Raw genomic sequence first — 56,872 nt, 5'->3', positions numbered from 1 at the left:
GATAGCCATCCCGGCGATGCCGAAATAGTTGCCCTGCTGCGACGTTTCGTGTTTCGACAGACCCGCCAGGCTGAAAATAAACAGGATTGCGGCAACAATGTATGCAGCTGTAACTAATCCACCAGACATGTGCTACCCCTTATCCTTTGCGAAACATTTTCAGCATGCGCTGAGTCACGGTAAAACCACCGAAAATATTAATGCTGGCGATCAGTACCGCGATAAAGCTCAGGAAGCTGACCCAGCCCCCGTGGCCTATCTGCAACAACGCACCAACAACGATAATGCCCGAAATCGCGTTCGTCACCGACATCAGCGGCGTATGCAGCGCATGGGAGACGTTCCATACCACGTAGTAACCTACTACGCAGGCCAGCGCGAAGACGGTGAAATGGCCAAGAAACTCTTTTGGCGCGACGTTCGCCAGCCAGCCGAAGAGGATAATCGCCAGCGCTATCAGGGCATATTTACGCCATGGGGACACCGGTTTTGCCGCTTCTTTCGGCGCTTCCACTTTTTTCGCTGCAGCCTGCGGCTGAACGGAGACCTGAATCGGCGGCGCCGGCCAGGTGATTTCGCCTTCGCGCACTACGGTCACGCCGCGCACCACCACGTCATCGAAATCGATAACAATGTTGCCATCTTTCTCTTTGCACAGCAGCTTCAGCAGGTTAACCAGGTTGGTACCGTAGAGCTGGGAAGACTGGGTCGGCAGACGGCCCGGCAGATCGGTGTAACCAATAATTTTCACGCCGTTGGCGGTGGTGACCACTTCGCCGGGCACGGTGTACTCACAGTTGCCGCCATTTTGCGAGGCGAGGTCGACCACCACGCTGCCCGACTTCATGGAGTCGACCATCTCGCGGGTGATCAGTTTCGGTGCCGGTTTACCCGGAATTAACGCCGTGGTGACGATGATATCGACATCTTTCGCCTGGGCGGCGAACAGCGCCATTTCGGCCTTAATAAAGGCCTCAGACATCACCTTGGCGTAGCCGTCGCCGCTGCCGGCTTCCTCTTTAAAGTCCAGCTCGAGGAACTCGGCGCCCATACTCTGCACCTGCTCCTTCACTTCCGGACGGGTATCGAAGGCGCGGACGATAGCGCCCAGGCTGTTGGCGGCGCCAATCGCAGCCAGACCGGCCACCCCGGCGCCGATGACCATCACCTTCGCGGGCGGAACTTTGCCTGCCGCCGTAATCTGTCCGGTAAAGAAACGGCCGAATTCATGGGCCGCTTCCACGATTGCACGGTAGCCGGCAATGTTTGCCATTGAACTGAGCGCATCCAGCGACTGGGCGCGAGAAATACGCGGCACCGAATCCATCGCCATCACGTTGATATTACGGGCCGCCAGTTTTTCCATCAGCTGCGGGTTTTGCGCAGGCCAGATAAAACTTATCAGCGTGGTTCCCGGATTCAGCAGTGCAATTTCATCGTCATTTGGAGCATTGACCTTGAGGATGACGTCAGACTGCCAGACCTCGTTGCCCGCGACGATCTCAGCCCCTGCCTGGGTAAAGGCGGCATCGTCAAAGCTGGCCAGTTTCCCGGCCCCGCTTTCTACCGCGACGCTAAAGCCGAGTTTAAGCAATTGCTCAACGGTCTTCGGCGTGGCGGCGGCCCGGGTCTCCTGGGCTAGCCTCTCTTGTGGTACACCAATACGCATAGTTTTCCCTTCCATCGGTTTTTGATGATGGTTTACTTTTCTGACCAACAACGACAAGACGGCGAAATCTTCCTCGCCATCTTCCGCTGTCTGCAAAATGAAACAGTAACAAACTTTTTATAACCTACTGAAAATAGCGATTGTGATCTACAGCGATAAAACAGAAATTTTGATTTTATTGCTTATTGTCAGCACAGATGGTTCCGGGCAGCAATATTTACCTGAATTTCTCACTCAGGCCTGATAATCCGCTTATCCAGCGTGATAAAACGCCATTTATCGCCATTGAGATCATTGTATTAACATTACGTTAACTAATAAAAGTGGTATCGATTATCGTTTTTGCTGGTCAAGCGGCTGTTTTTTCAACATATCGAAAAATGTTATCTTTCCGTAGTATACGATTCGGGCGGCAAGCAAAAAATGACGCAGACAGTCACAACGATTAAATGCAATAATCAAACGTTTTCAGTCAACAACAACACCAGTATATGGTTTGCGCAAGGCAAAGGATTATTTTTATGAAGCTTAAAAACACCCTCCTGGCGTCTGCTCTCCTGACAACCGCCACGTTGTCTGCCCATGCAGCGACCGAGTTGACCCCGGAGCAGGCGGCTGCGCTGAAGCCCTACGATCGCGTTGTCGTCACCGGCCGGTTTAATGCCATTGGCGACGCGGTACAGGCGGTATCGCGTAAAGCCGACAAAGACGGCGCGGCCTCATTCTATGTTGTCGACACGTCGGACTACGGCAATGGCGGCAACTGGCGCGTCACGGCTGACCTCTATAAAGACAACGCGCCGCAAGCGGATGCGCCGAAAAATCGCATCATCAATGGCGTGGTAGAACTGCCGAAAGATCAGGCCGTGACGCTGATGCCTTACGACACTGTCACCGTTCAGGGCTTCTATCGCAGCCAGCCGGAAGTCAATGATGCCATCACCAAAGCGGCAAAAGCGAAAGGCGCCTATGCGTTCTTTATCGTGCGCCAGGTGGATGCCAACCAGGGCGGCAACCAGCGCATTACCGCTTATATCTATAAAAAAGATGCTGAAAAACGCGTGCTGCAGAGCCCGGACGCCATCCCGGCAGACTCTGACGCCGGTCGCGCGGCGCTGGCCAAAGGCGGTGAAGCCGCGAAAAACGTGGAAATCCCGGGCGTCGCCACCACCGCGGCTGTGGGCTCAGGCACTGGCGTCGGTCGTTTCTTCGAGACCCAGTCTTCCAAAGGCGGGCGTTACACTGTCACGCTGCCGGACGGCACCAAAGTGGAAGAAGTGAACAAAGTGACCGCGGCGCAAATGGTGCCGTTCGATAATATCCAGTTCACCGGCAACTACGGCAACATGACGGAAATCTCCTATCAGACGGCGAAACGCGCGGCGAAGAAAGGGGCGAAGTACTACCACATCACCCGTCAGTGGCAGGAACGCGGCGGCAACATCACCATCAGCGCTGATTTGTACAAATAATCACTGCTGACTGGCTAAAAAGGCGGCGCAATGCCGCCTTTTCATTTTTTTTCATCCCCCGCCATTGCATGGCTCCCGGACACTCCGTAAAATCCCGCGCCTTAGCGCAATCCTCCATTTTTATGCGATTTCGCAAAATAAATATTCTGGAACAGCCATTTTCACCTCGGGAATGCAATGGAAAAGAAACTGGGCCTGAGCGCCCTGACCGCCCTGGTCCTTAGCTCAATGCTCGGCGCTGGCGTATTCAGTTTGCCGCAAAATATGGCTGCCGTAGCCAGCCCCTCCGCTTTGCTTATCGGCTGGGCCATCACCGGCGTCGGGATCCTGTTCCTCGCCTTCGCCATGCTGCTGTTAACCCGCATTCGCCCCGACCTCGACGGCGGGATCTTCACCTACGCCCGCGAAGGGTTCGGTGAGCTGATTGGCTTCTGTTCCGCCTGGGGATACTGGCTCTGCGCGGTGATCGCCAACGTCTCCTATCTGGTCATCGTCTTTTCGGCGCTCAGTTTCTTCACCGATACCCCTGAGCTGCGCCTGTTTGGCGATGGCAACACCTGGCAGTCTATCGCTGGCGCTTCGGTTTTGCTGTGGGTTGTCCATTTTCTGGTCCTGCGCGGCGTGCAGACGGCGGCGGGGATTAACCTGGTGGCCACCCTCGCCAAACTCCTGCCGCTGGGCGCGTTTATCGCGCTCGCCGCCCTGGCCTTCCAGCTGGATACGTTCCGCCTCGATTTCCGCGGACTGGCGCTGGGAATCCCCGTGTGGGAGCAGGTTAAAAACACCATGCTGATCACCCTGTGGGTGTTTATTGGCGTGGAAGGTGCCGTCGTGGTTTCTGCCCGCGCCCGACACAAGCGCGATGTCGGTCGCGCAACGCTGCTGGCGGTGCTCTCCGCCCTCACGGTCTATCTGCTGGTCACCCTGCTGTCGCTGGGCGTGGTGCCGCGCAGCGAACTGGCCGGTATGCGTAACCCGTCGATGGCGGGACTGATGGTCAACATGATGGGTTCGTGGGGAGAAATCGTGATTGCGGCGGGCCTGATCGTGTCGGTGTGTGGCGCCTACCTGAGCTGGACGATTATGGCTGCGGAAGTGCCTTTCCTGGCCGCCACGCATAAAGCCTTCCCGCGCCTGTTTGCCCGCCAGAACAGCAACAATGCCCCGTCCGCCTCGCTGTGGCTGACCAATATCAGCGTTCAGGTATCGCTGGTGCTGATCTGGTTGACCGGGTCGGACTACGGCACCCTGCTGACCATCGCCTCAGAGATGATCCTCGTTCCCTATCTGCTGGTCGGCGCCTTTCTGCTGAAAATCGCCACTCGCCCGCTGCACAAAGCGGTGGGTATCGGCGCCTGCATTTATGGCTTATGGTTATTATACGCGTCGGGACCTGTGCATTTGCTGTTGTCGGTGGTACTTTACGCTCCGGGTCTTCTGGTCTTTTTGTACGCTCGACGTACGCACCAGCACGATCGTTCGCTCAAACGCCGCGAATTGGCGCTAATTGGTTTATTGCTGGTTGCCGCTGTGCCGGCAACGTGGATGCTGGTGGGGTAAGCGCTCGCCCTGCCGCAGAACGCATAGGAGATACCCATGGCTGAACAACAGCCCCGCCCGGTTCTGATCACAGGAGGAGGCCGCCGCATCGGTCTCGCGCTGGCACACCATTTTCTGCTGCAACACCAGCCGGTCATCGTCAGCTATCGCACGCCCTATCCGGCGATCGATGGCCTGCGCGACGCGGGCGCCCTCTGTCTGCAGGCCGATTTCAGCAGCGATGACGGCATACTGACCTTCGCCGAAGCGGTCAAATCGCACACCAGCGGCCTGCGCGCCATCATCCACAACGCCAGCGACTGGATGGCGGAGAAGCCGGGGGTAGCGCTGAGCACAGTGATCAACCGCATGATGCAGATCCACGTCCATGCCCCCTATCTGCTCAACCACGCGCTGGAGGATCTGCTGCGCGGCCACGGCCATGCCGCCAGTGATATTATCCATATTACCGATTACGTCGTGGAGCGCGGCAGCGATAAACATATCGCCTACGCCGCCAGCAAAGCCGCGCTGGACAATATGACCCGCTCCTTCGCCCGCAAGCTGGCGCCGGAGATCAAGGTCAACGCCATCGCCCCGTCGCTGATTATGTTTAATGAGGGTGACGACGAAGCCTATCGTCAGCAGGCGCTGGATAAATCGCTGATGAAAATCGCCCCAGGCGAAAAAGAGATTAGCGACCTTATCGACTATCTGTTTACCAGCCGCTACGTCACCGGCCGGTCCTTCGCCGTCGACGGCGGCCGCCCGCTGCGCTAGTGGAAGTGGTTCCAGCCCAGGATTAACAGCCAGGCGCATAGCCCCCAGCATCCCACCGCGCCTGCCAGCGCCAACGGCAGGCGCATGATCCCGGTGAAGTACCACAGCGATACCAAATAGACAAAATAGGGAATAATCGACCACATGCCGAACACGATGGTGGCGCGCAGGGCTTCAATACCGCGCTCGCTGGCGACGATATAGTGGGCGATGAGCGCAAAGGTAGGAAACAGCGGGATCAGCCCGGCGAGAGCGTAATTTTTCGTTTTTGCCAGCACGCCAATCAGCACCACCACCAGCGCACCCAGCAGCCCTTTGATTAACAGCCCCATGTCCTTATGCCTTAACAATGAATCAACAAGTTAGCGCAGCATAGCGGAAATAGCGCTGTTTATAAAAGAGTAATGGCGGGTAAAATAGACGCAGTGTATGTTACTTCTTTTACTGATGTGCAATAGACATGAATAAAATCGTTTTTGTTGAGGATGACCCTGAGGTTGGGGCGCTGATCGCCGCCTATCTCGGCAAGCATGATATGGAGGTGGTGGTCGAGCCTCGCGGCGACCGCGCAGAGGACGTGATCGCGCGGGAGAAACCGGACCTCGTGCTGCTGGACATTATGCTGCCCGGCAAAGACGGGATGACGCTCTGCCGCGATCTGCGCGGGCAATGGCAAGGGCCCATTGTCCTGCTGACCTCACTCGACAGCGACATGAACCATATCCTCTCCCTGGAGATGGGCGCCAGCGATTATATCCTGAAAACCACACCGCCAGCGGTGCTTCTCGCGCGACTGCGTCTGCATTTACGCCAGCATATCGCTCCGGCGGGCGCCGGCGCCGGTACCCCGGCAACGCTCACGCCGCACAAAACCATCTCCTTTGGTTCGCTGACCATTGACCCGGTCAACCGCCAGGTGCTGCTTGGCGGAGAAAACGTCGCATTGTCGACGGCCGATTTCGATCTGCTGTGGGAACTGGCCACCCACGCCGGGCAAATTATGGACCGCGACGCGCTGCTGAAAAATTTACGCGGCGTCACCTACGACGGGATGGATCGCAGCGTTGACGTGGCTATCTCCCGCCTGCGCAAAAAACTGCTCGACAACGCCACGGAGCCCTATCGTATTAAGACCGTTCGCAACAAAGGCTACCTGTTCGCCCCACACGCCTGGGACAACTAAGCTTCTCCCGCGGCCCTGCGAGGGGCCCGTTTTATGGCGCACTCCCCGACAGTAACCACCTCAACTTTTATTGCTTAGGGCAACTGCGCGGGTTTCCCTCTGCGCGCCCGCTGCCCGCTGCGAATTAGTCATATTGCGTAAATCAATAGATTTAGCCGTACAGTTCCCCATCACATAAGCCTTCAATATGATTGTGCTCAAGGACTTACTGTTATCAGAGTGGCATAAAGCCTGAAAACACAGGACTTTTGCATGATGAAATACGTTGTACTTTTGGCACTCTCACTCTTCACTTCACTCTCTGGTTGGGCTTTTTCCCTCGACAACGCCGATATTCGACTCCTCTGTCCACAGCGCGGGCAAATCGAGGTGATCCTCCACCGCTATGAACATACCCAGCAATCCTGGGGACAGCATCACTTTGAAACGGGAGGCGGCCACGTTCGCCAGGGACCGCTGCTGGTGATCCCGTTTGCCAACCTCGATCAGATGATTTACCACCAGACCACCGGCGAATTTGCTTACTGGTATGCCAAAACGGAAAAGCTGGTGCGCTGTCGTCTGCTGAGTCTGACGACCCTCTATCCGGTGGATATTCCCTACTTTCGCGAGTAGCGATACCCCGCTCAACGCTCCAGGGTAATGCAGGTCTGGTGGTTATAATTAATTTGTGACAACGTCACTAATTCAGATATTCCCGGCCGATATCATCCCGGATGACGCGACCTATACCGGGTATACCGGCGCCACAAAGATGGCAAAGCGCAACACGCCGGGCCCCCAAAGATGGTCGTTTTACAATAAATTTTCATTGTTCTAGTGTGAGTTAACTCAACACTCACGCGGTACGGGAGAGACAATGGGACGGTTCTCAGGTAAGAAAATTGTGATTACAGGGGCGAGCAGCGGTATTGGTCTGGCGGGGGCAATGCGCATTATTGATGAAGGGGGCGAAGTGATGCTGACCGGACGCCATCAGCAAAAACTGGCGTCGTTACGCACATTGCTGCCCGAGCGCGCCTGGTTTCTTCAGAACGATGGCGCGAAACCTGAGGCGGCGCATGCCCTCGCCGAGTCTGTAGAATCATTTGGCATGCTGGATGGCCTGTGGCTGAACGCCGGGCAGCTCGCCTTTTCTACGGTGGAAAATACCACCGAAACGCAGTTCGATACCATCATGGCCAACAACGTCCGTTCCGCTGTCCTGCAAATCGCCGCACTTTCGCGTTTTTTAAAGAGCGGAGCCTCGGTGGTCATCACCGCCTCTACGGCCGCCTACGAAGGCACGCCACTGGCGGCGCTCTATGCCGCCAGCAAAGGCGCGCAGCTGGCCCTGGTTCGCAGCTGGGCAACAGCCTTCGCCGCCCGCGGGATCAGAGTTAACGCGCTGGTCCCCGGGGCAATCGATACCCCTCTGCTTGACGCGATCCCCGTCCCCTTCCGCGAGCAGTATGATGAGCAGATTAGGGCTACCGTGCCGCTAAAACGCCAGGGAACGCCGGAGGAAGCGGCGGCGGTTGCGCTGTTTTTATTATCGGATGATGCCAGGTATGTGACGGGTAGCCAGTATGTGGTGGATGGCGGACTGCTGCGCTTATAAGGGCTGCGTCATTATTTATGCGTAAGGGATGTTGTCAGTGAGGGTGAACCCTGCTTTGATAGCGCATTAAACCGGGCGTGAAACGTAGAAGTGATTTTGCGGTATATTCTGCCGTGACAAACGCCCTGGACTGCGGTCTGGTTTCGTTCCTGCATCACCGCTTTAGCGGAAAGACACATACCACACCGCGCCATGAAGGCAAAAGATAGGTAATTAACATTCTGATTTAAGTGAGATTTAATGAAAAAGCTGTTTGTGCAGTTCTATCTTTTGCTCTTCGTTTGCTTTCTGGTAATGACCATGCTGGTCGGTCTGGTCTATAAATTTACCGCTGAGCGCGCCGGACGACAGTCGCTGGACGATTTGATGAAAAGTTCGCTGTATCTGATGCGCAGCGAGCTGCGGGAAATTCCGCCGCGCGACTGGAGCAAGACGCTCAAAGAGCTGGATCTGAACCTGTCGTTCGATCTGCACATCGAACCAATGAGCAAATTTAAGCTGTCGGAAAGCTCGATGCAGCACCTGCGCGCCGGCGATATTGTCGCGCTGGATGACCAGTACACCTTTATTCAGCGTATTCCCCGCAGCCATTATGTGCTGTCGGTGGGCCCGGTGCCTTATCTCTATTTTCTGCATGAAATGCGCCTGCTGGACGTGGCGCTGATGGCGTTTATTGCTATCTCGCTGGCCTTTCCGGTGTTTATCTGGATGCGTCCGCACTGGCAGGACATGTTGCGCATTGAAACCGCTGCCCAGCGCTTTGGCGAGGGCCACTTCAGCGAGCGCATTCATTTTGACAGCATGTCCAGCTTTGAACGGCTCGGCGTGGCCTTTAACCAGATGGCCGATAACATTAACGCCCTCATTGCCAGTAAGAAGCAGTTGATTGACGGTATCGCCCATGAGCTCAGGACGCCGCTGGTCCGCCTGCGCTACCGTCTGGAGATGAGCGAAAACCTCACCGAGGCGGAATCGCAAGCGCTGAACCGCGATATCGGCCAGCTGGAGGCGCTGATTGAAGAGCTCCTGACCTACGCCCGCCTCGACCGCCCGCAGACGGAACTCAGCCTGACGACGCCTGACTTTCCCGCCTGGATCAGCGATCACGTCGAGGATATCCAGATGGTCAACCCGCAGCGCGAGGTCGCTCTGGCGACGCTGACCCACGGCAACTACGGCGCGCTGGATATGCGGCTGATGGAGCGGGTACTGGATAATCTGGTGAATAACGCCCTGCGCTACAGCACCCAGCGGGTGGCGGTCAGCCTGACCCTGCAGGGTCCGCGCGCGTCGCTGCAGGTCGAGGATGACGGCCCGGGAATCGCTCCCGAAGAGCGCGAGCGGGTGTTTGAGCCCTTTGTCCGTCTTGACCCCAGCCGCGATCGGGCGACAGGAGGTTGCGGCCTCGGCCTGGCGATTGTGCACAGTATTGCCCAGGCGATGGGCGGTGACGTGCGCTGTGAGGCCAGCCCTCTCGGCGGCGCCCGCTTCTGCTTTAGCTGGCCGGTTTATCATCAGTTGCCCGATTTTACCTCTGCCTGAATAAAACTTGCGCAGCGGCCGCGCGCTGCGTATGCTGTAAAAATCAAATAGTATGTTGTAACTAAGGTGAAATGATGGCCAGCTACGATCTTGTTGAACGTCTGAATGATACCTTTCGCCAGATCGAGCTGGAGCTGCAGACGCTCCAGCAGGCATTAAGCAGCTGTCGGCTGCTGGCGGCCAGGGTATTTGAACTGCCGGCGGTCAGTAAGGATGCCGAGCACGATCCGCTGGCGAACATACCGGTGGTGCAGCACAGCGGCAAGGCGGCGCTGGCCCTCGCCCTGCGCCACTACAGCCATCTGTTTATCCAGCAGCAGTCGGAAAACCGCAGCAGCAAGGCCGCCGTCCGTCTGCCAGGGGCTATCTGCCTGCAGGTCACCGCCGCGGAGCAGCAGGATCTGCTGGCGCGCATTCAGCATATTAACGCCCTGAAGGCTACCTTCGAGAAAATCGTCACCGTCGATTCTGGCCTGCCCCCTACTGCCCGTTTTGAATGGGTGCATCGCCACCTGCCGGGCTTGATCACCCTCAGCGCCTACCGCACGCTGACGCCCCTTATCGACCCCAGCACCATCCGCTTCGGCTGGGCCAATAAACACGTGATCAAGAACCTGACCCGCGACCAGGTATTGATGATGCTGGAGAAAAGCCTGCAATCACCGCGGGCGGTGCCGCCGTGGACCCGTGAGCAGTGGCAGAGCAAGCTTGAGAGGGAGTATCAGGACATCGCCGCCCTGCCGCAGCGGGCGCGGCTGAAAATCAAACGGCCGGTGAAAGTGCAGCCGATTGCCCGCGTCTGGTACGCCAGCGAGCAGAAACAGGTGCAGTACGCCTGCCCCAGCCCGCTGATCGCGCTGATATCCGGCAGCCAGGGGGTCAGCGTCCCGGATATCGGCGAATTGCTGAACTATGACGCCGACAATGTCCAGTACCGCTACAAACCGGAGGCGCAGTCGCTGAGATTACTTATCCCGCGCCTGCACCTCTGGCTGGCTAGCGAGTAGCCAGGCTGCCAACCATCTCCTCAGGGCGCACCCAGCTGTCGAATTCGGCTTCCGTCAGGTAGCCCAGCGCCAGCGCCGAGGCTTTGAGGGTCAGCCCCTCATGGTGCGCTTTTTTAGCGATTTCCGCCGCCTTGTCGTAGCCGATATGGGTATTCAGCGCAGTGACCAGCATCAGCGACTCATTGAGCAGCTGGCTGATCCGCTCGCGATTCGGTTCAATACCCACCGCACAGTGCTCGTTAAAACTTGCCATGCCGTCCGCCAGCAGACGCACCGACTGCAGGAAGTTGTGGATGACCATCGGGCGATAGACGTTAAGCTCAAAGTTGCCGGAGGCGCCACCGATATTCACCGCCACGTCGTTGCCCATCACCTGGCAGCAGACCATGGTCAGGGCTTCGCACTGGGTTGGGTTAACCTTGCCGGGCATAATCGATGACCCTGGCTCGTTTTCCGGGATGGCGATTTCGCCAATGCCGCAGCGGGGGCCGGAGGCCAGCCAGCGGACATCGTTAGCGATTTTCATCAGGGACGCCGCCAGGCCTTTCAGCGCGCCGTGGGCATGGACCAGGGCATCCACAGTGGCCAACGCTTCGAATTTGTTTGGTGCGGTGACAAATGGTTGTCCGCTGAGCGACGCCAGCTCGGCCGCCACCCGCACGGCATACTCCGGATGGGTATTCAGCCCGGTTCCTACCGCCGTCCCGCCCAGCGCCAGCTCGGCAAGATGCGGCTGACTGGCTTCGATGTGCTTCAGGCTATGGTCCAGCATCGCCACCCAGCCGGAGATCTCCTGGCCTAACGTGAGCGGCGTGGCGTCCTGCAGATGGGTGCGGCCGATCTTGACGATATCCCTGAAGGCTACCGCTTTTTCATTGAGCGTCGCCCGCAGCGCCTGCAGCGACGGGATCACTTTTTCCCGCAGGGCAATCAGCGCCGCGACGTGCATGGCGGTGGGGAACACGTCATTTGAGCTCTGGCTCTTATTCACATCGTCATTGGGATGAATTTTTCGCGCCATCCCCCGTTCACCGCCCAGCAGTTCACTGGCGCGGTTGGCCAGCACCTCGTTCATATTCATATTGCTTTGGGTGCCGGAGCCGGTCTGCCAGATAGCCAGCGGGAACTCCTGCGCGTGCTTTCCGGCGAGGACTTCGTCAGCGGCAGCGACGATCGCCCCGGCTTTCTCCGCCGTCAGCAACCCGAGATCCTGATTAACCTTCGCCGCCGCCCGCTTGGTCAGCGCCAGGGCGTAAATCAGCTCCCCGGGCATTTTTTCGCTTGATATGCGGAAATGCTCCAGCGAGCGTTGGGTCTGGGCGCCCCAGAGCTTATCGGCCGGGACGTCGATGGCGCCCATCGAGTCTTTTTCACTGCGATGCGTTGTCATTACTTTCTCCTTGGATTCAAAGTGCGTCATAGCGACAAAGCTCACCTGCTTAAAAGACTAAGTATTGGCCAGATTTATAAGTTGTTTTGGTGGTTCGTGCCGCGAAGCGACATAAAAAAACCGCCCGAAGGGCGGTCTGGGTTACTTCACGCAGCGGGCGCACTGCGACGTCTGGATCTGCTGGAAGAAGTCATTGCCTTTATCATCGACGAGGATAAACGCCGGGAAATCCTCCACTTCAATTTTCCAGATAGCCTCCATACCCAGCTCCGGATACGCCACGCACTCGAGGCTGCGGATGCTCTGCTGGGCCAGTACCGCCGCCGGGCCGCCGATACTGCCGAGGTAGAAGCCGCCGTGTTTGTGGCACGCGTCGGTGACCTGCTGGCTGCGGTTGCCTTTCGCCAGCATGATCTTGCTCGCGCCGTGCGACTGCAGCAGATCAACGTATGAATCCATGCGCCCTGCGGTGGTCGGTCCCAGAGAGCCGGAGGCGTAACCGTCCGGTGTCTTGGCCGGACCGGCATAGTAGATCGGGTGATCTTTGACGTACTGCGGCAGTGCTTCACCGCTGTCGATAAGCTCCTTCAGCTTGGCGTGAGCGATATCGCGGGCCACGATAATAGTGCCGCTCAGCGACAAACGGGTGGACACCGGGTACTGTGACAGCAGCGCCAGGATCTCGCTCATCGGCTGGTTAAGATTCACCTTCACCGCTTCGCCTTCCCCGGCCTGGCGCAGATGCTCAGGGATATATTTCCCCGGATTGCTCTCCAGCTTCTCGATCCAGATGCCGTCGCGGTTGATTTTGGCTTTGATGTTGCGGTCGGCGGAACAGGAGACGCCCATCCCTACCGGGCAGGAAGCGCCGTGACGCGGCAGACGGATCACGCGGATATCGTGGGCGAAGTATTTCCCGCCGAACTGCGCGCCGAGGCCAAGGTTCTGCGCTTCCAGCAGCAGTTCTTGCTCCAGTTGCACATCGCGGAACGCCTGGCCATGCTCGTTACCTTCGGTCGGCAGGCCATCGTAGTATTTGGTGGAGGCCAGCTTCACGGTTTTCAGCGTCGCTTCCGCCGAAGTCCCGCCGATCACAAAGGCGATATGGTACGGCGGACAAGCGGCGGTCCCGAGGGTGCGCATCTTCTCAACCAGATAGTTTTTCAGCTTCGCCGGGGTGATCAGCGCTTTGGTTTCCTGGTACAGATAGGTTTTGTTCGCCGAACCGCCGCCCTTGGCGATGCAGAGGAATTTGTACTCATCGCCATCGGTAGCATAAAGATCGATCTGCGCCGGCAGGTTGGTACCGGTGTTAACCTCTTTATACATATCCAGCGGCGCGTTCTGCGAGTAGCGCAGGTTGTCCTGGATATAGGTGTTGTACACACCCTGCGCCAGAGCGGCTTCATCACCGCCGCCGGTCCACACGCGCTGGCCTTTTTTACCCATGATGATCGCGGTGCCGGTGTCCTGGCAGGTGGGCAGAATGCCTTTGGCGGCGATATCCGAGTTGCGCAGGAACTGCAGGGCGACGTATTTGTCGTTTTCGCTGGCTTCCGGGTCGTTAAGGATATCCGCCACCTGCTGCTGATGCGCCGGGCGAAGCATAAAGGAGGCGTCGTGGAAAGCATGCTGCGCCAGAAGGGTTAGCGCCTGAGGGTCGACTTTTAGCACTTCCTGGCCGGCAAATTCGGCGACGGAGACGTAATCACTGCTGAGGAGATAATACTCGGTGTCATCCTTTTTGAGGGGAAAAGGATCCTGGTAAACAAACGGTTTATTCGACATTGTACTCTCACTTACTGCTTTGGCTGATTATGTTTCAGGCAGGGACTCCATGTGCCTGTAGAAAAGCGAGTCGATCAATCTTACACAATTTTTTAACAAAAACTGAGACAGGGACGACTTTTTCTTTCAGCAGTTGCTTCTCCACGGTTTACTGGTTTAATAGAGCAATAATTTTTACTTTGATTGATACAGGGAATGAGAATGCAAAAGCTGATCAACGCCGTACAGAACTACGCATGGGGAAGCCACACCGCTTTAACTGAACTGTATGGCATTGCCAACCCGGACAACCTGCCGATGGCGGAGCTGTGGATGGGGGCGCATCCGAAGAGCAGCTCGCAGATCCTGGCGGCCGACGGCCAGCCGCGTTCGCTGCGCGAGGTGATTGACGCGGATAAAACCGCCCTGCTCGGCGACAAGGTTGCCGCCCGCTTTGGTGAGCTGCCGTTCCTGTTTAAAGTGCTGTGCGCCGCTCAGCCGCTCTCTATTCAGGTCCATCCCAACAAGCAGGCCTCGGAAGAAGGTTTCGCCCGCGAGAACGCCGCCGGCATCCCGCTCTCCGCCGCCGAGCGTAACTATAAAGATCCAAACCACAAGCCGGAGCTGGTTTTTGCCCTGACGCCGTTCCTGGCGATGAATGCGTTTCGCGAGTTCAGCGAGATTGTCACCCTGCTGCAGCCGGTGGCTAGCGCGCATCCGGCGATTGGCGCCTTCCTGCAGCAGCCGGACGCGGCTCATCTGAGCCAGCTGTTTGCCAGCCTGCTCAATATGCAGGGTGAGGAAAAAGCCAAGGCGCTGCAGGTGCTGCGCGACGTACTGGCCCGTGAACAGGGCGAACCGTGGCAGACTATCCGTCTGATCGCGGAATTCTATCCAGACGACAGCGGCCTCTTCTCGCCGCTGCTGCTGAACGTGGTGAAGCTGAACCCTGGCGAAGCCATGTTCCTGTTCGCCGAAACGCCGCATGCCTATCTGCAGGGGGTGGCGCTGGAGGTGATGGCCAACTCGGATAACGTACTGCGTGCCGGTCTGACGCCGAAATACATTGATATTCCTGAGCTGGTCGCTAACGTCAAGTTTGAAGCCAAACCGGCGGGTGAGCTGTTGACCCAGCCGCAGCAGCACGGCGCAGAGCTGGACTTCCCGATCCCGGTGGAAGATTTTGCCTTCTCGCTGCACGACCTCTCCGCCGAGGCCAGCGATCTGGCTCAGGCGAGCGCGGCGATTATTTTCTGCGTCGACGGCGAAGCCGTACTGCACAAAGGTGACCAGAGCCTGACGCTCAAGCCGGGCGAGTCGGCTTTCGTGGCCGCCAACGAATCACCGGTGCAGGTCAGCGGACGCGGCCGCGTGGCGCGCGTGTTCAATAAGCTCAAGTAAGTGACTGACCTTTCAGGTCGCGCTTACTGAATGATGACAACTCAGCCAGGCGGTCTCTCCGCCTGGCTTCATTTATGGACAAATGCTATGAAAAAATCGCTGGTCGCAGCAGGCATCATCGTGGCGCTGGGCGTGGTATGGACAGGCGGCGCCTGGTACACCGGCAAACAGCTGGAAGGCCGGATCGCCGATATGGTGCAGCAGGCTAACGCGCAGCTACGCAGCAGCGCGCCGGAATCAGGTCTGGAGCTGAGCTATCAGAATTACCAGCGCGGGCTGTTCAGCAGCCATCTGCAGCTGGTGGTTAAGCCGATCGCCGGTCAGGCCAACAGCTGGCTGGCCGCCGGACAGAGCGTGGTACTTGACGAGGTGGTCGATCATGGACCCTTCCCGCTGGCCTCATTAAAAACCTTTAATCTGGCCCCGGCGATGGCCTCGGTCCACACCACGCTGGTGAAAAATGATGCCAGCCAGGCGCTGTTCGAGATCGCCAAAGGCAACACTCCCTTTACCGTCGATACACGCATCGCCTACAGCGGCGACAGCCAGTCAGCGATCGTGCTCAATGCCCTCGACTATGCCAAAGGTGATGAGAAAGTCACCTTCAGCGGCGGTCAGTTCCAGCTCGACGCCGATCGCGACGGCAAAAACATCAGCCTGAAGGGCCAGGCCGGCAGCGGGCAGATCGATGCGCTCAACGAATATAATCAGAAGGTACAGCTGCGCTTCGTCAACCTGACCACCGACGGCGCCACCGAACTGGCCAGCTTCAACGAACGTATCGGCCAGCAAAAAATGACCCTCGATAAACTGGCCATCAGCGTCGAAGGCAAAGAGCTGGCGCTGGTTGACGGGATGGCGCTGGACGGCGGCTCGACGCTGACCCAGGACGGCAAAGGCGTGAACAGCCAGGTGAACTACACCGTGAACAGCCTCAAGCTGCAGGGGCAGGATATGGGCAGCGGCAAACTGACGCTGAAAGTGGATAATGTCGACGGTCAGGCGTGGCACCAGTTTAGTCAGCAGTACAGTGCACAGTCTCAGGCGCTGCTGGCAAAACCGGAACTGGCGCAAAACCCGGAACTGTACCAGCAGGCGTTAACCGAAACCCTGTTCAATGCGCTGCCGATCCTGCTTAAAGGCAACCCATCGGTGACTATCTCTCCGCTGAGCTGGCGCAATGCCAAAGGGGAAAGTACCCTGAATCTGTCGGTTCTGCTGAAGGATCCGGCCCAGGTGACCACCCCACCGCAGACCCTGGCGGACAGTCTGGATCGCGTGGTGCAGTCCCTTGACGGCAAGGTGGTGATCCCGGTGGATATGGCGACGGAGTTGATGACCAAAATCGCCGGTCTGGAAGGTTACCAGCCAGCCGATGCGGCCAAACTCGCCGATCAGCAGGTCAAAGGCCTGGCGGCGATGGGCCAGATGTTCCGCATCACCACCATGGAAGATAACGCCATCAGCAGCAGCCTGCAGTACGCTAACGGCCAGGTGACGCTGAACGGACAGAAAATGCCGCTGGAGGATTTTGCCGCGATGTTTGGTCTGGAAGCGCCTGCTCAACCGGACGCGGCGCCGCAGGAAGGCCAGCCGCAACAGGATGACGCCGCTCCTCAGCAGGACGACGCCGCCCCGCAGCCGTAACTTATCGTCTCAGGAGACGGCCATCGCGCGCCGTCTCCCTCATTTCCGTGTCACCAGCCGCGGCGGCATAATCTGGTTTCGCGCCTCGCCGGTACCTTCCTCCAGCCGTCGCAGCATCGACTCTGCCAGGGTTTTCCCCATCTCGCGCGCCGGGGTCGTTACCCAGGTGAGCGGCAGGTCATCCAGCGCCGCCTCCGGCACGTCGGCGAAGGCCGCCAGCGCCACCCGCTGTTCGAAATAGCTCTCGACGCCATCCTCTCCGCTCTGCCTTCCGGCCCGCAGTAAACCAAACCACGCGCCGGTGGCCACCACGTTGTTGTAGCACAGCACCGCGGTGATGGTCGGGTTCTGGCGCAATAGCCCCGCCATCGCCTCCGCCGCCTGCTTCTGGCTCGACTCGCACTCCAGCACCCATTCGCTGTGAAACGGCAGACCGTATTTCAGCAAGGTGGCGCAATAGCCGCCGACCCGCTCGGCGCGCGTCAGCGACGAGCTCTGCCCGCCAAGCCAGGCGATCCGCTGATGGCCGCGGCGGATAAGATGCTCGGTCACCAGCTGCGCCGCCTGCATGTTGTCCGGGCGGATCAGGTCGACATCGTCAAGGTAGCTGGCGCGGGAAGCAAACACCAGCGGCACGCCGGCCTGCGCGGCCCGCTCGCGCAGTTCGCTCCCGCGATCGATCGACCCGGCGATGATCACCCCGTCGACCCCCTGCGCCGCGAGGGTATCAAACCGCTGATCTATCTTCTCGCCGCTGCGCCCGCCCTGGGTGAGGAACACCATTTTCCCCTGCCTTTCCAGGGCGTCGGTGAGGCCGGCGGTTAATTCGGCGTAAAACGGCTTTGACAGATCGCTAACGATAAGGCCAATCACCCCGCTCTGCCCGCCACGCAGCGAGGCGGCCTGGCGGTTGCGCACGAATCCCAGCTGTTCGATGGCCTGATTAACTCGCTCGCCGGTGGCGCTGGAGATGCGCCCTTTACCGCTCAGCACCAGCGAGACGGTGCTCACGGAGACCCCGGCGGCCTGCGCCACATCATTGATGGTGATCTTTTTTGCGATAGCCATAACGTGCTGGCTGACTCCCTTGCCTGTCGATAAAACGTTTTATCATTGTGCAATCTTTATAAACCTTATTATCGCTTGATTATGTGATTTTTATCGCACTAAAAACTGGTAAAACGTTTTATCTTGCCGTGGCGTTAGTTCTTCCCGACCACTTGAGAATCAGGAACCGTGTTATGACGGCGAAAACAGCACCAAAAATCACTTTATGGGAGTTTTTCCAGCAGCTCGGAAAAACCTTTATGCTGCCCGTAGCGTTGCTCTCGTTTTGTGGGATCATGCTGGGGATCGGCAGTTCGTTAAGCAGTCACGATGTTTTGACGCTGCTGCCGTGGCTGGATATGCCGCTGCTGCAGGCCATCTTTATCTGGATGAGCAAAGTCGGCTCCTTTGCCTTCAGCTTCCTGCCGGTCATGTTCTGTATCGCCATCCCACTGGGGCTGGCGCGGGAGAACAAAGGCGTCGCCGCCTTCGCCGGCTTTGTCGGCTACGCGGTCATGAACCTGGCGGTCAACTTCTGGCTGACGGCGAAAGGCATTCTGCCCACCACCGACGCCGCGATCCTGAAGGCCAACAATATCCAGAACATCATCGGTATTCCGTCGATCGATACCGGGATCCTCGGCGCGGTTATCGCCGGGATTATCGTCTGGCTGCTGCATGAACGCTTCCATAACATTCGCCTGCCGGACGCCCTGGCCTTCTTCGGCGGCACCCGCTTCGTGCCGATCATCACCACCGTGGTGCTGGGTCTGGTCGGGTTGGCGATCCCGCTGGTGTGGCCAGTCTTCGCCATGGGGATCAACGCCCTCGGGAAGATGATCAACAGCGCCGGGGATTTTGGCCCGATGATCTTCGGCACCGGCGAGCGACTGCTGCTGCCGTTTGGCCTGCACCACATCCTGGTGGCGCTGATCCGCTTCACTGAAGCCGGCGGTACCCTCGACGTCTGCGGCCACAGCGTCAGCGGCGCACTGACCATCTTCCAGGCGCAGCTAAGCTGCCCAACCACCCACGGCTTCTCCGAAAGCGCCACCCGCTTCCTGTCGCAGGGTAAAATGCCGGCCTTCCTCGGCGGCCTGCCGGGAGCCGCGCTGGCGATGTACCACTGCGCCCGTCCGGAAAACCGGCATAAAATTAAAGGCCTGCTGATCTCCGGGGTCATCGCCTGCGTGGTCGGCGGCACCACCGAGCCGCTGGAGTTCCTGTTCCTGTTCGTCGCGCCGGTGCTGTATGTCATCCACGCGCTGCTGACCGGTCTCGGCTTTACCATCATGGCGGTGCTCGGGGTGACCATCGGCAACACCGACGGCAATATCATCGACTTCGTGGTGTTTGGCATCCTGCATGGCCTTGCGACCAAGTGGTATCTGGTGCCGGTGGTAGCGGCTATCTGGTTCGCGGTCTACTATGCCATCTTCCGCTTCGCCATTACCCGCTTCAATCTGAAAACGCCGGGCCGCGATATCGACACCGCCGCCAGCGTGGAGAAAGCCGTCGCCGGTACCATCGGCAAATCCGGCTATAACGTGCCGGCGATTCTGGCGGCGCTCGGCGGCGCCGAGAACATTGTTTCGCTGGATAACTGCATTACTCGTCTGCGTCTGTCGGTACACGATATGAGCAAAGTGGACGCCGCCGCGCTGAAAGCCCATCGCGCCATCGGGGTGGTTCAGCTCAATCAGCATAACCTGCAGGTGGTTATTGGCCCGCAGGTGCAGTCAGTAAAAGATGAAATGGCCGTATTGATGAATACCGTGCAGGCCTGACCCCACTGGTCCCCCTTCCGCGCGGAGGGGGACATTCGCTAAGGAAGTTCCGATGTTTGATTTTGCCACCCCCATCGACCGCCACGGTACCTGGTGCACACAGTGGGACTATGTCGCCGACCGGTTTGGCGCCGCCGACCTGCTGCCGTTCACCATCTCCGATATGGATTTCGCCACCGCGCCCTGCATTCTCGACGCCGTCAGCCAGCGGCTGGCCCACGGGGTGTTCGGCTACAGTCGCTGGCAGAACGAGGCGTTTCTCGGGGCGATTGCCCACTGGTACGCCAGCCGGTTTAACAGCGTCATCGATCCGCAAACGGTGGTCTACGGGCCGTCGGTTATCTACATGGTGGCGGAAACCATCCGCCAGTGGTCGAGCGAAGGCGACGGCGTCGTCGTCCATACCCCTGCCTACGATGCATTCTATAAGACCATCACCGCTAACCGCCGGGAGATTGCCCCGGTGCCATTGACCCTGACGAATAATCAATGGCACTGCGATATGGCCCGCCTGGAATCCGCGCTGGCGGAACCGAAGAATACCCTGCTGCTGCTGTGCAGCCCGCACAACCCAACGGGGAAAGTCTGGCGTCGCGAGGAGCTCCAAACCATGTCGGCCCTGTGTCAAAAACATGGCGTCAGGGTGATTAGCGACGAAATTCATATGGACATGACCTGGGGCGAACACCGCCATATCCCGTGGAGCGAGGTCGCTCAGGGGCCATGGGCGCTGTTCACCTCCGGTTCGAAGAGCTTTAATATTCCGGCCTTTACCGGGGCCTATGGCTTTATCCCCGAGGCGAACGCGCGCGACAGCTACCTGCAGGCGCTGAAGGCCCGCGACGGGCTCTCTTCTCCCTCCGTGCCGGCGCTGGTCGCCCATATCGCCGCCTATAGCGACGGGGCTCCCTGGCTCGACGCCTTGCGTGACTATCTGCAAGCGAATATGCGCTATGTCGCCGACACGCTTAACAATGCCTTCCCCGCACTCTGCTGGCAGCCGCCGGAGGCCACCTACCTGGCGTGGATCGACCTGCGCCCCCTGAACATCGACGACCACGCGCTACAGCAGGCGCTGATCGCCGAACAGAAGGTGGCGATTATGCCGGGTTATACCTATGGTCCTGAGGGCAACGGCTTTCTGCGCCTCAACGTCGGCTGCCCGCGCGAGAAGCTGGAACGCGGTGTCGAAGGACTGATTGCCGCCCTGCGCAGCCTCAGCTGATTCGACGCGCAATCTACAGGTCATCGCGCCGGCGGAATGCCAGGTAGCCGGCGCCGAGGGTAAAGATGGCGACTATCACCACCAGCAGGATAAACCCGTGGTGGTTACTCGCCAGCGGGATCCCCCCGACATTCATGCCGAAGAAGCCAGCGACGATGTTAATCGGCAGCGCGAGGACCGTGATCACCGTCAGGGTGTAGAGGGTGCGGTTGCTCTGCTCCAGCTGGCGGGCGCCAATCTCCTCCTGCAGCAGACTGATGCGCTCGATCAGGCCGGACAGGTCATTGAGCACCACGCTAAACTCTTCGGTGAACTGACGAAACGCCTGCACCACTGCACGATCCATCCACGCCGGCGGCCGGTTGAGCAGCCGGAACATCGCCGCCGGCTCCGGCGCCAGCAGCCGCTGAAAACGTAAAAGCATCCGCCGCAGCCGCGCCAGATCGGCCCGGTTGCGCTGCACGTGATTGCTCAGGAGACGCTCTTCAATAAGGTCGACATGGCGGCTGGCCTGGCGGACGACCTGCTCCAGCACTTCCTCCTGCTCCTCCAGCAGAAAAGCCAGCAGCTCGGTAGAGGTATTCACCCTGAGCGTCTGCAGACGCGGCAGCATCCATTCGATAAACCGCAACGGTTTGAAGCGCGCCGTCACCACCAGCTTAGGGCTACAGTAGAGCCACAGCGTGGCGGTTTCCGCGCTGGTATCCTGCGGACGAAACAGCACATCGTTGAGCACAGCGAACAGATTCTCCCCCTGTCGCTCAATGCGGGTGGTGTGCGAGCCGCTGCGGATCTCCTCGAAGAAAAAGTCCGCCACCGGAAAGTGGCTGGTTAACCATTTTTCGGCGGTGGCATGATTGAGATTCAGGTGTAACCAGATAAACGCCTTGTCATCGGCGAGCGCCTGATAACGGGCGCACACCTCGCCAGAGGCGATGGGCTGCGGGGGGCGCTGTTCATGAAACAGATAACCATGCACCAGACCGGAAACTTCACTATCAAAATCGGGCTTTAACATCTTCGCGGTGACGTCTTGACTCATGGCTCCCTCAGGACACGCACTGGCACTGTTGATGCCCGAATAGCGCCATCTTTCGCTATTTTCCTCGGGCTGGCAAGGTTAATAATCTGGTCATAAAACAGTAACCTGAATGACATATTGCCGTCAGTGTCGCGCGCCACGCAGGCGATGCGATCGGCCTGAATAGAGGGGACTTGTGGCCCTTTTCGCTCCGGGATTATTAAAATAAATTTGATTATCCTCAAAACTTTTTTAGGCAAAAAAGCGTATTACTTTAGCCGCTTAATCATTGCTTACCCTGGTTTATTGAGGAGGAGACCATGAAAACCTATGACCGTAATCGTAACGCTATTGCTACCGGCAGCATGGTAATGATCGCCGGTAACGGCACAACAGGCGTGATTAAAGCTATCCATGGTGAAGGGAAAACCGCCGAGCAGCTTCGCCGCGCGGACTGCGTTGAAATCGACGGCTGCGAGGGCCGCTTTTGCCCGTTAGATCTGATCCGTCTCGGCTTCCATTAATTCCTGCCGCCAGGTCATCAGTAGCAGGCCACCTGAGGCGGCCTGCTCTTTTCCCGGATAATAAAGCGGCTAGCGAAAGCTCCACTGAATACTCATCACAAAGATCGCCGGCACAATAATGCCGCCTTCCACACCGAAATAATCGGTGAAGTTATATTGCAGACCATGATAGAGGTAGGGCGAAAAACCGACGCCGGTGATTTTTTTGGCGGTGCGGTAGGTGCCGGAATCCCCACAGTGGCTGAAGGCGTCAAAGAAAAATTCCCCGGTATAGGCATACACCCCTTTCAGCACCCAGCCGGTATCGTTTTTCAGCCAGTCGCGGCGCACGCCGAGGGTCAAACAGCGATCGTCAAAGCTGTTTTTCATCGTTCCGACCAGCACGCTGTATTTTGAATCCTGAGAAAACTTGCGCTCCACCGAGAAAAAATTGTTATTGAAATGCTCGTTATATTGTCCGTGGTTACCGGTCATATGATAAACATAGGAGCCGGTATTCATCGAATAGAGGTTTAATTCCCCGGCCTGCGCCGACGGCATGGCAACCACCAGTAGCCCTGATAACAAAATCCATAATTTATTTAACATTCAGTAACCTACGCCACACCCGTAAAAAAGAACCCGGCATACTAGCACCGCTAAACTAAACCGAAGGGCAATCAGATAACCGACGCTGGTCGCGGCAGAAAACATGACCCTATCTGCACTATAGCAGCGGCGCTCCCGCTTCGTTAGCGCTTGCAGCTATACTGCAGACACATTCATCTTATTGATTAAGGACTGCTGTGTTAGCCACTCTCCTCGTTGCGCTGGTCGCTATTATTCATCTCGCCATCCTGGTGCTGGAGATGTTTCTCTGGGAAGCCCCCGCCGGGCGCCGGGCCTTTAACCTCAGCGCCGATTTCGCCCGGGAGACCCGGGTGCTGGCGGCCAACCAGGGGTTGTATAACGGTTTTCTGGCCGCCGGCCTGGCGTGGGGGCTGTGGCTGGGGGCGCCGGGGGTGCAGGTGGTTATCTTTTTCCTGGCCTGCGTGCTGGTCGCCGGGATTTTCGGCGCGCTAACCGCCAGCCGCAAAATTCTCTATATTCAGGCGCTGCCCGCACTGCTGGCGCTGCTTGCCGTGGTGGCGCAAGCGTAGGGCCTTGATCCAAAACAGAGAAAGCAGGCGTTAAGGCGGGTACTATTTGCCCCCTTCGGTCGGTCATCGACCTTTAATACCTTCTGAGTTCAGAGGCATTTTTATGACATGGCAATCCTTCAAACAGGCCTGGCTTATCCGGTTCTGGTCCCCTGTCCCGGCGGTCATCGCGGCGGGCATCCTCTCTACCTACTATTTTGGCATCACCGGCACCTTCTGGGCGGTGACCGGCGAATTCACCCGCTGGGGTGGTCAGCTGCTGCAACTGCTGGGCGTCCACAGCGAACAGTGGGGCTATTACCAGCTGATTCATCTCGAAGGGACGCCGCTGACCCGCATCGATGGCAGGATGATCATCGGCATGTTCGGCGGCTGCCTGGCCGCCGCGCTGTGGGCCAATAACGTCAAACTGCGCTTTCCACGCAGCCGGATCCGCATTGTGCAGGCCGTGGCAGGCGGCATCATCGCCGGGTTCGGCGCACGTCTGGCGATGGGCTGCAATCTGGCGGCTTTTTTCACCGGTATTCCGCAGTTCTCCCTGCACGCCTGGCTGTTTGCCATCGCCACCGCCATCGGCTCCTGGTTTGGCGCCCGCTTCACGCTGCTGCCCCTTTTTCGCATCCCGGTAAAAATGCAAAAGGTGTCCGCCGCCTCGCCGTTAACCCAAAAACCGCAGCAGGCGCGCCGCCGTTTCCGGCTGGGCATGGTGATCTTTTTCGCCATGATCGGCTGGGGCCTGCTCACCGCCGCAGACCACCCGGCGCTCGGCCTGGCGATGCTGTTCGGCATCGGCTTCGGTCTGCTTATTGAGCGCGCGCAGATCTGCTTTACCTCCGCCTTTCGCGATATGTGGATCACCGGCCGGACGGTGATGGCGAAGGCGATTATCTTCGGCATGGCGGCGAGCGCCATCGGTATCTTTAGCTATGTGCAATTGGGGATGGCGCCGAAAATTATGTGGGCCGGTCCCAATGCGGCGATTGGCGGGCTGCTGTTTGGCTTTGGCATCGTGCTGGCCGGCGGCTGTGAAACCGGCTGGATGTACCGGGCGGTGGAAGGCCAGGTTCACTACTGGTGGGTTGGGCTGGGCAATGTCATTGGCTCAACGCTGCTCGCCTGGTGCTGGGACGATATCGCCGCTCCGCTCGCCACCCACTGGCAGAAAATCAACCTGCTGAACGCCTTCGGTCCCTTCGGCGGGCTGCTGGCGACCTATCTGCTGCTGCTGATCGCCCTGCTGCTGGTGATCGCCTGGGAAAGACATTTTTTCCGCCGCCAGTCGACGGCGGTCCGGACCGTGAAGGAGAGCGCATGAAAAACATCATCCCTGATTATCGCCTGGATATGGTCGGCGAACCCTGCCCCTATCCGGCCGTGGCCACTCTGGAGGCGATGCCCTCCCTGCAAAAAGGCGAGATCCTGGAAGTGGTCAGCGACTGTCCGCAGTCGATCAATAACATTCCACTCGATGCCAGGAACCACGGCTATACGGTGCTGGATATTCAGCAGGATGGCCCAACCATTCGCTATCTGATCCAGAAATAGCCGCGGCTCATGACCCCGCCGGCGACGAACATCGCCGGCGCTAATTTCGCCCCTTCCCGTCTTATCACACCTTCTGCCTGCCTCGAGGATCCCCTGCGAACCTTTGCAATAGCTTGTAACACTTGAAACGATGTTCCAGTTACATAATAACCATTAATATAACGCGCCTATATTATTAAAATACGAATAAGTAAACGTGTGAATGGTTTATGCCGACAGACGCCTAAACCATGCGCAGCAACAACACAACAAGGATTGAAATGGAACTGCTGGCAAGGCTGGGTCACTTTTTCGAACAGGTTCGCGCGGATGCCGATTTTACCACCTTCGCCAGTGAACTCCGCCGGCATCAGGTCTCCTACTACATCTATTTTGTCTCCACCGGCAATATGAATTTCGTGATGGCAAACGACGAGGTGATTTCGATAAAAAGCGCCCGCGGCCTGCTACGCGTGCGCAGCGCCCCCAGCCATCGACTGACCTCGGCCGCGGTCATCCGCCATTTTGCCGGCGCCATCAACTTTGAACAGTACTGCAAGGATCTCGCCAGCGCCGGCGTGTTTAAGTGGATTGTTGATCTGGAAGAGGAGACCCGGCACTACTGGTCGAAGGATAATACGCTGCTGTATAAAGAGAGCCTGATGCCCCCCTGAGCGGGTCCCAGGGGGAGGCGTGGTTATCTGCTCGCCCCTCAGTCGCGGGTCTGCACCCAGAAAGCGTGGATCAGGCCAGGAATATAGCCCAGCAGGGTCAGAATAATGTTGAGAATAAACGCCCAGCCGAAGCCTTTCCCCAGCAGTACGCCCAGCGGCGGCAGAATAATAGTGAAAACGATTCTCCAGAATCCCATAACCTCTCCCTTCGTCTAACGTCAATATTTTACTAAGCTATTCAATAGTTAAGCATAGACGCTTTTCACCGCTTCGCCAGCAGGCGGCCCCCTCATCTCCGGTAACAAAAATTATTCCCTGCCGTCAGCGCTAAAAAAGGCCGGGAAAACATCCACTTTTTTCCTCCCCGGCCCGCAAGCGCTGGCATACCGCACAGATTGTCAGTTGACCAATCAGGGGGACAGGACTAAGCCTGGAGGAGTTTTATCACATCGAGTCGTTTTACCAACCGGAGAATGTCCATGAGTAAACTTGGGATTAATGGATTTGGTCGTATCGGACGTTTGGTGTTACGCCGTTTATTAGAAGTCGACAGCAGCCTGGAAGTGGTGGCTATCAACGACCTCACCTCGCCAAAGGTACTGGCCTACCTGTTAAAGCATGATTCAAACTACGGCCCCTTCCCGTGGAGCGTCGACTTTACAGAAGATGCGCTGATCGTCAACGGCAAAACCATTACGGTGTATGCCGAAAAAGAGGCGCAGCATATTCCGTGGCAGGCGGCAGGCGCAGAGGTGATTGTGGAGTGTACCGGGTTTTACACCTCGGCCGAGAAATCGCAAGCCCATCTCCAGGCCGGCGCGCGCAAAGTGCTGATTTCCGCCCCCGCTGGCGAGATGAAAACCATCGTCTACAACGTCAACGATGACACCCTGACCCCGGATGACACCATCATCTCCGTGGCCTCCTGCACCACCAACTGCCTGGCGCCGATGGCCAAAGTCCTCCAGGATGCCTTCGGCATCACCGTGGGCACCATGACCACCATCCATGCTTATACCGGCACCCAGTCGCTGGTGGACGGGCCGCGCGGCAAAGATCTGCGCGCCTCCAGAGCGGCGGCAGAAAACGTCATCCCGCACACCACAGGTGCGGCAAAGGCCATCGGCCTGGTGATCCCCGCCCTGAGCGGTAAACTGAAGGGCCATGCCCAGCGTGTGCCGACAAAAACGGGTTCGGTGACAGAGCTGGTGTCGGTGCTGGAGAAAAAAGTGACTGCGGATGAGGTCAATCAGGCGATGAAGCAGGCGGCTGAGGGCAATGAATCCTTCGGCTACACCGAAGAAGAGATTGTCTCTTCCGACATCATCGGCAGCCATTTCGGCTCGATCTACGATGCCACCCAGCTGGAGATTGTGGAGGCCGGCGGCGTACAGCTGGTGAAAACCGTCGCCTGGTATGATAATGAATACGGCTTCGTCACCCAGCTGATCCGCGTGCTGGAGAAATTCGCCCGCTAAGCGAACGGCGGGCCGCCTGAGCTGCCCGCCGGCTCGGAGTTAAGTACCTCAGGCCTGCAGATAGACCACCTGAGTCTGCAGGTACTCATTCAACCCGTGGCGGCCATCAGCGCCGCCGATCCCCGATTTGCGCCAGCCGGCGTGGAAACCCTGCATCGCCTCAAAGTTTTCCCGGTTGATATAGGTTTCGCCGAACTTCAGTCCCTTAATCGCCTTCATCGCCACGTTCAGATCGCGGGTATAGATCGAGGAGGTCAGGCCATAGTCGCTGTCATTGGCCATCGCCAGCGCCTCATCAAGGGTCGAAAACGCCACCACCGGCAGCACCGGCCCGAAGGTTTCCTCGTGGATAATGTCCATCTCCTGACGCACATCCAGCAGCAGGGTCGGCGGATAAAAATAGCCTTTGCCCTCCAGCGGCTGGCCGCCCAGCGCCACCCGCGCCCCCTGCGCCACCGCCTTCGCCACTTTGCCCGCCACCTGGTCCCGCGCCGCCGCGTTGATCAGCGGCCCCATCGCGATGTCATCCCGCGTCGCCGGGTCGCCAAACTGCACGGCCTTCATCGCCTCGCCGAGGCGGTTGACGAAGCGGTCGTAAATGCCCTGCTGAACATAGACCCGCTCGACGCAGTTACACACCTGCCCGGTGTTAATCACCCGCGAGTCCACCACCGCTTTCACCGCCAGCTCCAGATCCGCATCATCCATCACAATGGCTGGCGCTTTGCCGCCGAGTTCGAGGCACACTTTGGTGATATTTTTCGCCGCAGCGGCCATGATTTTCTCTCCTGCCGCCACGCTACCGGTCATGCTGACCATCGCCACCTTTGGATTGCCGGCCAGCTCCTGACCAACGGTTTCTCCGCGGCCGAGCACCAGGTTAAAGACCCCTTTCGGCAACCCAACCTGATGGACGATCTCGGCAAAGGCGATGGCATTATTGGGCGTAAATTCGCTGGGCTTAATGACGATGGTATTCCCGGTGATCAGGGCCGGCGCCAGCTTGCGGGCGATAAGAAAGAACGGGAAGTTCCACGGCAGGATCCCGGTGGTCACCCCCAGCGCGCGTTTAAAGACGAGGATATTCTCCCCAGGGCGATCGCTCTGCACGATCTCGCCTTCGTAACGGCGCGCCCATTCGGCCATATAGTCGAGATAGTCCGCGGTGAATGCGACTTCCACCGCAGCCAGCTGCTGGATCTTGCCGCCTTCAGCCACGATCAGCCCGGCAATCTCTTCAGCACGCTGGCGGATACCAGCGGCAATTTTGCGTAACCAACCCGCACGCTCAATGGCCGGCAGCGCTTCCCAGGCGGGCTGGGCGCGCTCAGCCGCGTCAATCGCCAGCCGCGCCTCTTCGGCAGTCCCGTCCGGGATCCGCGACAGCAGCGCTTCGGTCGCCGGGTTAAGCACGTCGATCCAGCCGTCGCCGCGACCGGAAACGAACTGGCCATCAATATACATTTGGTGTTGAACGGGTGCTGTCATGGCTGCTCCTGTAGTGCGTTTGTATTTAACAAGTGATTTTTTTGTTAAATATCGGGCGGATAAGCCGTGGCTTCGCAGCACGTTGGCGCCGTTCTGTGAGCTGATTCATAAAACCGGGCCAAAAATGCCCGGTTGAGGTTACATTCCAATAACACAAATTGCCCGTTTGCGATAAATCTGCCGCAAACGGGCAGTTTTCAGCTGAGGGTGCGGGCCTGCAGCGCCCCGGCAAGCTGGCCGTCCTCCCGCAGCTGTCGCCAGGCATCGATGATCTCCGGCGGGAAGGTGACGTGGCTGATGAAGTCTTTCCCCCGCGGACCGTATCCTTCAGGCGTATCCTGCAGGCGCGGCAGCTCGCCCAGCAGCAGCGCCAGGTAGCGGGCGACCGGCCACAGCCCCGCCCCGCCGCCCGCGAACCCCAGTTGACCATCGGTCTGCTCCAGCACCGGCGAGCAGCCGGGAAAGCTCAGCCACTGTGGCGGCGTCGTCACCCCCTGCCAGACGCGGGCGAAGGTGGCCATGGTTCGCCGCTGCATGGTGGGGTCCTGAATGACGATCCCGCGACGATGAGGGATCCCCCCGTTCTCCAGCGTGGTCCGGGTAAAACGGGCGTTCTCGCCGCAGTTGGTCGACTGGTCCTCCACCACCAGCCGCGAGCGCGGAATGTGCCAGTAGTCATGAGCAATATCGGCCAGAATATGCGCTTCCGGACGCCCCACCACCGGCAACATACGGTAACGGGTATCCTGGCGCACCGCCTCGTAGAGATAGTTCGTAGAATGTCCCACGCCGCCGCTGATCAGCAGCGGGACTTCCCGTTCCGCCGCCAGCCGGCAGGCGGCGTCGATGGTCGGGATCACGGCGTTGCCGGCCAGCACCACCACGTCCACCTGCGGCAGCGCGGGTAGCATCGCCAGATCGTCCTGCGCCAGCCAGGCGCCGACCTGGTTAGCCGCCGCCAGCGTCGCCGCCGACAGCCGGGGAAATTGTTCTGCCATTCTGTCTCCTTAATTCCCTCTCAGCCGATCGGAGAGGATGCTTTCGCCATCATAAACGCCGCCTCGCGGGAGGCAAAGCGGCGTTAATTTGTAACCATTTTGAAATAACAAGAAACATCTAAAAACAGGCGGGTTGCACCTGAACAACTCACTATGAAAATAACAAAAAACAGCAAAATCAGGTGGAAAATAAAAAATAGCGTCGCGGTTACACCAGTCCAAACCGCGTCATAACGCCCAGTTTGCCAGCGATGAACTTGCCAATTGTAACCTTCAACCCTAAGTTGCTTAACAATTACACAACCTTTTCACACCAGGTTGCACCCTGTTTACACAGAGTGACACCTGACCTATTTACCGTGGCGGGAGAACGTTTCGTAATGAGCAATCCACAAGACAACACTGCATCCATTCTGCAGAAAAACAAGAAGGTCCTGATCGCCAGCCTGACAGGCAGCGCCATCGAATGGTTCGATTATTTTCTCTATGGCACCGCCGCCGCGCTGGTGTTCAACAAAATCTTCTTTCCGATGGTCGACCCGGTCATCGGCCTGATCCTCTCCTGGCTCTCCTTCTCGCTGACGTTTTTTATCCGCCCCATCGGCGGCGTCATTTTCGCTCATATCGGCGATCGCATCGGCCGCAAGAGGACGCTGGTGCTGACCCTGTCGCTGATGGGCAGCGCCACGGTGGCGATCGGCCTGCTTCCCACCTATGAGATGGTGGGCCTCTGGGCGCCCGCCCTGCTGATAACCCTGCGCATTATTCAGGGCATGGGTATCGGCGGTGAATGGGGCGGTGCGCTGCTGCTGGCCTACGAATACGCGCCGGAGAAGCGGAAAGGCTTTTTCGGCAGCATTCCCCAAGCCGGCGTGACCATCGGCATGCTGATGGCGACGTTTATCGTCTCGCTGATGACCCTGTTTGACGAGACACAGTTTCTCGCCTGGGGCTGGCGTATACCGTTCCTGCTCAGCTCCGTCCTCGTTTTTCTCGGCCTGTGGATCCGCAAAGATATCGACGAAACGCCCGCCTTTAAGCAGGTGAAAAAATCCGGCCAGGTGGCGAAGGCCCCGCTGCGCGAAACGCTCAAGCACCACTGGCGGGAAGTGCTGATTGCCGCCGGTCTGAAAGTGGTGGAGACCGCCCCATTCTATATCTTCTCCACCTTTGTGGTCAGCTATGCCACCACCACCCTGAGCTACCAGAAGTCGCAGGCGCTGGAATCCGTGACCCTGGGCGCGCTGGTGGCCACCGTGATGATCCCGCTGATGGGGCTGCTGTCAGACAAGGTGGGGCGGCAAAAGATGTATACCCTGAGCGTGGTGCTGCTGGGGCTGTTTATCGTTCCGTGGTTCCTGCTGCTCGACACCGGCACCAACTGGGGCATCATGCTGGCGACGGTCGTTGCCTTCGGCATCCTGTGGGCGCCGGTAACTGCGGTGCTCGGCACCTTGTGCTCTGAGATTTTCAGCGCCAATGTGCGCTATACCGGGATCACCCTCGGCTACCAGCTGGGTGCCGCGCTGGCCGGGGGCACCGCGCCGCTTATCGCCACCGGTCTGCTGGCAAAATATGACGGGGACTGGCGGCCGGTGGCCGTTTATCTGGGCGTAACGGTGGTGATTTCGCTGCTGGCAATTTTCTGCGCCAGCCGGATGAAGTCCGCGCCGGGTGCGGCCCCTTCCCGGGCGGAAAGCGCCTAACCGCCGCCGTCTGGGCAGGTAGCGTGCCGACTATCCTGCCCGGCGGCGCTGCGCTTGCGCGGGCCTACAGAGGGAGATCACGCCGCGGGGGAAACCGCTCATCCCAGGCTCAGTAAGTCAGTAGGCCCGGTAAGGCGCCAGCCGCCACCGGGCAGAAACAGACGTAACGTCTTCACCTCCTGCTTAACCGGCCAGGTTGGCCGGCGGGTGTCAGGCGCTCTGGTTGTCCAGCGTCAGCTGCCCCTCGCGCCGCTGCTTCAGTTTCCAGAAGCCCCACAGCGCGATAAACCACAGCGGAGAAGCCAACAGCGCCAGCAGCGTGTCCGGGTCAAAGATCATGATGAAGATGGCGAAGGCGAAGAACAGCAGGCTCACCCAGCTCATCACCACCCCGGCAGGCATCTTAAAGATCGACCCGGCGTGCAGGTCCGGACGCTGGCGACGATAGACCAGATAGGCCACGAGGATCATCCCCCAGCTGAACACCACCATAATCGCCGCCAGGGTCGAGACGATGGTGAACAAGGTCATCACATTCGGCACCAGGAACAGCAGCAGCGTGCCGATCAGCATGCAGAAGCAGGAGAACAGCAGGCTACGCACCGGGATGCGGGTATTGCGCGACAGGATGCGAAACTGCCAGTGCGCATGCTTCTCCACCGACAGGCCGTACAGCATGCGGGTGCTGGAGAAGACGCCGCTGTTGGCCGAGGACATCGCCGAGGTTAGCGCCACAAAGTTAATCACCGCCGCCGCCGCGGGCAGCCCGGCTTTGGCAAACAGCGTCACGAACGGACTGGTCTCCGCCGATACCCCCGGCCAGGAGGCGACGGCGATAATCACCACCATCGACAGCAGATAGAAGATGATAATCCGCAGCGGCAGAGCATTGATCGCCTTGGGCAAAATGCGCTGCGGATCGCGGGTCTCCGCCGTCATGGTGCCCAGCAGCTCAATGCCGGTAAAGGAGAAGATCGCTATCTGGAAGCCGGCGAAAAAACCGGTGATACCGTGAGGCATAAAAGCCGTCGGGTCGGTAAGATGGCTGAGAGAAGCCGTCACGCCGTCCGGAGAAGTCCAGCCGGTGGCAATCATCCAGCCGCCGGTGCCGATCAGGGCGATAATGGTGATCACCTTGATCAGGGCGAACCAGAACTCCGCCTCGCCAAACATTTTCACCGACAGCAGGTTAAGCAGGAACAGGATCGCCAGCATGCTGAGGGCCGGCATCCATGCCGACAGTTCCGGGAACCAGTACTGCATATAGCTCCCGCAGACCACCACGTCGGCAATGCAGGTCACTACCCAGCTTAGCCAGTAGGTCCAGCCGAGGTAAAAGCTGGCCTGCGGCCCGAGATACTCGCCGACAAAGTCGGCAAACGAGCGGTAGTCATGGCGGGTGAGCAGCAGCTCCCCCATCGCCCGCATCACCATATAGGTAAAGAACCCGACCAGCACATAGATCACCAGAATCGAGGTGCCGGCGACGGCGATGTTGCGCCCCGCCCCCATAAACAGCCCGGTGCCGATGGCGCCCCCGAGGGCAATCATTTGAATGTGGCGGGCGCCGAGCCCGCGTTTAAGCTGTGACGCGCCCTCACCTCCGGCGGCAGGAGACGCCTGATGTTGATGTTCAGTCATGGTGTTTCCTCAGGCTGGTTGTGGGAGGCGAAGAGCCGCGGCGCGCAGCAGCAGCCCGGCGCGCTGACCGGTGGCGACCCCGGCATTGGGAAAGAGGATATAGGGGGCCCGGGCCTGCACCACCCACCGTTTCTCCGCCTGGCGAGCGATTTCGTATCCCGCCGGGAGCGCGGTGAAGTTCTCAACGTTGGCCGCGAGATTAAGCGTAAATTCCCCCTCGCGCTTGATGATGCTCTCCTCGACCAGGAAGTAGTCCACTGGCGCTTTGTCGCGCGGCGGTAGCGGCGCGTCAGAAATCCAGGCCCGGATCGCCGCGTCGGTAGCGGCGAACAGGCTGAGATCGTTGGCGCCGAACGGCATCACTTTCCCCAGCTCCAGGGTGGCGCTTTGCGCGGCGAACTTTTCGCAGGTGAAATGGGTGAAGGTGCCGCCCGCTTCGGTATGCCGCACGATGGCATCCATCCCGCTGGCCTGCAACAGCTGGTAGAAGCCAGGCGAAAAATCCCCGGCGTGGGCCGGGAGCAGCGCAAACTGGCGATACAGCGACCCGCGAATGGCGGTATGCATATCGAGATGGCTACGGTTGACCGGACCCGCCGCATCGGCGGCGCGATAGAAGGCCTGCACCGCTTGCTCCAGCGCAAAAGCCCGCCGCGACTCATTCCCCGGGGTGACCGCCAGATGGCGGCCGCCGAACAGGCGATTCAGGTCGTTGTGCAGATAGCGGCGTGCGGCGCGGATCGCCGGCAGGTTACCAAAGACGATCAGCAGCGCCTGAGTGAGCGGCTGCCGCCCCTGGCTCAGATCGTGGGTCAACTGCAGCAGCAGCTCCGTCGGCGCGGTCTCATTGCCATGCACGCCCGCGGAGAGGATCGTCGCCTGGCGCCACGGCGCCGTCGGCAGCAACTGCAGGATCCCCTCGCCCAGCCAGCGGGCCTCGATGCCCGCCGGGAAGCTCCACTCCTGCAGGCGGCAGTGCAGTAAATCGTTAACCAGGTGCTCCATCTGCCGCTCCTTAACGCTGAAAATCATAGACCGCGCCCAGGCGCAGGATCTGCGTCAGCTCATCCAGCGCCTGATAAACCTCGCGCAGCAGCTGCGGGTCCGCCAGATCGCGGGCGTGCAGCCGGTCGCGATAGTGTTTTTCCACCCATGCCGTCAGCTGCTGATAACGCTCGTCGTTCATCAGACTGTGGACGTTGACCGCCTGGCGTTCAGCCTCGTTGAGCACTACCCGCAGCCGCAGACAGGCCGGGCCGCCGCCGTTGCGCATGCTTTCCCGCAGGTCAAAGACCGCCACTTCATCGATCGGCGATGCGCTGTCGGCGGCGAGGTCGCTCAGATAGCGCCAGACGTTTTCCCGCTGGCGGCACTCCTCCGGCACCACGATCAGCATCTTGCCGTCAGGTTTACTCAGCAGCTGGCTGTTGAACAGGTAAGAGGCCACCGCGTCATCGAGCGACACCCGCTCGTCCGGCACTTCCACGCTGGTGAACGGGATATCCAGACTGTCGCTTTTAGCCCGTAGCGTCGCCAGCACCGTCGCCTGATCGACAAACGCCTGCTGATGGTGGAACAGCACATGGCGATTGCTGACCGCGATGACGTCGTTGTGAAACACGCCGCGATCGATAGCCTGCGGCGCCTGCTGGGCAAACACCGTGTAGCGCGGATCCAGCTGATGCAGGCGGGCCACCGCCTCGCTGGCCTCGAGGGTCTGCCGCGCCGGATACTTCACCGGGGCGATCCCGCCGCTGGCGCGTCGACCGTAGACAAAAAACTGCACCCCCTGTCGGTCATACTCCCGGCAGAAGCGGTTATGGTTGGCTGCCCCTTCATCGCCGAGGTCGCCATGCTGCGGCAGCGCCGCATGGTGGGCGAAGTAGCGCGGATCGGCGAACGTGGCGCCCAGGATCGCCGAGGTGGTGGGCGCCTCCTGCATACGGTGCAGCTTATTGTTCAGGTTGGCGACGGTGAAATGGACTTTGCCATCGGCGCTGTCCGCCGACGGTGAGACGGTCGCCGCATTGGCGGTCCACATCGACGAGGCGGAGCTGAAGGCGGAGAGCAGCTGCGGCGCCGCGTGGGCCGCCTGCCGGATGACCTGCTCATCGCTGCCCTGGAAACCGACTTCGCGCAGCAGACGTAGATTCGGACGCGGCTGCGGCGGCAGAATGCCCTGCACGAATCCGCGATCGGCAAGGGCTTTCATTTTATACAGCCCCTGCAGCGCCGCCTTTTTAGGGTTAGAGAGACCATCGCGGTTATTTTGCGAGGCTTCATTGCCGACGGAGAGTCCGGCGTAGTGGTGCGTCGGGCCGACCAGGCCATCAAAGTTTGCTTCAAAACCAGACATATGTCCTCACAGGATCCGTTATCAGAATGGCAGGCCCGGCGATACCGTCGCCGGGAGCGTCAGCGTATCGCTGACCAGAGAGGCCATCGGCCAGGCACAGTAATCAGCGGCGTACCACGCTGCCGCGCGATGGTTGCCGGAGGCGCCCACCCCGCCAAACGGCGCTTTACTCGAGGCGCCGGTCAGCGGCTTGTTCCAGTTGACGATCCCGGCCCGCGCCTCGTCCGCCAGCTGGTCAAACTGCGCCGCGTCGCTGGAGATCAGCCCGACGGCCAGGCCATAGCGGGTCTGGTTGGCAAGGCGGATGGCCTCCGGGAAATCGTCATAACGGATAACCGTCAGCAGCGGGCCAAAGTATTCTTCATCCGGCACCTCGATACCGGTGACGTCGACGATCCCCGGCGTCAGCACCGTGGAGCGCGGGTCGGGCTGGCGCATGCGCAGCAGCACCTTGCCGCCGAGCCCCTCCAGTTTTTGCTGCGCCGCCAGCATGTTCTGCGCGGCGTCGAGAGAAATCACTCCGCCCATAAACGGCGCGGGCTGGTCATCCCACTTGCCGGCGCGGATCTGCGCGCTGGCCGCGACCAGCCGCTGCAGCAGCGCATCCCCCTGCTCGCCGCGCGGCACGATCAGCCGGCGCGCGCAGGTGCAGCGCTGCCCGGCGGAGATAAACGCCGACTGGATAATCACATGCAGCGCCGCATCGACATCGGCCACGTCGGCGACGATCAGCGCGTTGTTGCCGCCCATCTCCAGCGCCAGCATCTTCTCCGGCTGGCCGCCGAAATAGCGATGGAAGTGGAAACCCGCCGCCGCGCTGCCGGTGAACAGTACGCCGTCGATATCACGATTTTCCAGCAGCGCCTGGCCAGTGGTTTTTCCGCCCTGCAGCAGATTGATCACCCCGTCAGGGACGCCCGCCTGCTGCCACAGCTGGACGGTCATTTCGGCGGTGGCCGGCGTCAGCTCGCTGGGTTTAAACACGATGGTATTCCCGGCAATCAGTGCCGGAATGATGTGCCCGTTGGGCAGGTGGCCCGGGAAGTTGTAGGGACCAAAGACCGCCATCACGCCATGCGGTTTGTGGCGCAGCTGTGCTTTTCCGTCCGGCAGCGTCGACTCATGAAAGCCCGTCCGCTGGTGATAGGCCTCGATGGAGATCGCGGCCTTGCCGATCATCGCCTGTACTTCGGTGCGGGTCTCCCACAGCGGCTTGCTGGTCTCCCGGGAAATCAGGGTCGCCAGCGCCTCTTTATGTGTCTCCAGCAGCGCGGCAAAACGCTCCACCACGGCAATACGCTCGGCCAGCGGCCGGTGCGACCAGGGGTAAAATGCCGCGCGCGCCGCGGCGCAGGCCGCCTGGACGTCGTCGGCACCCGCGCTGGCCGCCTGCCACAGCAGCGACTGATCCTCCGGGGCCAGTTTGCTCATCGTTGCCCCACTGCCCGCCTGCCACTGCCCGGCTATAAACTGTGCTTTTACCGCCATGATCTGTTTTCCTCTGGATTCAGGGTTACCGTATAAACGCGGTCGGTTTCACTGACCTGCAGCGCGTCCAGCGCGGCGGCGTCCAGTGAGACCTGCTCTTCGTGGGCCACCAGCAGCGCCCGGAAATTGTCGAACTGACCGTTGGCGACGAGCGTCGGCGCCGGCAGGGCGCCCATCAGCTGCTGGGCCGGCAGGCACTGGCTGTCGCGCACGGCGCGGATCTGATCGGTGTTCGCCTCCAGCACCGGTCCGGCATCGAAAATATCCACCGAGCCGCGCCAGCTGAATCCCTCTTTCTCGAGGATCGCCCGCGCCGGGGCGGTATTGGGATGCACCTGACCGATGACCTCGCGGGCCGCTTCCGGCAGCAGTGAGATATAGATCGGGTAAGCCGGCATCAGTTCGGCAATAAAGGTTTTCATGCCGGTGCCGGTCAGCCGGTCGGCATCGGCGAACGGGATGTCGAAGAAGTGATGGCCCAGCGCATCCCAGAACGGCGACTGCCCCTGCTCATCGCTGCAGCCGCGCAGTTCGGCAAACAGGTGCGGGGAAAACCACTCGCGGAAGGCGGCGATAAATAAAAAGCGCGCCTTGGAGAGCAGCAGACCATTGCGGTTGCGCTGATAGGCCGGGTCGAGAAACAGCGTACACAGTTCGCTGTGCCCGGTGTGGTCATAGCTGAGATTAAGCAGCTCCTGAGGCTTATAGACTCCCAGCGCTTTCGAGGCGCGAACCGTTTTCTGAATGCGAAAATTGTAAAACGGCTCGTCCAGGCCCACCGCGACCTCAATGGCGCTCACCCCCACCACCCGCGCCAGCGCGGTGTCTTCCAGTACAAACAGGAAACCCTGCTGGCCGCGCGGCAGTTCGCCGGCGAAGGTCTCGATACTGCGCCGGATCCGGGCCGCCAGGCGCTCGACGTCATGCGGTAAGGAGGTCATGCCGACCCCTGCCCGCGCGGCAAGGCGGACGATGTCGTCGAGATCGTTTTCCCGTACGGGACGAAATAGCATCACAGGCCGTCCTCCCGGTTAGCGGGTTAAGCGGGCAACGGCGCGATCAAGGCGCACGAAGGCTTCCGCAATATCCGCCAGCGGGATATTGAGCGCCGGCGCGAAGCGCAGCACGTCCGGGCCGGCAATCAGGGCGATCAGCCCCTCTTCCGCCGCCAGGTTGGTCAACGTTTTGGCCTTGCCGCGCAGCGGCCCCGCCAGCTCAGCGCCGATCAGCAGACCGGTGCCGCGCACGGCGCTGAACGCATCGTAACGGGCAGAGATCGCATTCAACTGGTCAACAATCAGCGCATGGCGCTCGCCAACGCCCGCCAGCAGCGGCGCATCGAGATGGGCCAGCACGGCGTTAGCGACGGTCGCCGCCAGCGGGTTGCCGCCGAAGGTGGTGCCATGGGTGCCCGGCTGGAAAACCTGTGCCCAGGCCTCTTTCGCCAGCATCGCGCCGATTGGGAAGCCGCCCCCCAGCCCTTTGGCGCTGGTGAGGATGTCCGGGACGACGTTGTAGTGCTGGTAGGCGTAGAGATGGCCGGTACGGCCCGCCCCGGTCTGCACCTCATCGAATATCAGGGTCGCGTGATGGCGATCGCAGAGGGTGCGCAGCGCCTGGAGGAACGCCGGGTCAGCGGGTATCACGCCGCCTTCGCCGATGATCGGCTCGACGATCACCGCACAGGTGCGCGAAGAGATGGCCGCGGTGACCGCCTCGATATCGTTATAGGGCAGATGGGTAATGCCCTGCGGCAGCGGAGCATAATCGCTGGAATATTTCGGCTGGCCGCCGACGGAGACGGTGAACAGCGTCCGGCCATGGAAGGCATGGTTGAAGGCGATGATTTCGCTTTTTTCACCACCAAACTTATCGTGAGCGTATTTCCGCGCCAGTTTGAGAGCGGCCTCGTTGGCTTCGGCGCCGGAGTTGCAGAAAAACACCTTATCGGCAAAGGTCGACTGCACGAGGGTTTTCGCCAGCTGCAGCACCGGCTCGTTGGTATAGCCATTGCCGATATGCCACAGTTTCGCCAGTTGATCCTGCAGGGCCTGAGCCAGCGCCGGATGGGCATGGCCTAAGGCATTCACCGCAATGCCGCCCGCCATATCGATATACTCTTTCCCCTGCTGGTCCCAGACGCGGGAACCCGCCGCCCTGACCGGAATAAACGGCGCGGGGGCAAAACAGGGAACCAGGTAAGCGTCAAAATCTTCGCGAGTCATAGTGCCTGACATCATTCATCTCCGGAACGTAAGACGACGGAAAACGCTCCCGCCGCGTTGGACAATCGACATTAACCCTGACCCTCGGCTTATTTTGGACACGAGCGCGCCCGCTGTGATGGCAAAAATATTCACCACAGGAAAAATAAGCCCTATTTATTTTGCGGGTATTTGTTAATTCATGGTTAACGTCATGTTGTTGTGTGGGCTAATGCTGGCCTGTGAACAATAAGATTGTCAATACGGGTGGAAGCAATTTATTCACTTTTTGAAGATCATCAAGATAATGAAAAACATAGAAAAAATATTTTTCTATGCACTTAAGTGAATAAAAAGTGAATTAAAATGCACAGCTTGCAGGTGGTTGGCGTGCGTAGTTATTCACTTAAAAAATAAAAAATCTAACAAAAATTTAAAAATCGGAATTGCCGTCAAATACCGCTTTATAAAATTGGTGATACCATTCATTGCACAGAGTTTACTGCTGTAGCTATTCCACGGTTTTACACGACATAAATAACACTGAGAAACAGGACTCTTATGGAAAAGTTATCTTACGCATCTGAAAGTAGTACATCTCCATGGACCACCTACCTGCGCCAGATCGACCGTGTCGCGCCTTATCTCGGCGATCTTGCCTACTGGGTGGAAACCCTGCGCCATCCGAAGCGTGCGCTGATCGTCGACATTCCTGTGCAAATGGACGACGGCACCATCCGCCACTTCGAGGGCTATCGCGTTCAGCACAATCTGTCGCGTGGACCGGGTAAAGGTGGTGTTCGCTACCATCCGGATGTCGATCTTAACGAAGTCATGGCACTTTCTGCCTGGATGACCATTAAGTGCGCCGCGGTCAATATTCCTTACGGCGGGGCCAAAGGCGGCATTCGCGTCGACCCCTTCTCACTGTCAGAAGGTGAACTGGAGCGTCTGACCCGCCGCTACACCAGCGAAATCGGCATTATTATCGGGCCGCAGAAAGATATTCCGGCGCCGGACGTCGGCACCAACGGTAAAGTGATGGCATGGATGATGGACACCTACTCCATGAACCATGGCACCACCATTACCGGCGTGGTCACCGGCAAACCGATCCACCTCGGCGGCTCCCTCGGCCGTGAAAAGGCCACCGGGCGTGGCGTATTTGTCACCGGCCGGGAAGTGGCTCGTCGCGCCGGTATCGAAATTGAAGGCGCCAAAGTCGCGCTGCAGGGCTTTGGTAACGTCGGTAGCGAAGCAGCCCGCCTGTTCGCCGGCGTCGGCGCCCGCGTGGTGGTCATTCAGGATCATACCGCGACCCTGTATAACGAAGGCGGGATTGATATGGCCGCCCTCACCGCCTGGCAGGCGGAGAAAAAGCAGATTGCCGGTTTCCCTGGCGCCCAGGAGATCGATAAAGACGCCTTCTGGACCACCCCGATGGACATTCTGATCCCGGCGGCACTGGAAGGGCAAATCACCCGCGAGCGCGCGGAGAAGCTGACCTGCAAACTGGTGCTGGAAGGGGCCAACGGCCCAACCTATCCGGAAGCGGACGACGTGCTTGCCGAGCGCGGCGTGATCGTAGTGCCGGACGTTATCTGTAACGCCGGCGGGGTGACCGTCAGCTATTTTGAGTGGGTGCAGGATATGGCCAGCTTCTTCTGGAGCGAAGAAGAGATCAACGCCAAGATGGACCGCATCATGACCGACGCCATTATTCACGTCTGCGATAAAGCCGCCGAGAAAGCGTGTACGCTGCGTACCGCCGCCTATATCGTGGCCTGCGAGCGCATCCTGATGGCGCGTAAAGACCGCGGCATCTACCCGGGCTGATCCCCGTCAGGATGTGAATCAGGGGGTGGCGTAGCGCCGCCCCCTTTTTTTCGCTATCGTGCCGTCAACCGCCGTTAGACCACAGCACCGGCCATCCCCGACGCTGCGACTCCGCCAGCAGCGCCGCGCACGGATTGACCGCGCAGGGGTTGCCAACCAGCGCGAGCAGCGGCAGATCCGAGATATGGTCCCCAAAGGCATAGCACGCCGCCAGCGGCTGGCCCCGTTCCTGCGCGTAGCGTTGAGCATGCAACGCCTTATGTTCGCCAATGGCGGTCCGCCAGAGTTCCCCGGTATAGTGTTCGTCAACCACCACCGGCTCTGAACACAGGGCATGCTCCACCCCCAGCGCCGCCATCGCCGGCCAGAGAATGTCGGTCATCGATCCGGAGACAAACACCACGTCATCCCCGCGCGCCTGATGTTGCCGGAGGATCGCCACCACCTCACGGTGAAAACCGTACCCACCTTCGCGATACAGTGCCTCAGCAACCGCCCGTACCTGGGCGCGCGGCTCATGGCGAAACAGCGAATAGTAGTAGCGATTGATCGCCTCCCGCGGTTGACCCGCTTTGCTAAGCGCCTGGAGCTGGCGGACAATCGCCGCGGCCGTCAAACCGCACTGCAGCGGATATTCCTCGGCATAGCGGTGCAGAAACAGGAACATACTTTTGCCGGTAATCAGCGTTTCATCCACGTCAAAAAAGGCGATGCTCATCCCCGTCCCCCTGCTCAATACTGACCAGATAATGTTGATGGCAGAGCGCCGCCTGCTCACACTCCTTACGAGTAATGTAGTTCAGGTCATAGACGCTGAAGCTAAAGCCGACTTCCGCTTTGCGGGTGCCGGTCTGGTCAAAACCGACCGAACACTCGCAGGTAAAGCGGCCGTGGGCTGAGCTTTTGCGCGACACCACATTCAGCACAATGGTCACCGGCAGCGGGAAAACAAAGCTGGAAAAAGCTACCTGCAGCGAGCTCAGCGTGAAGTACTTCTCGTCCATCGCCACGCCCGCCTCCGCCAGCAGAAATTTCTCCGAGGTGGCGATGATGGTTTGCCGCGCCGCCTCGATCAGCACCATCCCCTGGATGTGTTGCCCGGTCTGGTGGTCGCAGAGCAGCTCCGAGGCGTCCTGCAGGATCAGACGCGCGCAATAGCTATCTTCATCGCGTTTTTCCGGCGAGGTGATGAGGATGTTCTCTTTTTTACGTTTATGCACCAGCCGCTGATGATCGCGGTTGTTTTGATAATAGAGATCCTGCAGATTGACGATCTGGCGGATTTTATCCGGATAGTGCTGACGAATAATGCAGACCGTGCGGGAGATGTCGTCGAGCTGCACGCCCTGACCAATGACGATTTTATCGACGCCGGCGAGCTCGCCGCTCCAGACAAAACGCTCAAACTCGTTGACGGTCAGCACGTTCTGATGCCGCCGGGCAAAATCGGTAAATTTCTCACCCACCACAATTAATTTTTCCATGGCGCTTGTCTCCTCAGATCGCTTTCACAATTAACGCAATACCCATCCCGCCGCCGATACACAGCGAGGCCAGGCCGGTCGGTTTATTCTCCCGACGCAGCGCGTGCAGAAGGCTCACGACAATCCGGGTTCCGGAACTGCCGAGCGGGTGCCCGAGGGCAATCGCGCCGCCGTTGACGTTCAGGCGGGCGGCTATCTCCTCCGCCGTCATCTGATGCTCGCGGGCCAGCCCCTTGACCACCCCCAGCACCTGCGCGGCAAAGGCTTCGTTAATTTCCAGTCGCGCCATATCGCTGAGCTGAAAACGCCCGCGGCGCAGAGCGCACGTCATGGCCGGCAGCGGCCCAAGCCCCATCATCGCCGGGTCGACGCCGCCCTCGCCGAAGGCGACTATCTCAGCCAGCGGCCGCAGGCCGTACTGCGCAACGGCGCGCGCCGAGGCGAGGATCACTGATGCCGCGCCGTCGTTCAGCCCCGAGGCGTTGCCCGCCGTGACGCTCCCGTCGCGACGAAAAGCCGGTTTCAGCGCCGCCAGCTGGTCGGCGCTAAGGTCATGGCGGATCTGCTCATCCTCGCGGACCACGCTGACGCCCCGCTTCGCGCTGACCGTCACCGGCACTATCTCCTCGGCAAAATGGCCGGCGCGGCTGGCGGCGGAGGCTTTTTGATGGCTGTCGAGGGCGTACTGGTCCTGTTCTGCGCGCGAGATCTGCTCATGCGCGGCGATGGCCTCCGCCGTTTCCCCCATCGGAATATGCAACAGCGGATCGGTTAAGCCATCGCTCTGGATCAGATCCTCGCTGCTGAACGCGCCAAATTTCATGCCGCCCCTTATCTCTCCCCGCAGCAAAAACGGCGCCTGGCTCATGTTTTCCATCCCGCCAGCGACGACCATGTCGGCATAACCGCTCTGGATATGGATCGCCCCTTCGGTAATACTTTTCATACCGCTACCGCAGATCATATTCAGGGTGTAAGCCGGCTTTTGCACCGGGATCCCCGCCCGCAGCGCGACCTGACGCGCCGGCCCCATCCCCTGCCCGGCGGCGAGGACGCAGCCGCAGATCACTTCGTCAATCCACGCCGGGTCAATCCCGGCCTGCTGCAGGTTGTGGCGGACGGTGAGCGCGGCCAGTTCCACCGCAGAGACCGTTTTCAGGGCGCCAAGAAAACGCCCCACCGGCGTACGGCAGGCCGCGACGATATACACTTTATTCATGATTATTCCATTACGTAGAGCGAGGAAAGATACTGCGATGTCCCGGCTTCGCTGCCGGTAAAGCCCACATAGCCATCGGGATTGATCACCGCATAGTCATCGCGGCCAATCTGTAGCGCCTCGAGAAACGCCTCGTCCGCCGGGTCAAGGGCGCAGAATATAAACCAGCCGCCAGGTTTCAGGCGGGATAAGGGAGGACAGTCGACGCGCGCGGAAAAGACCACGACCTTACCGCTGGCGAAGGCGTCATAACTGTTGCGAAACCTCGCCTGCGGCGAGGTAAAGACGTACCACGGGACATGGTGGCCCATCAGGCCGTTCGGGTGAGCGCTCTGCGGCGCGGCAAAGCCGGCGTACTGCAGCGGCAGCTGGTGGCGATAATAGTGACGATTGCAAAACTCCGGAAAGTAGACCGCGTCGATATGATTTTTCGGCACCAGACCGGCAATCAGGCCGGTATCGTGATCGGTGGCATGCAGCACGCCGCTCACCGCGGCGAAGCGCTCGGTGCGATAGGATGCCAGCAGCCGGTCGCTGGCGACGCCATGCAGGTAAAAGGCCAGCTTCCAGGCCAGGTTAATCGCATCCTGAATACCGGTATTCATCCCCTGCCCGCCAATCGGACTGAACAGATGGAAAGCATCGCCTGCCAGCATGATATTGTGCTGCAGATTGTCATCGGCGATCCGGTTATAGAAGTTGGCGCTGGAGGACCAGGTCAGCGCCTGCGCCGGAGGAACCTCGGGGCAGAAGCGCGCCAGCGCCACGTTGATCTCCTGCAGATCCGGCACCGGACGCGGCGACGGTAATCGACCGGCTCTTTTAATCACGATCCTGACCTGATTGTCCGGCATGGGCAGAAAGATCAGAAAGCCCAGCTCGTCAATATAGTAAGAGGTTCCCGGGAGCGTCGCCGCGCTGGCGAACTGCACGTCCGCCATTACAAAATGCAGCGGGTAATCATGGCCGCTAAAGCCAATCCCGGCCAGCTCCCGGACGGTGCTGGCCGCGCCGTCGGCGCCGATAATATAGTCATAAGTAGCGGAACAGGCCCGGCGGGCATCGTCGAGCAGAGAGACGTGATAGCGCCCTTCCTCCCGCCGCCAGGAGACCAGCTGATGTCCGCGTTTCACCAGTTGACCGGCCTCGGCCAGCGCCGTTTCAAGGATCTTCTCCGTCCGCGGCTGCGGGATACTGACATGGAAGGGATAGCAGGTGGGGAGATGGCGGTTATCAATATGCAGAAACTTGCGGTTTTTATACCAGGCGTAAATTGACTGAACCTGCTTGCCCTGGGCGGTCAGCTCCCCGGCAAGGGCTAAGCCGTGGAAGGCTTTAATCGTCGCCGGACTGACGCTCAGCGCTTTGGACCAGGTGGTGCTGTGTGTATTTTTATCAATAATATCAAAATCAATTCCATACTTATTCAGATAGCAGCCAATGATTAACCCTACCGGGCCGGCGCCAACAATGAGTACTTTTTTCACGATCGAGCCTCTCTGTATGCCCCCAGGGGGGCATACGCGTGTTGCCTGGGTGCAGGGTGAGTTAGGGGTAGATATCGTCGGCCAGACGGCGATCGCCGGCGACATTGCAGATATGCCAGTAGGGATAAGGCTTCTCTTTTTCGCTCACGCTGTTGAGGATCGCCGCCTCCTCGTCGCTCAGCGTCCAGTTCAGTGCCGCCAGGTTATCCTCCAGCTGGGCGAGTTTGGTCGCGCCGATCACCAGCGATGTGATCCCCGGGCGGGTACGCAACCAGTTGAGCGCCACCTGCGCCACGCTGGCGTTGCGCTGACGGGCAATCTCCTGCATCACTTCCAGAGTCTGCCAGGCTTGTTCGCGATTGGCGATCGGCGCCGACTCAAACGGGGTGGCGTTCGCCAGCCGACTGCCCTCAGGAAACGCCTGATTGCGAGGGTATTTACCGGTGAGGAAGCCCCCGGCCAGCGGGCTCCAGACGGTGATGCCGACGTTCTGATCGACGCTGAGCGGGATAATCTCATGCTCCAGTTCTCGCGCGGCGATATTGTAATAGCCCTGATAGACGCAGAATTTTTCCAGTCCGAGGCGCTCTGAGATCCCCAGCGCCTTCGCCAGCTGCCAGGCCGCGTAGTTGGAGACCCCGATGTAGCGAATTTTCCCGGCGCGAATCAACGCATCCAGCGTCCGCAGGGTATCCTCCAGCGCGGTGCGCGGATCGAACCCGTGGAGATGATAGATATCGATATAATCCGTTTTCAGCCGCTGCAGGCTGGCGTCGACGGCATTAATAATATGGTAGCGCGACGCCCCCAGCGCGTTCGGATTGGGGTCGGTCTGCCAGCGTCCTTTGGTGCCGATAATCACCTGCTGGCGTTTCCCCTTCAGCGCGTTACCGAGCAGCTCTTCGCCCTGGCCGTTTTTATAACAGTCCGCGGTATCAAAAAAGTTAATCCCGGCGTCCAGCGCTTTGTACACCAGATCGTATGCCGTATGCTCAGGCACCACGCCGAATTCCGACCAGTTGCGTCCCGGCGCGCCGAGAAAGGCCCCTTTTTCACCAAACGTCATGGCGCCAAAACAGAGCTCCGACACCGACAGCCCGGTGGAACCTAAATACCGATACTTCATGCTTGACTTCCTTTTAAAGGTGACAACGTCACGCTAGCGATAACAAATCCGCTGGCGGTCAGGCATGCACCGGCCAGGGGAATATGCGAGAGGGAGACGCCGGCGGTGAGCAACAGCCCACCAAACCAGGCGCCAGCGGCATTGCCGAGGTTAAAGGCGGCGATATTGCACGAGGAGACCATGCTTTTGCCGGTCTCACTGCTGTCCAGCGCCTGCATCTGCAGCGGCGGAATGGTGGAGAACATCGCCGCCCCCAGCAGAAACACCGCCGCGCAGGCGCCGGGTAGCGTCTGAATGGCGAACGGAAAGAGGCACAGGACGACGATAAGCAAGGCCAGGGTCAGCAGCAGCGCCCGGCGGACCCCACCGTCGGTCAGGCGGCCGCCGAGGTGATTCCCGGCGACCATCCCGACGCCAAACAGCACCAGCACCGGTGGAATGAGATGTTCGCTCATCCCGGTGACGGTTTTCAGCATGGGCGCAATGTAGGTAAAGGCGGCGAAGACGCCGGAAAACCCGAGCGCGGTGATCAGCAGGCTGCGCAGCACCGTCGGATGGCGCAGCACCTTCAGCTCGTCGCGGATCCGACTCTGCACCGCCGGTTGGGCCTGACGGCCGGGCACCAGGGCAATGACTGCCAGGGCGGAAAGAATGCCAATCAGCGTGACCATAAAGAAGGTGTAGCGCCAGCCAAGGTATTGCCCTACCCAGGCGCCGAGGGGCACGCCCAGAATATTGGCCAGGGTGGCGCCGAGAAAGACGGCGGAGACCGCCGAAGCCCGTTTATCCACCGGCGCCAGCTCCGCGGCATAGACCGAACTGATGCCGAAGAATGAGGCGTGAGCTAAGGCGGTTATTACCCGGAAAATAATGAGCATGGTCATATTACCGGCAATACCGCAACCTAAATTACCGATGGAAAATAAGATCATCAGAAATAACAACGCCGGTTTTTTGGGGTAGCGGCTTAATAGCGGTGTGAGGAGCGGCGCGCCAATCACCACCCCACAGGCATAAGCGGTAATAGACCAGGCGGCAAGCGTAATGGATATATGAAAATCATGGGCCACATCAAGCAATAATCCCATAATCACAAATTCGGTGGTACCAATACCAAATGAGCCCACGGAAAGCGCATAAACTGCCGCAGGCAATCCCGCCGAACGGGAAACAGCAATAGTCATAAGTAACCTCATCTCCCGCCAGGACGGCGGGAGAATAGTATTCAGGGAGTTATTTTTCGATTAAGTTAAAGTCGCCCTGGTTATAGCGTAAGCCAGTGACGTTATCGGGAGTGAAAATATCTTCGATGGTGAGAATATCCTCAGGAGAGAGGGTAATATTGGCGGCTCCGGCATTATCACGCAGATGGGCAATTTTTCTCGCCCCCGGGATAGGCACGATATCCTCGCCTTTGCTCATGACCCAGGCAAGGGCAATCTGCGCAAGGGTCGCGTCATAGCGCGTGGCCACCTGCTGCAGGCGCTCAAGCAGCAGCTGGTTTTTGCGCATGGTCTCGGCCTGGAAGCGCGGCAGATTGCGGCGGAAATCATCCTCAGCGAAGACGCCAGGATCGGTGATTTTTCCCGTCAGGAAGCCGCGGCCCAGCGGGCTGTATGGGACAAAGCCCACCCCCAGCTCGCGGCAGGCGTTGAGAATACCGGCCTCCGGCTCGCGGGTCCACAGCGAGTATTCCGTCTGCACGGCGGTAATCGGATACACCTTGCAGGCCCGGCGCAGCGTCTGGGCTGAGACTTCCGACAGTCCGATATGGCGAATTTTCCCCTCTTTAACCAGGTCGGCCATGGTGCCCACCACGTCTTCCACCGGCACCGCCGGATCGACGCGGTGCTGATAGAGCAGATCGATGGTCTCGATATTCAGCCGCTTCAGCGACCCTTCCACTGACTCGCGAATATGTTCCGGACGACTGTCGACGCCGGCCATCCGCTCCAGTCCCTGGCCGGTCGGCAAAATACGAAAACCAAACTTGGTGGCAATCTGCACCTTATCGCGGATACCTTTTATCGCTTTCCCGACAAGAACTTCATTATCGAAAGGACCATACACTTCGGCAGAATCCAGGAAGGTCACGCCCATGTCCACCGCGGCATGAATCGTATTAATCGCCTGCGACTCCTCGGCGCCGCCGTAGGCGAAACTCATTCCCATACATCCGAGACCCAATGCGGAAACCTGGAACTTCTCTTTTCCGAGATAACGTGTTTTCACCTTATTTTCCTTACGTGCTGAATGTTATTAAATATATACTTCCCTTTTACATTGATAACAATTAATCTATTCCGAACTCGGTGTTAGCTGGAAATTAACAATGAAAACCTTGCCGGATTTGCAACAAATTGAAATATTAATACTCATAGTGAAACATGGCAGTTTTCGCCAGGCCGCGAGGGCATTAAATCTTTCACCACCGGCCCTCACCAGCGCTATTAATCATCTGGAAGAAAAGTTAGGCGTACGCCTGCTGAATCGCTCGACGCGCAGTTTGTCATTAACTACCGTGGGTGAGGAATTTCTTAATAATATGACGCCGGTGGTCAATGATTATCGCCGGGTGGTTGACAGCCTGAATTATCATCGCCTGACGCCGGAAGGCGTGGTGAAAGTCAATTTACCGCGTATTGTTCTTGACCTGTTTTTTCAACACTATTTTATTGCCTTTAAAACCGCCTATCCCGATGTAACGCTCGAACTGTATACCACCGATCGGAAAGTCAATATTATTGAGTCCGGTTTTGACGCCGGTATTCGCTATTCGCAGGATGTGCCCAAAGATATGATTGCCATCCCCTTTGGCGAGAAGCTGTCGCTGATCCCGGTGGCCAGCCCGGCCTATATCCGCGAGGCCGGCGAGCCCGACACCCCGCAGTCGCTGGTCAATTTCCGCTGCATCAACCGCTGTTTTCCCAGCGGCGAAAAGTACCGTTGGGAGTTTATTAGCCCCAGCGGTGAGCCAAGCGAAGTCGCGGTCAGAGGCGATCTGGTCGTTGATTCCGATACGGCGATGATCCAGGCGGCGGAGAGCGGATTAGGCATCGCCTTTGTCTATCAGTCGCTGGTGACGCAGCAGTTGAGCGCGGGCAGCCTGGTCCGTTTGTTACCCGACTACCACTATCCTGCCGACCATTTCTGCGTCTACTACCCGAGCCGGAAACATATACCGGTGCCGCTACGGGCCTTTATCACCTGGGTCATGGCGCAGAATAAGAGCATCCTCAGTGAGTAAAGGGCTCGCGGGTTAACCCATCGCTATTTGCCACAATAAACGCACATACCGTTAACCAATTTTTTTCCTTCGCCTTGAATTATGGCGGTCGCGCGACATAAACTCGTTAGAGCTCTAACGATATTGACAGACGACCTATGGACAATCGACAGCTTAACTTCTCCCATCTTTTATACCTCACCGCCCATCACTGGCGGCTGGCGGTCAACCGTCGGCTAAAGGACCTTGGCCTGAGCCAGGCCAGTTGGGTGGCGGTCGCGGCCATTGCCCGCCAGCCACAGCCGCTGTCGCAAAGCGAACTGGCGCAGGAGCTGGGGGTAGAGAGTCCGACCATTGTGCCGCTGATCAACCGGCTGGTCGCCCTCGGCCTGGTGGAGCGTGTCACCACCGCCAGCGATAAACGTAAGCGGCTGCTGGTCGCCACCGAGCAGGGAATGGCGCTGTATGAGCAGGTCAAAACGGTGGCGGACGATCTGCGCGAAGAGATCCTGACGGCGATTACCCCGCAGGAGCGGGAGCAAACTCAGCGTGTGCTGGAAAAACTGCTGCGCGAAGTGGAGAAGAAATAATGCCCCGTCGCCAGGATAACCCCTATGCCCCGCATGACTGGGCGCCGCATGAAAAACCAGCCCTGCTTGGCTCGCCCTCGACGCCGCTGCACAGTCCGCAGAAACGTCTCGCCTATGGCGTGGTCGGCCTGCTGGTGTGCCTCACCGGCGCGCTGGGCAACGCGGTGGTCACCGCCAACCTGCAGCTGCTGCAGGGCACCTTCGCCGCCTGGTCGACCGAGATCGCCTGGCTGCCGGCGGTGTACGTCATGACCAACGTCTCCATCAACCTGCTGCTGGTGAAATTTCGCCAGCAGTTTGGGCTGCGCGCCTTTACCGAAGGCTTTCTGGTGCTCTATGTACTGGTCACCTTTTTCCACCTGTTCGTCAACGATCTCAGCTCGGCGATGATGGTCCGCGCCGCCCACGGCATGGTGGCCGCAGCGCTCAGCTCGCTGGGGATCTACTACCAGGTGCAGGCCTGGCCCGCACGCCACCGCCTGAAAGGGCTAACCATCGGCATCACCGGCTCGTCGCTGGCCATTCCGCTGGCGCGTCTCTTTTCCACCGAACTGCTGCAGATCGATGAATGGCGCGGCCTTTACTTCTTTGAACTGGGGCTGGCGCTGGTGTCGCTGGCCTGCGTCATCGCGCTGAAACTGCCGCCGAGCGATCGTAAAAAGGTGTTCGAGAAGAAGGATTTTATCACCTTCTTTCTGCTGGCGCCCGGCATGGCGCTGGTGTGCGCCGTGCTGTCGCTGGGGCGGCTCGAGTGGTGGTTTGAAGCGCCGTGGATCGGCTGGTCGCTGGCGGCAGCGGTGGTGCTGATCGTCGCCGCTATCGCCTTTGAGCATAACCGCAGCAATCCCCTGCTCAATACCAAGTGGCTCTCCAGCGGCAGCATCGTACGCCTCGGCCTGATTATGCTGCTGATCCGCATCGTGCTGGCGGAGCAAAACACCGGGGTCATCGGCTGGTTGCAGTACGTTGGTCTGCAAAACGAACAGATGACTAACCTCGCATGGTCAATTTTCGCCGGCATTCTGTGCGGGATCATCGCCAGTTGTCTGACGCTCAACCCGCAGAAGCTCTACTGGCCGACCGCCACCGCCCTGGCGCTGATCATGGTAGCCTCGCTGCTCGACAGCCAGTCCAACGCCCTCACCCGTCCGGAACAATTAATGTTCAGCCAGTTTTTACTCGGCTTCGGCAGCGCCTTCTTTCTGGCCCCGGCGATGCTCGCCGGCATTGGCGGCGTGTTTGCCGATCCGCGCAACCTGGTCAGCTTCTCGGTGCTATTCGGCATGAGCCAGAACATCGGCGGTCTGCTGGGGTCGGCGATCCTCGGCACCTTCCAGACCTGGCGGGAAAAATTTCACTCCAGCCAGCTGGCGGACCAGATCACCACCCTGAACCCGCTGATCGTCGAGCGGCTGCAGCAGTATAGCCAGATGTATCAGAGCCAGATCGGCGACAGCACCCTGCTTAACGTTCAGGCCACCACCCTGCTGCAAAACGCCGCGACGCTGCAGGCCAATATTCTCGCCTGGAATGACACCTACCTGCTGACGGCGGCCATCTCCGCCGGCACATTAGTGTGGGTTTTCTGGCGCTTAATTCGCTTACGACTGACCGCCCGTATCGCCTTAAAACGCGCCACCGGCAGCAAATAATTATCATCATTTCATCTCTGGAGTCGTTATGAGTCAGCAGGATGCGGCCAAACAACAGGCCAACACCCGGAACAACATTCGCGTGGTCTCCATTTTTACCGCCGCAGCGATAGGCCTCGTCGGCGTATTAGTGATCCTCTACGCCTGGCAACTGCCGCCGTTCACCCGGCATAGCCAGTTTACCGATAACGCCTATGTGCGCGGGCAGACCACCTTTATCAGCCCGCAGGTCAACGGCTACATCACCGCCGTCAACGTCAAAGATTTCGCAATTGTCCAGCCGGGCGAGGTGCTGTTCCAGATAGACGATCGCATCTATAAGCAGCGGGTGCATCAGGCCCAGGCGACTCTGGCGATGAAGGAGGCCGCGCTGCGCAACAATCTGCAGCAGCGCAAAAGCGCCGAGGCGACGATCGCCAAAAATGAAGCCGCGCTGCAAAACGCCCGCGCGCAGAATCTGAAAATCCAGGCCGATTTAAAACGGGTACAGGAGCTGACTGCCGATGGTTCGCTGTCGATCCGCGAGCGTGATTCGGCGCGCGCCAGCGCGGCGCAAGGGGCTGCGGATATTGAACAGGCGAAAGCGGCGCTGGAGATGTCGCGCCAGGACCGTGAATCGACCATCGTCAATCGCGATTCGCTGGAAGCCGACGTGGCCAGCGCCAAAGCCGCCCTCGAGCTGGCGCAGATCGACCTGCAGAATACGCAGATCATCGCCCCCACCGGCGGCCAGCTGGGGCAGATCTCGGTACGTCTTGGCGCCTACGTCAGCGCCGGAACCCATCTGACCTCGCTGGTCCCGCCCCAGCACTGGGTGATCGCCAACCTGAAAGAGACCCAGCTTGCCGAGGTGCGTATCGGCCAGCCGGTCACCTTCACCGTCGACGCGCTTAACGGTGAGCGTTTCCATGGCAAGGTGCAGAGCATCTCCCCGGCGACCGGGGTGGAATTCAGCGCCATCTCACCGGACAACGCCACCGGCAACTTCGTCAAGATCGCCCAGCGGATCCCGGTGCGCATTACGGTCAACGACGGGCAGAAGTACAGCGAACACCTGCGTCCCGGTATGTCGGTGCAGGTGACCATTGATACCCGCGCGGAGAAACAGCCATGATCCGCCCGGTCACCCTTGCCCTCGCCCTGGCGCTGGTCGGCTGTCAGTCCGCCGACGTGCAGCGCGCGCAGCCGACCCTGACCATCCCTGCCGCCTGGCGGGCCGACGTTGGCCCTGCCAGCCCGGTGGACGGCGTCTGGTGGCGTAATTTCCATGACAGCACGCTCAACCAGTATGTCGACCGGGCGCTGCGCTATAACAGCGATGTGCTGATCGCCCGGGAGCGGGTGAATGAGTATCAGGCGCGGGCCTATGCCGCCGACAGCAGCCTTTTCCCCTCGCTGGACGCCAGCCTGACCGGCACCCGCGCCCGCGCGCAGTCCGCCGCCACCGGCCTGCCGATCCACAGCACGCTGTACAAAGGCGGCCTGACCGCCAGCTATGACGTCGATATCTGGGGAGCGAATCGCAGCGCGGCCAGCGCCGCCGGAGCCAGCCTCGAGGCGCAAAAAGCCGCTGCAGCCGCGGCCAATCTAAGCGTCGCCAGCTCGGTGGCCGTCGGCTACGTGACCCTGCTGTCGCTGGATGAGCAGCTGCGGGTTACCCAACAGACGCTGAAATCACGGGAAGACGCGTGGCGCCTGGCGAAGCGTCAGTTTGAAACCGGGTATACTTCACGCCTTGAGCTGATGCAGGCAGATTCGGAGCTGCGGTCAACGCGGGCGCAGATCCCGCCGCTACAGCACCAGATTGCGCAGCAGGAAAATGCGCTCAGCGTGCTGCTGGGTGATAACCCCGGCGCGGTAAAACGCGGCGAGTTCGCCCAGCTCACTCCGCTGCGTCTGCCGTCGCAACTGCCGTCCACCTTACTCAACCGCCGCCCGGATATCGTACAGGCTCAGCGTCAGCTGGTGGCCGCCGATGCCACCCTGGCCTCGTCGCAGGCGCAGCTGCTGCCGTCTATCAACCTCACCGCCACCGGCAGCCTGCAGGATCGTACACTGCCGGACCTGCTGGACAACCCGCTGCGGCTGTGGAGCGTCGGCGGCAGTATTTTGGCGCCGCTGCTTAACCGCCAGGCGTTAAATGCCCAGGTGGATGTCTCCATGGCCCAGCGCAACCAGGCGCTCTATAGCTACGAGAAAACGGTGCGCGGCGCGTTCAAAGAGGTGAATGACAGCCTTGACGCCATTAGCCGCTACGGTGAACAGCTGGCCGAACTGCAGGGGCAGGTGGCGGTGGCGGAGGAAACATTGCGCATTGCGCAGAATCGCTACCGTAACGGCTACTCTTCGTATCTGGATGTGCTCGATGCCCAGCGAACGCTGTTCTCCACCCAGCTTAGCGTAGTGCAGGTGAAGAACAACCTGCTGCTGGCGCAGATCGATCTTTACCGGGCGCTGGGAGGCGGCTGGATGAACGCGTGAATCCCCTGTGCGCGCCGGTCCACAACCGTGGAGAGCGCAGAAACCCATATTCAGGCCGGTGTAGCGCAGCGCTACCCGGCAACAACCACCAGGGAGTCAATCTATGCAACAACAGTGGTCTGCCGTCGATAATTTCATGATTTCTTCGCTTATTCCTGAAGATGACATACTGAGTCAGGTACTGGAAAACAACAAACGCGCCGGGCTACCTGAACATGATGTTGCGGCCAATCAGGGGCAACTTCTGGCGCTGTTGGTGCGCATAACGCAGGCGCGGCGGATCCTGGAAATTGGCACGCTCGGCGCCTATAGCGCTATCTGGATGGCGCGCGCGCTGCCCGCCGACGGAAAGCTGATTACCCTCGAGGCCGATCCTGGCCATGCCGGGGTGGCGCGCCAGAATATCCGCCTTGCGGGGCTAAACGAGCGCATTGAACTCATTGAAGGACCGGCGCTGAACACGCTGGAAAATTTCGCGAATGTGCAGCCGTTCGACCTGATCTTTATTGATGCCGATAAACCTAATAATCCTCGCTATCTGGAGTGGGCGCTGCACTATTCGCGCCCCGGGACGCTGATCGTGGGCGATAACGTGGTGCGCGATGGCGAAGTGATTAACGGACAAAGCGATGATGCGCGCGTGCAGGGCGTGCGTCGGTTTATCGAAATGATCGGGGATAACCCGCGGCTCACTGCCACCGCGCTGCAGACGGTGGGCATCAAGGGATGGGATGGGTTTACGCTGGCGCTGGTGAATGGGTAAGATCCGGGCGGCCTGATGCCCTCATCCCGGCCCTCTCCCCCAGGGAGAGGGAGAAAACCCGCGCCGGGACGCGTCACCAGCGGCATTCGTCCGCTGACGATCATTGGGGATAATACGTATACTGATAGTGCAGAGACGCGTCGCTTTTTCCGCCGTATCCTTCATGCTCGCCATATTCCCCGGTACAGTTCCCCTCGGGGTCCCAGCCTAAACAGCGCGACTGGTGTTTTGTACTATACGTGGTGGTTCTTTCCTCGGATAACCACCGCCCTTTTTCATCCCAACGCAGCGTCGTGGTCGCATCCGAGTCGGCAATGCGGCTTAAATGCCCTTCCGCGTAGCGATAATTGACAACAAGCATGGCCATCATGCCGCCATTGACCGTTTTACGCGCCAGCCGGTGGCGGTCGTCATAGTGATAGGTGGTTGTGCTCATGGCTTTGGGCGGTTGCTGCGACACGAGTAGATTATCTGAACGTACAATGCGCCCGAGATTATCGGTGTAGAACTGCTCACGCATGACCATTTTTCTGATATTTCCCGTCGCGCTCCGGGTCTGTCGGATATATTCCCGCATCCATCCTTTATCATTTCGCCAGTGAACATTATCTCTGACTATCGTGGAGTCATTCGCGGTATTAAAGGTTTTTGCTCGCTCGTAACTTTCCAGCCGGCGGCACCGGGCAAAACGCAGCGTGCCTGCGTCGTTATTTTGGCTACCGTCAATTTTTACGCTCTGCACATCGCCATTGAGCGGTGGAAGATAGGTCAAAATAAAAAAATTGGCATCGTTGATCGCCCGCTGGGTTTCATCACAGGAAAAAGCGTGAACGAAAGGCTTACACGCCGTAATAACAAGAATGGCCGACACCAGCATAAATAGTCTGTACATAGCCATCATCGTAAAAATAGACTCCGAGTCCTGTTTATCCGGCAAAGCGAGGCTAAACATACGCCAATAAAGCAGGTTCCCCAAGCCACCGGGTTGATTTTCAGAATCCGTTAATTTTACGTCCGGGAGAACCGGTATGGGCCACATCCGGGGCGGGAAGATTACCGGGTGCGGCGTACTGATGAGTATCAGCCTCAGGATATGCCCCCGCCCGGCAAGCACAGCGCCACCGGGCGGGGGGAAGGAAGGGATTACGGCGTGATCTGCTCCATCGCCTGCAGGACGCGTTTGTCCGAGATAGGATACGGGGTGCCCAATTGCTGGGCGAAGAAGCTCACCCGCAATTCCTCGATCATCCAGCGGATCTCCCGGACATCGTCGTCCTCACGGCGGTTCGGCGGCAGCTTATTCAGCCACTGCTGCCACGCCTGCTGCACGCTCTCAATTTTCAGCATCTGTGCGCGATCGCGGTGCGGATCGATAGCCATCTTCTCGAGACGCTTTTCAATCGCCTGCAGATAACGCAGCGTATCGCCAAGACGGCGGAAACCGTTGCCGGTGACAAAACCGCGATACACCAGACCCGCCATCTGCGCTTTGATATCCGACAGCCCCAGCGCCATGGTCATATCCACGCGGCCTTTCAGCCGTTTGTTGATATTGAACACCGCGGTGAGGATCTGCTCGACCTGTTTAGCGATCTCCACCACCGTGTCGTTGAGCTCGGCTCGCACTTTATCGTGCAATTGACTGAAGCCCTCTTCCGTCCACACCGGACCACCCGCCTCGTCGATAAGCTTATCAACGCCGCAGGAGATG

The 56,872-nt window shown here is 59.2% G+C and carries 52 protein-coding genes and 2 pseudogenes (2 of these 54 cut by a window edge); 28 read left to right on the top strand and 26 right to left on the bottom strand.

Annotated features, from left to right (window positions below):
* Window positions 1-129: the start of a Re/Si-specific NAD(P)(+) transhydrogenase subunit beta gene (gene pntB, locus HMPREF3142_RS20725; RefSeq protein ID WP_012541888.1), read on the bottom strand. It extends 1,260 nt beyond the left edge of the window; only the first 129 of its 1,389 coding nucleotides appear in the window; its start codon is at window positions 127-129; its stop codon lies beyond the left edge, outside the window.
* 10 nt (window positions 130-139) lie between these two features.
* On the bottom strand, window positions 140-1,669 hold the full coding sequence (gene pntA / locus HMPREF3142_RS20720) for a Re/Si-specific NAD(P)(+) transhydrogenase subunit alpha (protein WP_070612524.1): 1,530 nt from the start codon (window positions 1,667-1,669) through the stop codon (window positions 140-142).
* Between the two features lie 521 nt (window positions 1,670-2,190).
* On the opposite strand from pntA, the gene ydgH reads away from it, so the two are divergent.
* The 3 genes from ydgH (at window position 2,191) to folM (ending at window position 5,460) form a co-directional block, all read left to right on the top strand.
* Window positions 2,191-3,141 (top strand): DUF1471 family protein YdgH, encoded by a 951-nt coding sequence (gene ydgH, locus HMPREF3142_RS20715; protein ID WP_008805066.1) that lies wholly within the window; start codon window positions 2,191-2,193, stop codon window positions 3,139-3,141.
* Window positions 3,142-3,318: 177 nt separating this feature from the next.
* On the top strand, window positions 3,319-4,701 hold the full coding sequence (locus HMPREF3142_RS20710; RefSeq protein WP_012541893.1) for an amino acid permease: 1,383 nt from the start codon (window positions 3,319-3,321) through the stop codon (window positions 4,699-4,701).
* Window positions 4,702-4,737: 36 nt separating this feature from the next.
* Window positions 4,738-5,460, top strand: coding sequence for a dihydromonapterin reductase (gene folM, locus HMPREF3142_RS20705; protein ID WP_012541894.1), 723 nt, complete (start codon window positions 4,738-4,740; stop codon window positions 5,458-5,460).
* Here folM and HMPREF3142_RS20700 read toward each other — a convergent pair.
* Window positions 5,457-5,792, bottom strand: coding sequence for a GlpM family protein (locus HMPREF3142_RS20700; RefSeq protein ID WP_008805069.1), 336 nt, complete (start codon window positions 5,790-5,792; stop codon window positions 5,457-5,459). The genes folM and HMPREF3142_RS20700 overlap by 4 nt on opposite strands.
* Before the next feature lie 128 nt (window positions 5,793-5,920).
* Between HMPREF3142_RS20700 and rstA the strand changes: the two genes are divergently transcribed.
* The 5 genes from rstA to tus all read left to right on the top strand — a co-directional run bounded on the left by rstA (window position 5,921) and on the right by tus (window position 10,792).
* The gene (rstA, locus tag HMPREF3142_RS20695) at window positions 5,921-6,643 is read left to right on the top strand and encodes a two-component system response regulator RstA (RefSeq protein WP_008805070.1); all 723 of its coding nucleotides are present in this window, start codon (window positions 5,921-5,923) and stop codon (window positions 6,641-6,643) included.
* Window positions 6,644-6,895: 252 nt separating this feature from the next.
* The gene (locus tag HMPREF3142_RS20690; protein WP_008805071.1) at window positions 6,896-7,258 is read left to right on the top strand and encodes a hypothetical protein; all 363 of its coding nucleotides are present in this window, start codon (window positions 6,896-6,898) and stop codon (window positions 7,256-7,258) included.
* Window positions 7,259-7,502: 244 nt separating this feature from the next.
* Entirely contained in the window at window positions 7,503-8,243 is a 741-nt protein-coding gene (locus HMPREF3142_RS20685; protein WP_032735481.1) for an SDR family oxidoreductase, read from the top strand.
* Between the two features lie 240 nt (window positions 8,244-8,483).
* Window positions 8,484-9,785 carry a two-component system sensor histidine kinase RstB gene (gene rstB / locus HMPREF3142_RS20680; protein WP_008805073.1) on the top strand — a complete coding sequence of 434 codons (1,302 nt, stop codon included), beginning with the start codon at window positions 8,484-8,486 and terminating at the stop codon, window positions 9,783-9,785.
* Between the two features lie 74 nt (window positions 9,786-9,859).
* Window positions 9,860-10,792, top strand: coding sequence for a DNA replication terminus site-binding protein (tus, locus tag HMPREF3142_RS20675; RefSeq protein WP_008805074.1), 933 nt, complete (start codon window positions 9,860-9,862; stop codon window positions 10,790-10,792).
* On the opposite strand, the gene fumC is transcribed toward tus, so the two are convergent.
* Window positions 10,782-12,182 (bottom strand): class II fumarate hydratase, encoded by a 1,401-nt coding sequence (gene fumC / locus HMPREF3142_RS20670; RefSeq protein WP_012541897.1) that lies wholly within the window; start codon window positions 12,180-12,182, stop codon window positions 10,782-10,784. The two genes, tus and fumC, sit on opposite strands and share 11 nt — an antisense overlap.
* A 141-nt stretch (window positions 12,183-12,323) precedes the next feature.
* On the bottom strand, window positions 12,324-13,970 hold the full coding sequence (gene fumA / locus HMPREF3142_RS20665) for a class I fumarate hydratase FumA (protein WP_023340069.1): 1,647 nt from the start codon (window positions 13,968-13,970) through the stop codon (window positions 12,324-12,326).
* Between the two features lie 201 nt (window positions 13,971-14,171).
* On the opposite strand from fumA, the gene manA reads away from it, so the two are divergent.
* Both manA and HMPREF3142_RS20655 read left to right on the top strand, forming a co-directional pair.
* Window positions 14,172-15,350, top strand: a complete 1,179-nt coding sequence (gene manA, locus HMPREF3142_RS20660; RefSeq protein ID WP_070612522.1) for a mannose-6-phosphate isomerase — start codon at window positions 14,172-14,174, stop codon at window positions 15,348-15,350.
* Between the two features lie 87 nt (window positions 15,351-15,437).
* Window positions 15,438-16,997, top strand: coding sequence for a YdgA family protein (locus tag HMPREF3142_RS20655; protein WP_032735477.1), 1,560 nt, complete (start codon window positions 15,438-15,440; stop codon window positions 16,995-16,997).
* 39 nt (window positions 16,998-17,036) lie between these two features.
* Here HMPREF3142_RS20655 and HMPREF3142_RS20650 read toward each other — a convergent pair whose 3' ends face one another.
* Window positions 17,037-18,065: a Mal regulon transcriptional regulator MalI gene (locus tag HMPREF3142_RS20650; RefSeq protein ID WP_008805079.1), complete on the bottom strand. Its 1,029-nt coding sequence runs from the start codon at window positions 18,063-18,065 to the stop codon at window positions 17,037-17,039.
* A 173-nt stretch (window positions 18,066-18,238) separates the two neighbouring features.
* Between HMPREF3142_RS20650 and malX the strand changes: the two genes are divergently transcribed.
* Together malX and HMPREF3142_RS20640 are read left to right on the top strand one after the other, a co-directional pair.
* Window positions 18,239-19,831, top strand: coding sequence for a maltose/glucose-specific PTS transporter subunit IIBC (gene malX / locus HMPREF3142_RS20645; protein ID WP_012541901.1), 1,593 nt, complete (start codon window positions 18,239-18,241; stop codon window positions 19,829-19,831).
* Between the two features lie 52 nt (window positions 19,832-19,883).
* Window positions 19,884-21,056, top strand: a complete 1,173-nt coding sequence (locus HMPREF3142_RS20640; RefSeq protein ID WP_070612520.1) for a MalY/PatB family protein — start codon at window positions 19,884-19,886, stop codon at window positions 21,054-21,056.
* 13 nt (window positions 21,057-21,069) lie between these two features.
* Here HMPREF3142_RS20640 and HMPREF3142_RS20635 read toward each other — a convergent pair whose 3' ends face one another.
* Complete coding sequence (locus tag HMPREF3142_RS20635; RefSeq protein ID WP_008805082.1) at window positions 21,070-22,098, bottom strand: CorA family divalent cation transporter; 1,029 nt, start codon at window positions 22,096-22,098, stop codon at window positions 21,070-21,072.
* A 299-nt stretch (window positions 22,099-22,397) separates the two neighbouring features.
* On the opposite strand from HMPREF3142_RS20635, the gene ydfZ reads away from it, so the two are divergent.
* Window positions 22,398-22,601: a putative selenium delivery protein YdfZ gene (ydfZ, locus tag HMPREF3142_RS20630; RefSeq protein WP_004151566.1), complete on the top strand. Its 204-nt coding sequence runs from the start codon at window positions 22,398-22,400 to the stop codon at window positions 22,599-22,601.
* Between the two features lie 69 nt (window positions 22,602-22,670).
* Here the strand turns inward: ydfZ and HMPREF3142_RS20625 are convergent, their stop codons facing one another.
* A complete protein-coding gene (locus HMPREF3142_RS20625) occupies window positions 22,671-23,150 on the bottom strand; it encodes a hypothetical protein (protein ID WP_162493319.1) in 480 nt (159 codons plus the stop codon).
* Window positions 23,151-23,386: 236 nt separating this feature from the next.
* Here HMPREF3142_RS20625 and HMPREF3142_RS20620 point away from each other — a divergent pair, with 236 nt between their 5' ends.
* The 4 genes from HMPREF3142_RS20620 (at window position 23,387) to HMPREF3142_RS20605 (ending at window position 25,938) form a co-directional block, all read left to right on the top strand.
* Window positions 23,387-23,740 (top strand): DUF1304 domain-containing protein, encoded by a 354-nt coding sequence (locus HMPREF3142_RS20620; RefSeq protein ID WP_022066007.1) that lies wholly within the window; start codon window positions 23,387-23,389, stop codon window positions 23,738-23,740.
* A gap of 103 nt (window positions 23,741-23,843) precedes the next feature.
* Complete coding sequence (gene yedE, locus HMPREF3142_RS20615; RefSeq protein WP_012541906.1) at window positions 23,844-25,055, top strand: selenium metabolism membrane protein YedE/FdhT; 1,212 nt, start codon at window positions 23,844-23,846, stop codon at window positions 25,053-25,055.
* Window positions 25,052-25,285 (top strand): sulfurtransferase-like selenium metabolism protein YedF, encoded by a 234-nt coding sequence (gene yedF / locus HMPREF3142_RS20610; protein ID WP_002903233.1) that lies wholly within the window; start codon window positions 25,052-25,054, stop codon window positions 25,283-25,285. Before yedE ends, yedF begins: the two co-directional genes overlap by 4 nt.
* A 260-nt stretch (window positions 25,286-25,545) precedes the next feature.
* Window positions 25,546-25,938, top strand: coding sequence for a DUF1398 domain-containing protein (locus tag HMPREF3142_RS20605; RefSeq protein ID WP_008805086.1), 393 nt, complete (start codon window positions 25,546-25,548; stop codon window positions 25,936-25,938).
* A gap of 38 nt (window positions 25,939-25,976) precedes the next feature.
* Here HMPREF3142_RS20605 and HMPREF3142_RS20600 read toward each other — a convergent pair whose 3' ends face one another.
* A complete protein-coding gene (locus HMPREF3142_RS20600) occupies window positions 25,977-26,135 on the bottom strand; it encodes a YqaE/Pmp3 family membrane protein (RefSeq protein WP_002903230.1) in 159 nt (52 codons plus the stop codon).
* Between the two features lie 282 nt (window positions 26,136-26,417).
* Between HMPREF3142_RS20600 and gap the strand changes: the two genes are divergently transcribed.
* A complete protein-coding gene (gap, locus tag HMPREF3142_RS20595; protein WP_016160929.1) occupies window positions 26,418-27,416 on the top strand; it encodes a type I glyceraldehyde-3-phosphate dehydrogenase in 999 nt (332 codons plus the stop codon).
* 48 nt (window positions 27,417-27,464) lie between these two features.
* Here the strand turns inward: gap and aldA are convergent, their stop codons facing one another.
* A complete protein-coding gene (gene aldA, locus HMPREF3142_RS20590) occupies window positions 27,465-28,904 on the bottom strand; it encodes an aldehyde dehydrogenase (protein WP_022066005.1) in 1,440 nt (479 codons plus the stop codon).
* On the opposite strand from aldA, the gene HMPREF3142_RS29560 reads away from it, so the two are divergent.
* Window positions 28,903-29,040: a hypothetical protein gene (locus tag HMPREF3142_RS29560; RefSeq protein ID WP_012541908.1), complete on the top strand. Its 138-nt coding sequence runs from the start codon at window positions 28,903-28,905 to the stop codon at window positions 29,038-29,040. The two genes, aldA and HMPREF3142_RS29560, sit on opposite strands and share 2 nt — an antisense overlap.
* A 61-nt stretch (window positions 29,041-29,101) precedes the next feature.
* On the opposite strand, the gene HMPREF3142_RS20585 is transcribed toward HMPREF3142_RS29560, so the two are convergent.
* Complete coding sequence (locus HMPREF3142_RS20585) at window positions 29,102-29,902, bottom strand: YdcF family protein (protein WP_070612518.1); 801 nt, start codon at window positions 29,900-29,902, stop codon at window positions 29,102-29,104.
* A 380-nt stretch (window positions 29,903-30,282) separates the two neighbouring features.
* Here HMPREF3142_RS20585 and HMPREF3142_RS20580 point away from each other — a divergent pair, with 380 nt between their 5' ends.
* Entirely contained in the window at window positions 30,283-31,608 is a 1,326-nt protein-coding gene (locus HMPREF3142_RS20580; protein ID WP_070612516.1) for an MFS transporter, read from the top strand.
* Window positions 31,609-31,818: 210 nt separating this feature from the next.
* Here HMPREF3142_RS20580 and HMPREF3142_RS20575 read toward each other — a convergent pair whose 3' ends face one another.
* Genes HMPREF3142_RS20575 through HMPREF3142_RS20550 form a run of 6 tightly spaced genes read right to left on the bottom strand, consistent with a single transcriptional unit; the run spans window position 31,819 to window position 39,330 of the window.
* Window positions 31,819-33,249: an amino acid permease gene (locus tag HMPREF3142_RS20575; RefSeq protein ID WP_008805091.1), complete on the bottom strand. Its 1,431-nt coding sequence runs from the start codon at window positions 33,247-33,249 to the stop codon at window positions 31,819-31,821.
* Between the two features lie 9 nt (window positions 33,250-33,258).
* The gene (gene astE, locus HMPREF3142_RS20570; RefSeq protein WP_008805092.1) at window positions 33,259-34,254 is read right to left on the bottom strand and encodes a succinylglutamate desuccinylase; all 996 of its coding nucleotides are present in this window, start codon (window positions 34,252-34,254) and stop codon (window positions 33,259-33,261) included.
* Between the two features lie 10 nt (window positions 34,255-34,264).
* Window positions 34,265-35,605: an N-succinylarginine dihydrolase gene (gene astB, locus HMPREF3142_RS20565; RefSeq protein WP_070612514.1), complete on the bottom strand. Its 1,341-nt coding sequence runs from the start codon at window positions 35,603-35,605 to the stop codon at window positions 34,265-34,267.
* Between the two features lie 21 nt (window positions 35,606-35,626).
* Window positions 35,627-37,093: a succinylglutamate-semialdehyde dehydrogenase gene (gene astD, locus HMPREF3142_RS20560; RefSeq protein WP_012968349.1), complete on the bottom strand. Its 1,467-nt coding sequence runs from the start codon at window positions 37,091-37,093 to the stop codon at window positions 35,627-35,629.
* Window positions 37,084-38,106: an arginine N-succinyltransferase gene (astA, locus tag HMPREF3142_RS20555; protein WP_168443620.1), complete on the bottom strand. Its 1,023-nt coding sequence runs from the start codon at window positions 38,104-38,106 to the stop codon at window positions 37,084-37,086. Before astA ends, astD begins: the two co-directional genes overlap by 10 nt.
* A gap of 18 nt (window positions 38,107-38,124) precedes the next feature.
* Entirely contained in the window at window positions 38,125-39,330 is a 1,206-nt protein-coding gene (locus HMPREF3142_RS20550) for a bifunctional succinylornithine transaminase/acetylornithine transaminase (protein ID WP_012968351.1), read from the bottom strand.
* 169 nt (window positions 39,331-39,499) lie between these two features.
* Here HMPREF3142_RS20550 and HMPREF3142_RS29555 point away from each other — a divergent pair.
* Together HMPREF3142_RS29555 and HMPREF3142_RS20545 are read left to right on the top strand one after the other, a co-directional pair.
* Window positions 39,500-39,646: pseudogene (locus HMPREF3142_RS29555) on the top strand (hypothetical protein).
* Window positions 39,647-39,858: 212 nt separating this feature from the next.
* Window positions 39,859-41,133, top strand: a complete 1,275-nt coding sequence (locus tag HMPREF3142_RS20545; protein WP_008805096.1) for a Glu/Leu/Phe/Val family dehydrogenase — start codon at window positions 39,859-39,861, stop codon at window positions 41,131-41,133.
* Between the two features lie 64 nt (window positions 41,134-41,197).
* Here HMPREF3142_RS20545 and HMPREF3142_RS20540 read toward each other — a convergent pair whose 3' ends face one another.
* The 7 genes from HMPREF3142_RS20540 to HMPREF3142_RS20510 form a co-directional block, all read right to left on the bottom strand.
* Window positions 41,198-41,851 (bottom strand): HAD family hydrolase, encoded by a 654-nt coding sequence (locus HMPREF3142_RS20540; RefSeq protein ID WP_016160925.1) that lies wholly within the window; start codon window positions 41,849-41,851, stop codon window positions 41,198-41,200.
* The gene (locus tag HMPREF3142_RS20535) at window positions 41,832-42,617 is read right to left on the bottom strand and encodes an AfsA-related hotdog domain-containing protein (protein WP_012541915.1); all 786 of its coding nucleotides are present in this window, start codon (window positions 42,615-42,617) and stop codon (window positions 41,832-41,834) included. The genes HMPREF3142_RS20540 and HMPREF3142_RS20535 overlap by 20 nt, the downstream gene beginning before the upstream one ends.
* A 13-nt stretch (window positions 42,618-42,630) precedes the next feature.
* Window positions 42,631-43,836, bottom strand: a complete 1,206-nt coding sequence (locus tag HMPREF3142_RS20530; protein WP_070612512.1) for an acetyl-CoA C-acyltransferase — start codon at window positions 43,834-43,836, stop codon at window positions 42,631-42,633.
* 2 nt (window positions 43,837-43,838) lie between these two features.
* On the bottom strand, window positions 43,839-45,323 hold the full coding sequence (locus tag HMPREF3142_RS20525) for an FAD-dependent oxidoreductase (RefSeq protein WP_046622571.1): 1,485 nt from the start codon (window positions 45,321-45,323) through the stop codon (window positions 43,839-43,841).
* A 61-nt stretch (window positions 45,324-45,384) separates the two neighbouring features.
* Window positions 45,385-46,449 (bottom strand): aldo/keto reductase, encoded by a 1,065-nt coding sequence (locus tag HMPREF3142_RS20520; RefSeq protein ID WP_008805101.1) that lies wholly within the window; start codon window positions 46,447-46,449, stop codon window positions 45,385-45,387.
* Window positions 46,446-47,633: an MFS transporter gene (locus tag HMPREF3142_RS20515; RefSeq protein WP_008805102.1), complete on the bottom strand. Its 1,188-nt coding sequence runs from the start codon at window positions 47,631-47,633 to the stop codon at window positions 46,446-46,448. Before HMPREF3142_RS20515 ends, HMPREF3142_RS20520 begins: the two co-directional genes overlap by 4 nt.
* Window positions 47,634-47,682: 49 nt before the next feature.
* Window positions 47,683-48,681, bottom strand: coding sequence for an aldo/keto reductase (locus HMPREF3142_RS20510; protein WP_032732908.1), 999 nt, complete (start codon window positions 48,679-48,681; stop codon window positions 47,683-47,685).
* Window positions 48,682-48,781: 100 nt separating this feature from the next.
* Here HMPREF3142_RS20510 and HMPREF3142_RS20505 point away from each other — a divergent pair, with 100 nt between their 5' ends.
* The 6 genes and pseudogenes from HMPREF3142_RS20505 (at window position 48,782) to HMPREF3142_RS20480 (ending at window position 55,161) form a co-directional block, all read left to right on the top strand.
* Window positions 48,782-49,696, top strand: a complete 915-nt coding sequence (locus HMPREF3142_RS20505) for a LysR family transcriptional regulator (protein WP_047666478.1) — start codon at window positions 48,782-48,784, stop codon at window positions 49,694-49,696.
* Between the two features lie 137 nt (window positions 49,697-49,833).
* Window positions 49,834-50,265 carry a MarR family winged helix-turn-helix transcriptional regulator gene (locus tag HMPREF3142_RS20500; protein WP_008805105.1) on the top strand — a complete coding sequence of 144 codons (432 nt, stop codon included), beginning with the start codon at window positions 49,834-49,836 and terminating at the stop codon, window positions 50,263-50,265.
* Window positions 50,265-51,917 (top strand): annotated as a pseudogene (locus HMPREF3142_RS20495) (MFS transporter). The gene HMPREF3142_RS20500 and the pseudogene HMPREF3142_RS20495 overlap by 1 nt, the downstream one beginning before the upstream one ends.
* Before the next feature lie 28 nt (window positions 51,918-51,945).
* Window positions 51,946-53,031 carry an HlyD family secretion protein gene (locus tag HMPREF3142_RS20490; protein WP_008805107.1) on the top strand — a complete coding sequence of 362 codons (1,086 nt, stop codon included), beginning with the start codon at window positions 51,946-51,948 and terminating at the stop codon, window positions 53,029-53,031.
* Complete coding sequence (locus HMPREF3142_RS20485; protein WP_070612511.1) at window positions 53,028-54,398, top strand: efflux transporter outer membrane subunit; 1,371 nt, start codon at window positions 53,028-53,030, stop codon at window positions 54,396-54,398. Before HMPREF3142_RS20490 ends, HMPREF3142_RS20485 begins: the two co-directional genes overlap by 4 nt.
* A 103-nt stretch (window positions 54,399-54,501) precedes the next feature.
* A complete protein-coding gene (locus HMPREF3142_RS20480) occupies window positions 54,502-55,161 on the top strand; it encodes an O-methyltransferase (protein WP_032754220.1) in 660 nt (219 codons plus the stop codon).
* Between the two features lie 100 nt (window positions 55,162-55,261).
* Here HMPREF3142_RS20480 and HMPREF3142_RS20475 read toward each other — a convergent pair whose 3' ends face one another.
* Window positions 55,262-56,275 carry a hypothetical protein gene (locus tag HMPREF3142_RS20475; RefSeq protein WP_224275428.1) on the bottom strand — a complete coding sequence of 338 codons (1,014 nt, stop codon included), beginning with the start codon at window positions 56,273-56,275 and terminating at the stop codon, window positions 55,262-55,264.
* Between the two features lie 29 nt (window positions 56,276-56,304).
* Window positions 56,305-56,872: the 3' portion of an ATP-dependent RNA helicase HrpA gene (gene hrpA, locus HMPREF3142_RS20470; protein WP_070612506.1), read on the bottom strand. The gene runs 3,335 nt beyond the window's last position; 568 of the gene's 3,903 nt are visible here — the last part of the coding sequence; the start codon falls outside the window, past its right edge; its stop codon occupies window positions 56,305-56,307.

The sequence above is a fragment of the Klebsiella sp. HMSC16C06 genome, assembly GCF_001808325.1.
In the GTDB taxonomy this organism is placed as follows: Bacteria; Pseudomonadota; Gammaproteobacteria; order Enterobacterales; family Enterobacteriaceae; genus Klebsiella; species Klebsiella variicola.
This window is presented reverse-complemented; position numbering and strand designations above follow the sequence as displayed.

Bases quoted from the DNA above. Each gene is read 5' to 3' on its own strand.
- pntA (WP_070612524.1), bottom strand. From the start codon at position 1,669: ATGCGTATTGGTGTACCACAAGAGAGGCTAGCCCAGGAGACCCGGGCC.
- ydgH (WP_008805066.1), top strand. From the start codon at position 2,191: ATGAAGCTTAAAAACACCCTCCTGGCGTCTGCTCTCCTGACAACCGCC.
- HMPREF3142_RS20710 (WP_012541893.1), top strand. From the start codon at position 3,319: ATGGAAAAGAAACTGGGCCTGAGCGCCCTGACCGCCCTGGTCCTTAGC.
- folM (WP_012541894.1), top strand. From the start codon at position 4,738: ATGGCTGAACAACAGCCCCGCCCGGTTCTGATCACAGGAGGAGGCCGC.
- HMPREF3142_RS20700 (WP_008805069.1), bottom strand. From the start codon at position 5,792: ATGGGGCTGTTAATCAAAGGGCTGCTGGGTGCGCTGGTGGTGGTGCTG.
- rstA (WP_008805070.1), top strand. From the start codon at position 5,921: ATGAATAAAATCGTTTTTGTTGAGGATGACCCTGAGGTTGGGGCGCTG.
- HMPREF3142_RS20690 (WP_008805071.1), top strand. From the start codon at position 6,896: ATGATGAAATACGTTGTACTTTTGGCACTCTCACTCTTCACTTCACTC.
- HMPREF3142_RS20685 (WP_032735481.1), top strand. From the start codon at position 7,503: ATGGGACGGTTCTCAGGTAAGAAAATTGTGATTACAGGGGCGAGCAGC.
- rstB (WP_008805073.1), top strand. From the start codon at position 8,484: ATGAAAAAGCTGTTTGTGCAGTTCTATCTTTTGCTCTTCGTTTGCTTT.
- tus (WP_008805074.1), top strand. From the start codon at position 9,860: ATGGCCAGCTACGATCTTGTTGAACGTCTGAATGATACCTTTCGCCAG.
- fumC (WP_012541897.1), bottom strand. From the start codon at position 12,182: ATGACAACGCATCGCAGTGAAAAAGACTCGATGGGCGCCATCGACGTC.
- fumA (WP_023340069.1), bottom strand. From the start codon at position 13,970: ATGTCGAATAAACCGTTTGTTTACCAGGATCCTTTTCCCCTCAAAAAG.
- manA (WP_070612522.1), top strand. From the start codon at position 14,172: ATGCAAAAGCTGATCAACGCCGTACAGAACTACGCATGGGGAAGCCAC.
- HMPREF3142_RS20655 (WP_032735477.1), top strand. From the start codon at position 15,438: ATGAAAAAATCGCTGGTCGCAGCAGGCATCATCGTGGCGCTGGGCGTG.
- HMPREF3142_RS20650 (WP_008805079.1), bottom strand. From the start codon at position 18,065: ATGGCTATCGCAAAAAAGATCACCATCAATGATGTGGCGCAGGCCGCC.
- malX (WP_012541901.1), top strand. From the start codon at position 18,239: ATGACGGCGAAAACAGCACCAAAAATCACTTTATGGGAGTTTTTCCAG.
- HMPREF3142_RS20640 (WP_070612520.1), top strand. From the start codon at position 19,884: ATGTTTGATTTTGCCACCCCCATCGACCGCCACGGTACCTGGTGCACA.
- HMPREF3142_RS20635 (WP_008805082.1), bottom strand. From the start codon at position 22,098: ATGAGTCAAGACGTCACCGCGAAGATGTTAAAGCCCGATTTTGATAGT.
- ydfZ (WP_004151566.1), top strand. From the start codon at position 22,398: ATGAAAACCTATGACCGTAATCGTAACGCTATTGCTACCGGCAGCATG.
- yedE (WP_012541906.1), top strand. From the start codon at position 23,844: ATGACATGGCAATCCTTCAAACAGGCCTGGCTTATCCGGTTCTGGTCC.
- yedF (WP_002903233.1), top strand. From the start codon at position 25,052: ATGAAAAACATCATCCCTGATTATCGCCTGGATATGGTCGGCGAACCC.
- HMPREF3142_RS20605 (WP_008805086.1), top strand. From the start codon at position 25,546: ATGGAACTGCTGGCAAGGCTGGGTCACTTTTTCGAACAGGTTCGCGCG.
- HMPREF3142_RS20600 (WP_002903230.1), bottom strand. From the start codon at position 26,135: ATGGGATTCTGGAGAATCGTTTTCACTATTATTCTGCCGCCGCTGGGC.
- gap (WP_016160929.1), top strand. From the start codon at position 26,418: ATGAGTAAACTTGGGATTAATGGATTTGGTCGTATCGGACGTTTGGTG.
- HMPREF3142_RS29560 (WP_012541908.1), top strand. From the start codon at position 28,903: ATGGCTGCTCCTGTAGTGCGTTTGTATTTAACAAGTGATTTTTTTGTT.
- aldA (WP_022066005.1), bottom strand. From the start codon at position 28,904: ATGACAGCACCCGTTCAACACCAAATGTATATTGATGGCCAGTTCGTT.
- HMPREF3142_RS20585 (WP_070612518.1), bottom strand. From the start codon at position 29,902: ATGGCAGAACAATTTCCCCGGCTGTCGGCGGCGACGCTGGCGGCGGCT.
- HMPREF3142_RS20580 (WP_070612516.1), top strand. From the start codon at position 30,283: ATGAGCAATCCACAAGACAACACTGCATCCATTCTGCAGAAAAACAAG.
- HMPREF3142_RS20575 (WP_008805091.1), bottom strand. From the start codon at position 33,249: ATGACTGAACATCAACATCAGGCGTCTCCTGCCGCCGGAGGTGAGGGC.
- astE (WP_008805092.1), bottom strand. From the start codon at position 34,254: ATGGAGCACCTGGTTAACGATTTACTGCACTGCCGCCTGCAGGAGTGG.
- astB (WP_070612514.1), bottom strand. From the start codon at position 35,605: ATGTCTGGTTTTGAAGCAAACTTTGATGGCCTGGTCGGCCCGACGCAC.
- astD (WP_012968349.1), bottom strand. From the start codon at position 37,093: ATGGCGGTAAAAGCACAGTTTATAGCCGGGCAGTGGCAGGCGGGCAGT.
- astA (WP_168443620.1), bottom strand. From the start codon at position 38,106: ATGCTATTTCGTCCCGTACGGGAAAACGATCTCGACGACATCGTCCGC.
- HMPREF3142_RS20550 (WP_012968351.1), bottom strand. From the start codon at position 39,330: ATGTCAGGCACTATGACTCGCGAAGATTTTGACGCTTACCTGGTTCCC.
- HMPREF3142_RS20545 (WP_008805096.1), top strand. From the start codon at position 39,859: ATGGAAAAGTTATCTTACGCATCTGAAAGTAGTACATCTCCATGGACC.
- HMPREF3142_RS20540 (WP_016160925.1), bottom strand. From the start codon at position 41,851: ATGAGCATCGCCTTTTTTGACGTGGATGAAACGCTGATTACCGGCAAA.
- HMPREF3142_RS20535 (WP_012541915.1), bottom strand. From the start codon at position 42,617: ATGGAAAAATTAATTGTGGTGGGTGAGAAATTTACCGATTTTGCCCGG.
- HMPREF3142_RS20530 (WP_070612512.1), bottom strand. From the start codon at position 43,836: ATGAATAAAGTGTATATCGTCGCGGCCTGCCGTACGCCGGTGGGGCGT.
- HMPREF3142_RS20520 (WP_008805101.1), bottom strand. From the start codon at position 46,449: ATGAAGTATCGGTATTTAGGTTCCACCGGGCTGTCGGTGTCGGAGCTC.
- HMPREF3142_RS20515 (WP_008805102.1), bottom strand. From the start codon at position 47,633: ATGACTATTGCTGTTTCCCGTTCGGCGGGATTGCCTGCGGCAGTTTAT.
- HMPREF3142_RS20505 (WP_047666478.1), top strand. From the start codon at position 48,782: ATGAAAACCTTGCCGGATTTGCAACAAATTGAAATATTAATACTCATA.
- HMPREF3142_RS20500 (WP_008805105.1), top strand. From the start codon at position 49,834: ATGGACAATCGACAGCTTAACTTCTCCCATCTTTTATACCTCACCGCC.
- HMPREF3142_RS20490 (WP_008805107.1), top strand. From the start codon at position 51,946: ATGAGTCAGCAGGATGCGGCCAAACAACAGGCCAACACCCGGAACAAC.
- HMPREF3142_RS20485 (WP_070612511.1), top strand. From the start codon at position 53,028: ATGATCCGCCCGGTCACCCTTGCCCTCGCCCTGGCGCTGGTCGGCTGT.
- HMPREF3142_RS20480 (WP_032754220.1), top strand. From the start codon at position 54,502: ATGCAACAACAGTGGTCTGCCGTCGATAATTTCATGATTTCTTCGCTT.